Source organism: Amycolatopsis azurea DSM 43854 (genome assembly GCF_001995215.1).
GTDB lineage: Bacteria > Actinomycetota > Actinomycetes > Mycobacteriales > Pseudonocardiaceae > Amycolatopsis > Amycolatopsis azurea.
Genome location: NZ_MUXN01000013.1, coordinates 113,238 through 169,550, shown reverse-complemented (window position 1 = coordinate 169,550; position 56,313 = coordinate 113,238). Strand labels below are relative to the sequence as shown.

Genomic DNA, 56,313 nt, shown 5'->3' with positions numbered 1-56,313 from the left:
CGCTGCGTTTCCTGGCGTTGTGCGTCCTGCTCGAGGATCCCACGGTGACCGGCCTCATCTGTATGGAGGAGCCGGAGAACGGGATACATCCGGCCAATCTGGAAGCCATGATCGACCTGGTCCGCGACCTCGCCGTCGATCCGGACGAACCACCGGACGCCAACAACCCGTTCCGGCAGGTCATCATCAACACTCATTCGCCCGGCGTGGTCCAGCTGTGCAGTCGCGAGGACATCCTGGTCGCGGACAACCGCCTTCAGGCCGCACCTGACGGGAACACGACAAGAGCGCTCTCGTTACTTCCTCTGGCCGGCACCTGGCGGGCCAGAGGAGCGACAGTGACGGCCACGGACGCCGATCTGGTCGTTTACACGACCGCTCCACCCGGGGTCCAGATCAAGCTTCCGATGGATCTGGTCGGCTGATGGGGAACACCATGCGCGGCCTGTTCGTCGCTGAAGGTAGTTCCGATCATCCCCTGGCAGGACTGGCCGAGCTCCTGTTTCGGGATCGGGGCGTCGACCTCCGTCTGACGATGCCGCCATTCGAGCAGCTCCGAGGTGTCCCCAAGGATATTGAATCAAGGGTGAAGGCCGGCCTGAGACTCATGGAGAACCGGGTGGACCTCGTCATGGTTCATCGCGACGCCGACAACGTGGGCAGTCTCGCGCGCCGCGAGGAAATCGCCGGCGCGCTTGGAAAGACCGCGGCTCCGGCGTGGTGCCCGATCATCCCCGTCCGCATGACCGAAGCCTGGCTGCTGCTGGACGAGACTCTCATCCGCCAAGTCGCGGGAAACCCGCGTGGCAAGGCAGCCCTCGGACTGCCGAAGCTTCACGAGGCCGAGAAGGTGGCCGACCCCAAAGAACTTCTCCGGTCCGCGTTGCTCGCCGCCGCCCAGTCGACAGGCAGGCGACGCGAGCGTGACGGGAAACGGTTCAACCAGCAGCGGAGACAACTTCTGGAACGGCTCGACAGGCATGGTCCGGTCAGCAAACTCTCCAGTTGGCAGCAGCTGTTGACCGATGTGGACGCCATCGCGACGTGACGCTAGCCGCCGATGCCGTTCTCGGCGGCCCACTTCTTCAGCTCGGCCACCGCGTCGTCGTGCTCCAGCGGACCGCGGTCGAGCCGCAGTTCCTTCAGGTGCTTCCACGCCTTGCCGACGTCCGGCCCCGGCTTGAGCCCGAGGATCCGCATGATCTCCTCGCCGTTGAGGTCCGGCCGGACCCGGTCGAGGTCCTCCTGCGCCTGGATCGCCTCGATCCGCCGCTCGAGGTCGTCGTAGGTCGCCTGCAGCGCGGCCGCCTTCTTGCGGTTGCGCGTGGTGCAGTCGGCGCGCACCAGCTTGTGCAGCCGGGGCAGCAGGTCGCCGGCGTCGGTGACGTAGCGCCGCACCGCCGAGTCCGTCCATTCGCCCTTGCCGTACCCGTGGAACCGCAGGTGCAGGAACACGAGCTGGCTGACGTCCTGGACGATCTCCTTCGAGAACTTCAGGGCACGCAAACGCTTGCGCGCCATCTTCGCGCCGACGACCTCGTGGTGGTGGAAGCTCACGCCGCCGCCGGGCTGGAACTCCCGCGTCGCGGGCTTGCCGACGTCGTGCAGCAGCGCCGCGAGCCGCAGGATCAGATCCGGCTCGGAGGTCGGTTCGTGCGAGGACTCCAGGTCGATCGCCTGCGCGAGCACGGTCAGCGAGTGCTGGTAGACGTCCTTGTGCTGGTGGTGCTCGTCGATCGCGAGCCGCATCCCGGGCACCTCGGGCAGCACGCGGTCGGCGAGCCGGGTGTCGACCAGCAGCTCGATACCGGGCCGCGGGTCGGCCGCGAGCAGCAGCTTCGACAGCTCGGCCTGGACGCGCTCGGCGGTGATCCGGTCGATCTCCTCGGCCATCGACGTCATCGCGTCGATCACCCGCGGCGCCGCGGTGAACCCGAGCTGCGCGGAGAAGCGCGCGGCCCGCAGCATGCGCAGCGGGTCGTCGGCGAAGGACTCCTGCGGGGTCGCGGGCGTGTCGAGCACCCGGTCCTGCAGCGCCTGGAGCCCGTCGTACGGGTCGACGAAGGTCTGGTTCGCGAGGTCGATCGCCATCGCGTTGACCGTGAAGTCGCGGCGAAGCAAATCTCCCTCGATGCTGTCGCCGAAGGTGACCTCGGGGTTGCGGCCGACGCGGTCGTAGCTGTCGGCGCGGAACGTGGTGATCTCCAGGGTCATGCCCTGCTTCGTCACCCCGACCGTGCCGAACGCGATCCCGACGTCCCACACCGCGTCGCCCCAGGCGCTGACGATCTTGAGGACCTGGTCCGGCCGGGCGTCGGTGGTGAAGTCGAGGTCGCTCGACGGCCTGCCGAGCATCATGTCCCGGACGCTGCCGCCGACCAGGTACAGGCCGTATCCCGCCTTCGCGAAGAGCTTCGCGAGCTCGTCCGCCAGCGGGGAGATGCGCATCAGCTCCGTCACAGCGTTCTGCATCGCAGTGCTCTTCCCCGCAATCGCCTGCCCGGCGACCACCTTGTTCACGACAATCCCACCACGATTTGGATGTACTTACCTCTGCCCGGCCCAACACGGGCACGGTGAGCCAGCGTACCCGTACCGCCGTTTGCTCTAGCATCGCAGCATGTCTGGATCAACCGGCCGCTCCGGCGCTTCCAAGCCGGGCCGCCGGCGGAGGCGCAGGCGGGGACGGCGGCTGACCACGGTCGACGAAACCTCGGCCGGCGGTCTCGTCGTCGACGCCGAACGGGCGCACGCCGCGCTGATCGGCAGGCTCGACCGGCACGGCAGACTGCTGTGGTCGCTGCCGAAGGGCCACATCGAGGACGGTGAGACGGTGGAGCAGACCGCGGTGCGTGAGGTGAAGGAGGAGACCGGCATCTCCGCGCGGGTCCTCCAGCCTCTCGGCACCATCGACTACTGGTTCGTGGCCGAGCGACGCCGCGTGCACAAGACGGTGCACCATTTCATCCTGGAATCCACCGGCGGCGAGCTTTCGGACGAGGATGTCGAGGTGACGGAAGTCGCCTGGGTGCCGCTCGCCGACCTGGAGACCACCCTCGCCTACTCCGACGAGCGCAAGCTGGTCCGGAAGGCCAAAGAACTCTTCGCGCAGCAACAGCACACCGCCGAGGGAGCACCTGAGTGAAGCGGCTTGCCGCCACTGTCCTGTCGATCCTGTTCCTGGCCCTCCCCGCGTTGTTCGGCGCGGTCGCGCAGGCCCAGGACCAGCCCCGGCTGCGCGTGGACCTCGACCAGCTGAACCCCCGCGTCGTCACCACGACCTCGACGTCGATCACCGTCACCGGCCGCGTCACCAACGTCGGTGACCGGCCGATCAGCAAACTGAGCGTACGGCTGCAGCTGGGCGCGCGGCTGCAGAGCGAGCAGCAGATCGGCGACGTGCTCGCGGGCGGCAAGTTCAAGGACCTCGCGGCGACCGAGTTCGTCGACCTCGAACCGGACAAGCTGGAGGCGGGCCAGAGCGCCAAGCTGGACCTGGAAGTCCCGCTCGGCCAGTCCTCGAAACTCCAGTTCCCGAAGCCCGGCGTGTACCCGCTGCTGGTCAACGTCAACGGCACCCCGGACTTCGGCGGCCCGGAACGGCTCGCGGCGGTCAGCCTGCTGATGCCGGTGCTCGGCGTCCCCGGCAAGGCCTCCGCGTCGCGTCCGCCGTCGGCGCCGTCGACGAGCCTGCTGTGGCCGATCTCGAACAGCACCGTCCACGTCGTCTCGGCGCCGCTCGGCGGCCCGCTGACCCTGGCCGACGAACGCCTGGCGGACGAACTGGCCACCGGCGGACGGCTGGACTCGCTGGTCGCGGCGGCGCGCGCGGCCGAGGCCGACACGAAGGTCTCGTCGTCGCTGTGCCTGGCCATCGACCCCGACCTGGTCGCGACCGTGGACGGGATGTCCCGCGGCTACCAGGTCGCCACCGGCGGCGGGCCCGTCCCCGGCAAGGGCGCCGTCACCGCGAAGAACTGGCTCGGCCAGCTGAAGGCGCTGGTCGCGGGCCGGTGCGTGGTCACCCTCCCGTTCGCCGACGCCGACCTCACCGCGCTGACGAAGGTCCGCGCCGGCGACGCCACCGACACCGCGCTGATGGCGACCGCGCTCGGCGGCGCGGCGACGATCAAAAACCTGCTCGGCATCCAGCCGCAGGACGGCGTGCTCTGGCCCGGCGGCGTCCTCGATTCGCAGACCGTCGAAGCGATCGGCAAGGCGGGCGTCAAGACCGTGCTGACCGATTCGCGCAGGCTCCAGTCCGATTCGCCGGTCTCGGGCGGGGTCTCGCTCGAGGGGACGGGTCTCCGCGCGCAGCCGATCGACGCGCTGGTCTCGTCCGCGCTGAACGGCTCGGGATCCACCCAGAACGGGCTCGGCGCGATCGCCTTCCGGGCGGGGCTCGGCGGGCAGGGCGAGGGGCAGGAGCGCCCGCTGCTCATCGCGCCGCCGCGGCACTGGGCCGCGACCGGCACCGAACTCACCACGTTCCTGCAGCGGATGGGCGACTTCTACGCCGCCGGGCTCGTCAGGTCGACCCCGCTGCCCGAACTGCTCGGGGAAGGCCCGTCCGGGACGGCGTCGGTCAACTACGACCCGCAGGATCTGACGGCCGCGACCAGCGGCGACGTCACCGCGAGGATGTCCCAGATCGACAACGAGACGCTGGGCCTGTCGTCGGCGATGACGATGGATGCAACCAAACGGGTGAATCCGGCCGACGTGATCGCCCCGGTCCGGCTCGCCATCATCCGGGCCGCCTCGACTTCGTGGCGGGGCTCGAACGCCGAGATCGCCACCGGCAACGCCCGCGGCGATCTCGAAGCGATCCGCAGCCAGGTCACCGTGGAACGGCCGAAGCAGACGATCGCGCTGGCCTCCGGAGCGTCACCGCTGCCCGCGTACATCACCAACGGCCTGCCGGTCGGCGTCAACGTCCGCACCGTGCTGAAGAACAACGTCGGCCTGCGTGCCACCGAGGCGGTCCCGGAGCGGACCGTCCCGGCCAACGGCGCCGTCAACCAGCTGCTCCCGGTCGAGGCGCTGCGGGCGGGCCGGTTCAGTGTCGACGTGTCCCTGACCACGCCCGACGGGACGAGACTCGGCACCGACGCGCGGTTCGAGCTGACCTCCACGGAATACGGCGCGATCACCATCATCATCACGGTCACCGCGGCGGGCGCGTTGCTGCTGCTTTCGTCCCGCCGGATCTACCGGAGGATCAAGGACTCGCGGGCCGATCGGGCGGGCGAAACGACTCCACGTGTGACCGAGGACGCACAGGTTTAAGTGTTTCCGGCCGTTCCCGATTACCCTGGGTCGAACGATGCCGCCGGGCATCACGTAGTCGAGCACCGAGGATTGGGCGCACGTTGGAAAGAGAGCCGGGTGTACCGCCCGAGCGTGCAGGCCGTCCCCGGCGCGAAGGCACTCCGCCACCGCCCCGGCGCACCGATGGCCCGGCGCGCCGTCCGGAACGTCGTCAACCGCCGCCGCAGCAGCTCCCGCCCGAGCGCGGTGAGCGGCCGCGTCGTGCGGCGCCGCCGCCCCAGCAGCCGTCGGACAACCGGCGCCAGCGGGCCGCGGGCCGTCCCGACGACGAGACACGACGGCTGAGGCCGCCGCAGAACCAGAACCAGGCCCCGCCGCGCAAGGCACCTCCGCCGACCCGTCGTCAGCAGGTCCCGCCGCCGCAGCAGCAAGGGCCGCCGCTGCCGCAGCCGACCCAGAACGCGGCACAGAGCCCGGCCCCCAGCCCGGCCCAGAATCCGCCCCAGAATCCGCCTCAGCGCCGCCCGTCCGGGCCGCCGCCGGGACCGGGTCCGCACCAGGCCCCGCATCAGACACCGCCCCCGCCGCATCGCGGGCGCCGCCAGCCGCCACCGGTCCGCCCGTGGCAGGTCGACCGGCGCGACGAACCCGACGCGACGCGGTTCATCCCGCGCACCCCCGGCGTCCCGATGGGCTCGCGCTGGCCGGTCGCCGACCCCGACGTCCTGCGCCCGTACGACCAGCTCGCCACGCAGGTCATGCCTGCGATCAAGGACGCGCCGCTGGTCAAGCCGCGGCCGGGCGAGACCGGCGAACAGGACGTCGCCGCCCCGGCGCAGGCGCCGTCCATCGCGAAGTCCAGCGGCCGGATGGCGATCGCCTCGCTGATCAGCCGCATCACCGGCTTCGCGTGGAAGCTGCTGCTGGTCGCGGCCATCGGCGCCAAGGTCGAGAACGACTCGTTCAACGTCGCCAACACGATGCCGAACATCATCTTCGAACTGCTGATGGGCGGCGTCCTGTCCAGCCTCGTGGTCCCGCTGCTCGTGCGGTCGCAGGACGACAAGGACGGCGGCGAGGCCTACACCCAGCGGCTGGTCACGGTGGCGGGCACGCTGCTCATCGTCGGAACGGCGATCGCGGTCTTCGCCGCGCCGCTGATCACCAAGCTCTACGTCGATGACAACGGCCAGGCGAACCCCGACCTGGTCACCGCGTTCGCGTACCTGCTGCTGCCGCAGATCTTCTTCTACGGCGTGTTCGCCCTGCTCTCGGCGATGCTGAACGCGAAGCACATCTTCGGCCCGACGGCGTGGGCGCCGGTGATCAACAACCTGGTCGTCATCTTCACGATCCTCGTCGTGTGGATCATGCCGGGGGACATCTCGACGAACCCCGTGTCGATCACCGACCCGAAGGTGCTGACACTGGGCCTCGGCGTGACCGCGGGCATCGTGGCGCAGTCGGTGCTGCTGATCCCGCCGCTGCTGCGGTCGGGGTTCAAGTTCAAGTGGCGCTGGGGCATCGACAAGCGCATGAAGGAGTTCGGCGGGCTCGCGCTGTGGACCGTCGGCTACGTCGCGGTCAGCCAGGTGGGCTACACGATCACGACCCGCGTGCTGACCAGCGGTTCGCAGGGTGGTGTGACCGCGTACAGCAACGCCTGGCTGCTCTTCCAGCTGCCGTACGGCGTCATCGGCGTGTCGCTGCTGACCGCGATCATGCCGAGGATGAGCCGCGCGGCCGCGGACGGCGACCACAAGAAGCTGATCGGCGACCTCTCGTACGCCTCCCGGATCTCGACGGTGACCCTCCTGCCGATCTCCGCGGTGATGACCGTGGTGGGCGGTTCGGTCGGTATCGCCCTGTTCACCCTGGGCAAGGGCAAGGTCGAAGACGCGACGCGGCTGGGCGAGGCGCTGGCCATCTCGGCGTTCGCGCTGCTGCCGTACGCGCTGGTCATGCTCCAGATGCGGGTGTTCTACGCGATGAAGGACGCGCGGACGCCGGTGCTGATCATGATCGTGATGACCGTGGTCAAGGTGCCGCTGCTGTACCTGTGCCCGGCGCTGCTGTCGCCCGACAACATCGTGCTCGGCGTGATGATGGTCAACGGCCTCACGTTCGTCGTCGGCGCGATCCTCGGTCAGGTGTGGCTGTGGGTGACGCTCGGAAACCTGCGGAGCAAGCGGGTCCTCGGCGTGATCCTCTTCACGGTCGTCGCGAGCGTGCTCGGGGTCGGCGCCGCCTGGCTCGCCGGGCAGATCGTCCCCGACTCGTTCGGGCCTACTTTCCATGCCTGGGTGAAACTTCTGCTGCAGACGGTGGTCGGGATCGTGGTGTCGTTCGGCGTGCTCATGGCCCTGAAGGTCGAGGAATTGAAGCCCGCCACGACGAGGATCACCCGGTTGATCAAGCGCCGATAACGATTCACGCACGGATGGCGCGCGTTCACGGGTCGTATTCTGGGTACCCTCGGGGCGGGAGCTACGCGGGAGAGTGCGGTGGATACGAGACGGAGCGAACAGGCAGGGGAGGCGAGCCAGGTGGGCGTTCGTGCCCAAGGCGGGTCGCTGGCCCCTGGCCGGGTCGTCGGTGACGGCCGGTATCGCCTGCTCGCACAGTTCGGGGTGGACGAGCGGGCGGCCGCGCATCTTTGGCGTGCCCGCGACGGGCAGCTGAAGCGGGACGTGGCGCTGACGCTGCTGGTCGGCGACCCCGCGGACGCGGAGGCCGCGAGGCTCGCGCGCCGGACGCTGGAGCGTGCCGCGCACGCCTCGAAGTTCGGCCACGGCGGGGTCGCGCGCGTCCTCGACGTGCTGAGCCTCGGCAGCGGCGTCACCTCGAGCGAAGGTCTGCTCGGTGTCGTCGTGGCGGAATGGACCAAGGGCAGCGACCTGGTCGACCTCGTGGCGCAGCGCCCGGTGGCGCCCGCCGCGGCGGCCAGGATGGTGCAGGCGCTCGCGGAAGCCGTCGATCACGCCCACCAGAACGGTCTCGTCCTCGGCCTCGACCACCCGCAGCGCCTGCGGCTCACCCCGGACGGCGCGCTGAAGCTCGCCTTCCCCGGCCCCTTGCCCGAAGCGACCCTTCGGGACGACGTCAAGGCGCTCGGCGCGGTGCTGTACCTGCTGTTGACCGGCCGCTGGGCCCTTCCGGGCGGGCCGGCCGCGATCCCGGCGGCGCCGCACGCGCCGACCGGACGGGTCATCCCGCCGCGTTCGCTGGTCCCGACCGTCCCGGTCGAGCTGTCCTCGCTCGCCGTCCGCACCATCGAGGACGGCGGCCACGGCGGCATCCGCACCAGCGCGGCCATCCTGCGCGTGCTGGACCAGGTCGCCGAGGCCGAAGAGCGCACCCAGCTGATCAAGGCCGTCGGCGAGGAGGAGGCGCCCGCCGAGGCGGACGGCACCGTCTGGACGACGAAGAAGCCGGTCAAGGACGTCGCGCGGCGCAAGAAGCTGGCGTTCGGCGTGACCGTGCTGGTCGTCGCGACCGTGGTCATCCTCGCCTGGGGCGGGATGATGCTGATCAACCTGTTCCAGGGTGAATCGAAGTCCAGCGGCCCGAACATGAACGTCGCCGCGTCGTCGTCTTCGGCGACCCCGCCGCCACCCGGCCAGCAGCCGCCGCCCAACCAGCCGCCGCCGGCGCCCACCGTGGGGGCCGCGGTCAAGCCGTCGGCCGTCGCGGTGTTCAACCCGGGCAGCAAGGGTGACAGCCCCGGCCGCGCCAAGAACGCGACGGACGGCGACCCGGGCACCGTGTGGAAGACCGACGACTACGACAAGCAGCTCCCGGTCCTCAAGGAGGGTGTCGGGCTGGTCGTGACCTTCAAGGACCCGATCAACCTCAGCCAGATCAAGATCGACTCGGGAAGCCCTGGTTCGAAGGTCGAGATCCGCACCGCCGACAAGAAGAACCCGAAGCTCGACGAGACGAAGGTCGTCGGCGCCGGGGACCTCGCGGAGGGCGAATCGACCATCGCTTTGCAGCAGCCTCAGCAGGGTCAGTACTTCATCATCTGGATCACTCAGCTGGGTGAAGATGACGACGGCAAGTTCGTCACCGAACTGAAAGAGCTGAGCTTCCTGCCTGCGGGGTGACCCCGGACACCGACTCAGTAGGCTCTCTCGGGTGACAGCTGCAGCTCCAACGGACGCGGATCTCATAGCGGCGCATGCCGCCGGTGACCCGCACGCGTTCAGTGAACTGGTCCAGCGACATCGAGACCGCATGTGGGCGGTGGCCCTGCGCACCGTGCGGGATCCGGAAGAAGCCGCGGACGCCCTGCAGGACGCGTTCATCTCCGCGTTCCGAGCAGCGGGCAATTTCCGAGCCGAATCGCAGGTCACGACGTGGTTGCACCGCATCGTCGTGAACGCGTGCCTCGACCGCATCCGGCGGGGCAAGGCCAGACCGACCGTCCCGCTGCCCGAGACCGGGCAGTTCAACGAGCCCGCCTCGCCGCGCGACTCGATGTCCGAACGCGAGACGAGCCTCGTCGTCAAGGAAGCGCTCGACCAGCTTCCCGAAGAGCAGCGTGCCCCGATCGTGTTGGTCGATGTCGAGGGATACTCCGTCGCCGAGACGGCGAAGATGCTCGGCATCGCCGAAGGCACGGTGAAGAGCAGGTGTGCGCGAGGTCGCGGAAAGCTCGCGAAGGTTCTCGGACATCTGCGGAACCCCGATGCGATTGCGAACGTCCCAACTCACGAAAGCAAACGAGAGCGCGCTACCCCGGAACGGGGTGCCAGGCGTCCTCAGGGCACGCCGGGTGACGGGGAGGGAAGATGACAGACGAGAGCAGGGGGATCGGCGGGACCGTCGGTCCGCCGTGGTCTGTCGATGTGCTCGCCGACCTGCACGCAGGTGTACTGGACGAGCGAGAGGCGGCCGAACTGTGGCCGCTGGTGAACGCCGACCCCGAAGCACTGGCGATCATCGAAGCACTCGAAGCGACCACGGCCGACCTCGCGGGACTCGCGAACGAGCCGGTCGCACCCATGCCGGCGGAGTACGCGGCACGGCTCGACGCGGCGCTGGCCGCCGAGATGCAGGCACGTCAGGCGTCGCCTGCCTTTCCAAGCGCACCTCAGGGGCAGCAGGCGCAGGTCGCCCCGGTGGTGGACCTCGCGGCCGCACGGCGGAAGCGGAACAAGCGGATCGGCTGGGGCGCCGGGATAGCGACCGTGGCCGCGGCCGCGATCGCCGCCGTCGCGATCGTCGTACCCACCACCCAGCAGTCGACGCCGGGCGGCGTCGCGCAGCCCCCGCCCGCACCCACCGGCCCCTCGGTCGGCGGTGACGGCGGCGGGGCGGAAGCGCTCGTCGGCAAGGCGATCGGCGTCCGCGACTTCGGTTCGCTGAAGACCGAGGAGAAGCTGGACGCCTGCGTCGAGGCCGCCGGTCTGGACCCCGACGTGCGGCCGGAGGGCATCCGGCCGGTGAACGTCGCGGGCAAGGACGGCGTGATGGTGATCTACACCACAGGCAAGCTCGCCCAGTTCCGCATCGTCGCCTTCGGGGCCGACTGCGGCCCGGGCAAGCCGTCGCTCCTCTTCGACAAGATCATCGGCGCGAAGTAGCTGTAAGCGATAGCAAAGGTCCCTTGCTTCCCCGGCGACGTCCGGAGTGGAGCAAGGGACCTTTGGTATCGCCGGTCACCCCGGGAACATCGGCCCTTACGATCGTGTTGAGCCTGGTGAACAGGTCACTACGAGCGGAGGTCACGGGTGGCTGCCGAGGAGATCAGGAACCTGATCATTGTGGGATCGGGTCCTGCGGGATACACCGCCGCTGTCTACGCGGCACGAGCGCAGCTCGAACCGCTGGTGTTCGAGGGCACTCAGTTCGGCGGTGCGCTGATGACGACGACGGAGGTCGAGAACTTCCCCGGCTTCCGCGAAGGCATCCAGGGTCCCGACCTCATGGAAGAGATGCGCGAGCAGGCCAAGCGTTTCGGCGCGGACCTGCGTCAGGAGGACGTCGAGTCCGTCGAGCTGACCGGTGACGTCAAGTACGTCGTCGCGAACGGCAAGCGCTACGCGGCCCGCGCGGTCGTGCTCTCGATGGGCGCCGCGGCGCGCTACCTGAACGTGCCCGGCGAGCAGGAGCTGCTCGGCCGCGGCGTGTCGGCCTGTGCCACCTGCGACGGCTTCTTCTTCCGCGACCACGACATCGTGGTCGCCGGTGGCGGCGACTCCGCGATGGAGGAGGCGACCTTCCTGACGAAGTTCGCCAAGTCCGTCACGATCGTCCACCGTCGCGAGGAGTTCCGCGCCTCCAAGATCATGCTGGAGCGGGCCCGCGAGAACGAGAAGATCAAGTGGGCGCTCAACAAGCAGATCACCGGCGTCGAGGGTGAAGGCAAGGTCGAAGGCCTGAAGCTCAAGGACACGGTGACCGGCGAAGAATCCCAGCTGGACGTGACCGGGTTCTTCGTCGCGATCGGTCACGACCCGCGCAGCGAACTGGTGCGTGGTCAGGTGGACCTCGACGAGGACGGCTACGTGCTCACGAAGGGCCGGACCTCCTACACGAACCTGCCCGGTGTCTTCGCGGCCGGCGACCTGGTCGACCGCACGTACCGGCAGGCGATCACCGCCGCCGGTTCGGGCTGCGCGGCGGCCATCGACGCGGAACGATGGCTGGCGGAGCACGCCGGCGTCGAGACCGCCCAGGAGACCCCTGAGCTGGTCGGCGGCGGCTACGGCGCCACCACCAACTGACTTTCCCGCACCGGAGTTCACCACCCCCAGGAGGAGACACCATGGCCAACAACACCGTGACGGTGACCGACAAGACTTTCGTCGACGACGTGCTGACGAGTGAGAAGCCCGTCCTGGTCGACTTCTGGGCGACCTGGTGCGGTCCGTGCAAGATGGTCGCCCCGGTGCTCGAGGAGATCGCGGCGGAGAACGGCGAGAAGCTGACCATCGCGAAGCTCGACATCGACGCCAACCCGAACACGGCGCGTGACTACCAGGTGATGTCGATCCCGACGCTGATCCTGTTCCAGGGCGGCAAGCCGGTGAAGCAGATCGTCGGCGCCAAGCCGAAGGCCGCGCTGCTGTCGGACCTCGCCGACGTCCTCTGATCTCGCGTTTCACCTGCCGAAACCCGGGGCCTGCCCAGGCTCCGGGTTTCGTCTTTGCGCGGAATGGGTACATCGCGGTGTTACGGCGACGCCTGGACGGGTTCCACGAACGGGGACTTGACGCACCGACCGGGCCTCCGCGCTCACCGAGAGTTCACAGGGCACAATAGAGCACCGGGGTTCGCCCCGCAGGGTTTTTCAAGTCGTGCATCGAGCTCGATCGGTGCCCCAAAGGGAAGAGCGAGGAGTGCATGCGGGTACTCCGCCGCGGTGACGCCGGACCGGACGTCGCCGAGATCAGGTCCACGCTGGCGGCGATGGAGCTGCTCCCGCCGGTGACCGAATCCGGGGAGTACGAGGTCTTCGACACGGCGATGGAACATGCCGTGCGCGCCTTCCAGCAGCGCCGTGGACTCATCACCGACGGTCTGGTCGGTCCGGCGACCTACCAGGCGCTTCGCGGCGCCGGCTTCCACCTCGGCAGCCGCCCGCTGACCTACATGTTCTCCGCCCCCATGCAGGGTGACGACGTCTTCGCGCTCCAGGAGCGGCTGACGGAACTCGGTTTCGACGCCGGCCGCCCGGATGGGCACTTCGGCGCCCAGACCGAACGCGCGCTCAAGACCTTCCAGCGCGACATGCGCCTGGTCGCCGACGGCATGTGCGGTCCGGCCACGATCCGCGAGCTGCACCGGCTCTCGTCGCCGCGTGCCCGCGGCGGCCGTCCCGTCTTCCTGCGTGAGCAGGAGCAGGTGCGTCAGGCAGGCCCGCGGCTGCGCGGTAAGCGCATCGTGATCGACCCGGGTCACGGCGGCGAAGACCTCGGCGTCGTCGCGGGTGACCTGCGTGAAGCGGACATCGCCTGGGACCTGGCACGGCGGCTCGAAGGCCGGATGCAGGCCACGGGCATGGAGGCGCTGATCTCGCGCGGCCCGAACCAGAGCCCGACCGAGGGTGACCGGGCGAAGTTCGCGAACGAGGCGGGCGCCGACCTGTTCCTTTCGCTGCACAACGACAAGAACCCCTCGCCGAAGGCGCAGGGTGTCGCGAGCTTCCACTTCGGCACCGGCAACGGCACCACGTCGACCGTCGGTGAGCTGCTGGCCGGCTTCATTCAGCGTGAGCTGGCCGCCCGCACCGGCATGCTCGACTGCCGCACGCACTACAAGACCTGGGAGATCTTCACCCGCACCCGCTGCCCCGCGGTGCGGATCGAGATCGGCTACCTGACCAACCCGGAAGACAGCCGCAAACTGGCCGACCCGGCTTTCCGCGACGTCGTCGCCGAAGGCATCCTGGTCGCCGTGAAGCGCCTGTACCTCCTCGGCGAAGGGGACCAGCCGACCGGCACGTTCACCTTCGCGGACGTCCTGGCCCACGAACTCGCCAAAGCGGAGTAGCCAGTCCTCCACACCCGCACGCGGGCGCACATCCCCCTGCCGAGCCGCTCGGCACAACCGGTTGTGTGCCCCCGCTGCCGACCACGCCACCCCTAGATCCACCCGGCGCGCAGCCCCCGCCCTTCCCGGGGGGCGTCCCCAGGTCCAGCCTACCCATCCACAGATTTTCCACCGCTCCTATCAGGGATCTGTGGATAACTCGGCGGGTTACCCACAGCTGTCCCCAAGGCGGGGGATGGCTGCTGCGCGCACCCGAAAAGTCTGCTAGAGCGCCTCACCCGAGCGCGATGAAAGGTGGGTCAGGCGCGGCCGAGGCTCGGCTCGGCGGTCGTGATGGAGACCTGGCCCAGCAGCCGTTCGAGGGCCGCCTCCACGTCTTCCTTCCACGAGATCGCCGACCGCAGTTCCAGCCGCAGCCGCGGCCACCGCGGATGGGGCCGCACGGTCTTGAAGCCGACGCTCTGCAGGAACTCGGCGGGCAGCACACAGCTGTGCCCGCCGTCGGGATCGGTCTCTTCGGGCTTGGCGTCGCCGAAGGCTTCGATCGCGCGGACCCCGCGTTTGGTCAGGTCCTTCGCGACGGCCTGCACCAGCATCCGGCCGAGCCCGCCGCCCTGGAACTCGGGAAGGACCTGGAAGGCGGTCAGCAGAACCGCGTCCGGCCCGGGCGGCGAAGTCGGGAAGGCCAGCGAACGCGGCACGGCGTTCGGCGGCGCGTAAAGCACGAAGCCCACGGGCAAGGTGTCGCTGTAGACGATCCGGCCGCAGGACCCCCACTCCAGCAGCACGCTGGAGACCCAGGCTTCCTTTTCGACCTCTGTCGCGCCGTACTCCTCGGCCTGCGCCTTCATATGCGGCGCCAGCTCCCAGTACACGCAGCGGCGGCAGCTCTTGGGCAGATGCTCGAGGTTGTCCAGGGTTACGCCCACGACGCGACGCGACACAGACAAACCTCCCTGAATGGACGACACCCGACGCAGCCCTGTCCCGAGCAAGGCTCACTGAAGGGGTCCAGAACGAGGATAGGCCGATGTGATGAACACCGGAAGGCCAGGGCCCCTCAAGGGAGGGTGGTTACACTCGATGGAACTACCAGTCGGTAGCGACTATGTCCACTTCGAAGCACGGGTGAAGCGCCTGATGACCGAGAATCGCCCTGTCCGGCCGGAGCCCGGCCGCCACAACCTCGACCCTCATCTCGACCGCTACGCCGCGCGTACGGCCGGAATGACTGCTTCCGAGATCAGGGCGTTGTTCGCGGTGGCCAGTCGCCCCGAAGTGGTCTCGCTCGCCGGCGGGATGCCGAACCTCGCCGCGCTCCCACTGGACACGCTGTCCGCGCAGGTCGGCGAGCTCATCGCCGAAGACGGCCTGGTCGCGCTCCAGTACGGCTCCGCGCACGGCGTCCCGGCGCTGCGCGAGCAGATCTGCGAGATCATGGCCCTCGAAGGCATCAAGGCCCACCCGGACGACGTCGTCGTGACGGTCGGCTCGCAGATGGGCCTCGACATGGTCACCCGGCTGTTCTGCGACCCCGGCGACGTCATCATCGCCGAAGGACCGTCGTACGTCGGCGCGCTCGGCTCGTTCGCCGCGTACCAGGCGGACGTCGTCCACGTCGCGATGGACGACCACGGCCTGGTCCCCGAAGGGCTGCGCGCCGCGCTCGCCCAGACGCGGAAAGCCGGCCGCCGGGTCAAGTTCCTCTACACGATCCCCAACTTCCACAACCCCGGCGGCGTCACGCTGGCCGTCGAGCGGCGCGCGGAGATCGTGGAGATCTGCCGGGAGAACGACATCCTCATCGTCGAGGACAACCCGTACGGCCTGCTCGGCTTCGGCGGACAGACGTACCCGGCACTCCGCTCGATCGACCCCGACAACGTCGTGTACCTGGGTTCTTTCTCGAAGACGTTCGCCTCCGGCCTGCGGGTCGGCTGGGTGCTGGCGCCGCACGCCGTCCGGGAGAAACTCGTGCTCGCGGCCGAGTCCGCGACGCTTTGTCCGCCGACGCTTAACCAGTTGATCGTGTCGCGATACCTCTCGACTCACGACTGGATGGGTCAGATCAAGACCTTCCGCGAGAACTACCGGGAGCGCCGGGACGCGATCCTGTCCGCCCTCGAACAACATATGCCCGCCGGGTGCAGCTGGACCAAACCCGACGGCGGTTTCTATGTCTGGATGACCGTGCCCGAAGGCGTGGACACGAAGGCGATGCTGCCGAGGGCCGTCACGGCCCGGGTCGCGTACGCCTCCGGAACCGGCTTCTACGCAGATGGTTTCGGCAGCAGACAGTTGCGTCTTTCCTACTGCTACCCGACGCCGGAGCGGATCCGCGAAGGCGTCCGGCGGCTCGCCGCGGTGCTCGAGTCCGAAATGGACCTCGCGCGTACCTTCGGTAACGTGAGCCCACGCTCGATCTCGGGGCCGCAGAACCCCTCTCCGGACACGGTCTGATCGGCCGGACGTCCCCCAAGAACAAAAGGAGCCCTCGGTGGTCGACCGCACCGTTGCCGTACTCGCAGGCGGACTGTCCCACGAACGCGATGTCTCACTCCGCTCCGGGCGCCGGCTTTCGGTCGCGTTGCGGGCGGAAGGTCTCACCGTCGAGGAGTGGGACACCGACGCGGGTCTGCTCGAACGCCTTCGGACCCAGCGCCCCGACGCGGCCATCGTCGCCCTTCACGGTGGTGAAGGGGAGAACGGCGCGGTGCAGACCGTGCTGGAGATGCTCGACGTGCCTTACGTCGGCACCAGCTCGGCGGGCTGCCGTCGCGCGTGGGACAAGCCGACGGCCAAGGCGCTCGTCGCCGACACCGGTTTCACCACGCCGGACTGGGTCGTGCTGCCGCACAGCACCTTCCGCGAACTCGGCGCGCAGGCCGTGCTGGACGCGATGGTCGACACGCTGGGCCTGCCCCTGATCCTCAAGCCCGACCAGGGCGGTTCTGCGCTGGGCGCCCAGGTCGTCAAGGAAGCCTCGGAGATGCCCGGCGCGATGGTCGGCTGCTTCGCTTACGGCGACACCGTTCTCGCCGAGAAGTTCGTTTCGGGCGTTGAGGTGGCCGTGACGGTCATCGAAGGCGAAGAGGGCCCGGAAGCCCTGCCCGCGGTCGAGATCGTGCCGGAGAGCGGTGTGTACGACTACAAGGCCCGCTACACCGCCGGGCTGACCGATTTCTTCACTCCCGCGCGGATCAGCGACGACGCCGCCAAGGCGGTCGGCGAGCTGGCCGTCGCCGTGCACCGGCAGCTCGGGCTTCGCGACATCTCGCGCACCGACGCCGTGGTCGCCGAAGACGGCACGGTCTACTTCCTCGCGGTGAACCTGTCGCCGGGCCTGACCGAAACGTCGATCGTGCCCGTGGCGATCGAGGCCGCCGGCGCCACCCTCGGCTCGGTCTTCGCCGACCTCGTCGGGCGGGCGATCTCCCGCAAGAGCTGAGCTTTCAGTCGCGGACGACGACCACCTGAAATTCGTCCTCGTAGATGATCCGCCCGGGGTTCGCCGACCGGACGGTCTCGCACGGGACTTCCAGGGCCTCCAGAATCGTCAGGTAGCCGTCGACCCGTTCGATGAAGACGTGGGCGCTAGCTTTGAACCACGCCGCGGCCCCGGGATTCACCTCGGCGTCGTAGACGCTCGGATCGGTGTGCGCCGGGTTGATGAAGTTCGCGTCGTACCAGTCGTTGTTGGTTCGGCGAAAGGCCTCTTGCTCGGCGGTGAGGCGGCGGCTCGCGCGAGGTTGTTGACGAGACCGAAGACTCCGGTGAAGTTGCCTCGCTTGTCGCGGGTCGGGCTCTGGAAGCGGACGAAGGACAGATCCGTCATCGACGGGGCCATCCGCGCACCCACGCCAGCAGTTCCTGATCGCGCAGGGAGTCGATCACGACATCGGCGGGGAAGTCCTGGTGCTTCAGAGTGGGCACCCCGATGACAGGCACCCCCGCCGCCCGCGCCGACCGGAGACCGGTCATCGAGTCCTCGAACGCCAGCGCCTCGGCAGGCTCGACGTTCAAGAGCGCGCAGGCGGTCAAGTACATCTCCGGATCCGGCTTCGGCGCGGCCACCTCGTCGGCGGCCAGTTTCACGGGAAACATTTCCGAAAGCCCGCCGCGAACGAGCGCGGCGTCCAGGAGGGCTCGGGGCGAGTTGCTCGCGACGGCGACCGGAACGGCGGCGGCGGTCAGTTCGACCAACTCGCGCGCGCCGGGCATCGCCTCCGCTTTCGCGGTGACGACCTCGGTCACCAACCTCAGCAACTCGTCCGCGATCTCGGCGCCGCCGCCGGGTTCGCCGAACGCCTCCGCCATCGCGTCGGCGGCGGCCGGTAGCGACTTGCCGATCACCAACGCCTTCTCGTCCGGACCGAACGGCAGACCTCGCCGCGCGAACAGTTCGGTCTCGGCCACCGACCAACACGGCTCGGTGTCCATGAGCAATCCGTCGCAGTCGAAGACCACCGCGCGCGGATTTCGGCCGTCGAAGAACCCCTTCACACTTGCCCCCAGTTCAAGCACTCAGCGTCACATCTTCGTCATCACACAGCTATCGTCACCGTGACAAAACGACCCGGTGTGATCCCTAATCGGTTTCGCGTGTCTGTTTTGCCTGATTTTCGTCCATCAGCGCCACGATGCGTTCAAGATCGTCCACCGAGCCGAATTCGAGGGTGATCCGGCCTTTTCGACGACCGAGGTCGACCTTCACGCGCGTGTCGAAGCGGTCCGAAAGCCGGTTCGCCAGTTCCTGGAGACCGGGCGCCTGGATCGGCTTGCGGGGAGCGGGCTTCGGCTTGGCCGGCTTTTCGCTCTTTTTGAGCGTGACGGCTTCCTCGGTCGCGCGGACCGACATGCCCTCCGCGACGATCCGCGCGGCCAGCTCTTCCTGACTGTCGGCGTCTTCGAGAGAGAGCAGCGCCCGCGCATGGCCCGCCGAGAGCACCCCTGCCGCGACCCGTCGCTGGACCGCGAGGGGGAGTTTGAGCAAGCGGATCGTGTTCGTGATGACCGGGCGGCTGCGCCCGATCCGGCCTGCCAGCTCCTCGTGCGTGACCGCGAACTCGTCGAGCAGCTGCTGATACGCGGCCGCCTCTTCGAGCGGGTTGAGCTGAACGCGGTGGATGTTCTCGAGCAGCGCGTCGCGCAGCATCGCCTCGTCGGCGGTCTGGCGGACGATCGCCGGGATCGCCTCCAGCTCGGCCAGCTGGGAAGCGCGCAGCCGCCGCTCGCCCATGACGAGTTCGTACTCGTCGGCGCCGAGCTCCCGGACCACGATGGGCTGCATGAGCCCGAACTCGCGGATCGAGTGCTCCAGCTCGTTGAGCGCGTCCTCGTCGAAGACCTGCCGCGGCTGCTTCGGGTTCGGCTTGATCTGGCTGACCGGCACCTCGCGGTAGACCGCGCCTGCCACCGTGCCACCCTGCACACTGGCCGCGCCGTTGGCCGCGAACCAGCCCTTGTCCTCCGGCCCCGACGGCCCCGAAGAGCCGGCAGGGGGAGCGGGGACCGCGGTCGAACCGTTCTCGGCGGGGGCCGCGGAGCCCGGTGGCGGGCCGGTGGGGATCAGGGCGGCGAGCCCGCGCCCGAGCCCCCCTCTGCGCTCGCTCATGCCGTACCGCTCCTTTCTTTCATCTCCACCCCACGCTGCGCGATCTCCTTCGCCGCGTCCACGTAGCTCATCGCGCCCCGGGAACCCGGGTCGTACGCGAGGACCGTCTGCCCGTATCCGGGCGCCTCGGAGACCTTCACACTGCGCGGGATCACGGTCTTCAGCACAGTGTCCCCGAAGTGGTTCCGGACCTCGTTCGTCACCTGATCGGCCAGCTTCGTCCGGCCGTCGTACATGGTGAGCAGAATCGTGGAGACGCTGAGTTCGCGGTTCAGGTGCGCCTGGACGAGCTCGATGTTGCTCAGCAGCTGCCCCAGACCTTCGAGCGCGTAGTACTCGCACTGGATCGGGATCAGCACCTCCTGCGCGGCGACCATCGCGTTGACGGTCAGCAGACCGAGCGACGGCGGGCAGTCGATGAAGACGTAGTCGACGCCGATCTCGTCGAGGATCTCGGACGAGAGCGCCTCCTTGAGGCGCATCTCGCGGGAGGCCATCGAGACGAGTTCGATCTCGGCACCGGCGAGGTCGATGGTCGCGGGCACGCAGTAGAGGTTGGGCGACTGCTCGCTCTGCTGCGCCGCCTCCGCGAGCGACACCTCACCGATCAGCACCTCGTAGATCGAAGGCGTGCCGGACCGGTGGTCGATGTCGAGCGCGGTGCTCGCGTTGCCCTGAGGGTCGAGGTCGATCACGAGCGTCTTGAGCCCGTGGACGGCCAGGGCGGCGGCGAGGTTCACCGTGCTCGTCGTCTTGCCGACGCCGCCCTTCTGGTTGGCGACCGTCAGCACACGCCGGCGGTTCGGCCGGGGGAGCGCGCCTTCCTTGGGGTGCAGCACGCTGGCGGCGCGGACGGCTTCTTCGGCGATGGGCGTCCAGCCGAGTTCGTGGCCAGTGCTCGCAGGGTCGGACGGTGGGGGAGTCACCGGTCTCGAGCCTCCTCTGTATTAGACGTGGGAGTCGTTCTGCGTTGTTTCACGTGGAACCGGACTAGCTGCGCCTGCCGCGCGGTCGGGACGGTTTCAGGGGCAGGCGGTGGATCACGACGACCGTGCTGGGGACCTCGAGCACCTTCGCGCCGCACTCGAAGACTTCCGGCTCGCCGCCGCCTGCCTTCCGGACGGCGGCGCGATCGCGTTCGATTTCCTCTCCGGCGCTCGCTCCTTTGAGGGCGACCAGAGTTCCTTGCGAACGCACGAGCGGGAGGCACCAGTTCGCGAGCCGGGCCAACGGAGCGACCGCCCGGGCGGTGACGACATCCGCGCCACCGAGCTCCTCGCGTACCTGCCGCTCTTCCGCGCGCCCGCGGACAACGGTGATGGGGAGTTCCAGCTTCTCGGCAACCTCGGCCAGCCAGTCGACCCGGCGGGCCATCGGTTCGAGCAGAACGATATCGAGGTCCGGTCGGCTGATCGCGAGCGGTACACCCGGAAGCCCGGCGCCCGACCCGACATCGACCACGCGCGCGCCGTCGGGGATCCGCTCACCGATCACGGCGGAGTTCAGGACGTGACGCTCCCAGAGCCGATCGACCTCACGGGGTCCGATGAGTCCACGCTCCACGCCGTGGCGCTCCAGGAGTTCGACGTAGCCGACGGCTTGCTCGACGCGGTCTCCGAATACTTCCGACGCCGCACTCCGTACCGATGCGGCGACCCCGTCCAAGCCCACTCTCGCTCCTCAACCTCGACGCCGTTTCACGTGAAACGCGCTCCGACTGATTGTCCATGACGCCGACCGCAAAGCGGGGAGACAGACCGAAGTTGTGGACAACTCCACTCGCCTCGCGCGTTTCACGTGAAACGCCACGCGTGTAATTCGTGCCAGGAGCCCTCGCGAAGCGACCCCTATATATAAGGAAGCGGCCCGCCGGATGACCGGCGGGCCGCTTCGCGCGAAGAAACCGTCAGGCGGGGAAGATGACGACCCGGCGCTTCGGGTCCTCTCCTTCGCTCTCGCTCTTGACGCCGTCGACGGCGGCGACCGCGTCGTGCACGACCTTCCGCTCGAACGGGCTCATCGGCTGGAGCCGGACCCGCTCGCCGGAGGAGACCACCGTCTCCGCGGTCGAGCGGCCGAGCTCGCGAAGCTCCTCGCGACGGTCCGCGCGCCAGCCCGCGATGTCCAGCATCAGGCGGCTCCGCGAACCGGTCTCCTGCTGGACCGCCAGCCGCGTCAGCTCCTGCAGCGCTTCGAGGACGGTGCCGCGCGGTCCGACGAGCTTCTCCAGATCCTCGCCACCGTCGATGCTGACGATCGCGCGGCCCGCCTCGACATCGAGGTCGATGTCGCCGTCGTAGTCCAGAAGGTCGAGCAGCCGCTCGAGGTAGTCGCCGGCGATGTCGCCTTCCTTCACGAGGACGTCGTCGTCGACACCTCCCTTGCGACCGGTCTCTTCAGCGGCGCCTTCGACCTCGGCCGCGCTGTTCTCTTCGGCGTCGATCGTGTCGATCGTCTCCGCCATTGTTGGTCTCCTCTCCAGCCCGGATCGGCGTCAGCGACGCTTCCGGCCCGATTTCTTAGTCGAGTCCGAGATGAGACCGGGCGTCTCCGCGCCGTTCTCCTTCGAGCCGTTCGTCGACGGCTCGGCTGATGCGTTCGTGGTGTCCTTCTTCTCCGCGGCGGCGGAACCGGTCTGTGTCGAACCGGTCTGGGCGAAGCCGTGGGCCGAGCCCGCCTTCTTGACCTGACCGGTGGAGGACGGCTTGTTCTTCTTCTGCTGGACGGGCTTCTGGCCGGGGCGCGGCGCGGTCGGCTTCTGACCCGGCTTCGGGCCGAGGTTCGCGCGCTTCTCCTTCTCGGCTTCCTTGCGGGCCTCTTCTTCCTTGTCGATCCGCGTGTAGACGAGGCGCTGCTGCATCAGGGTCCAGCCGTTGTTGGCGAGCCAGTAGAAGAGAAGGCCGACCGGGAACAGCGCACCGAAGACGAGGACACCGAGCGGGAAGATGTACATCGTCAGCTTGTTCATCATCGCGGTCTGCGGGGTCGCCGACTCGGGGTTCTGACGCTGGACCGAGTGACGCGCGGTGAGGTGCGTGGCGATGCTCGCGACGATCATCAGCGGGATCGCGACCGGGGCGACGCCCCAGTGGAAACCGGCGACCGTGTTGCCACCGCTGACCACCCCGACGCCGGTGTAGATGGCGTCGCCGAGGGTGACACCGAAGATCTTCGCGTGGACGTACGAATCGACACCGGCCTGGGTGAAGAAGTAGTTCTCGGTCTTCGGGCCGCCGTACGGGTTGATCGTGAACATCCGCAGCACGTGGTTCAGACCGATGAAGACCGGGATCTGCAGCAGCATCGGCAGGCAGCTGCCCAGCGGGTTGACGCCGTGCTCCTTCTGGAGCTTCTGCATCTCCATCGCCTGGCGCTGCCGGTCGTTCGCGTACTTCTTCTGGATCTTCTTCATCTCCGGCGCGAAGTCCTGCATCTTCTTCATCGACCGGACCTGGTTCACGAACGGCTTGAACATGATGCCGCGGACCGTGAACGTCAAGAAGATGATCGCGAGGATCCAGGAGATCGCGTTCGACTCGCCGAGCACGAACCCGAAGACCTTGTGCCAACACCACAAGATGAAGGACACGGGGTAGTAGATGAAGTCGAGCACTGAGCTACTCCTCGATCGGTGTTTCAGGTCGGCGGTGGCGCCACGAGAACGTCTCGGGTACCGAATCGCGGCCGGGCATGGTCCATGGGCCACAGCGCAGCAAACGCCGGACCGCGAGATAGGTGCCGCGGCCGGCGCCGTGCCGGGTCAGTGCCTCGACGGCGTACGCGCTACAGCTCGGGTAGAACCGGCACGCCGGAGGAAGAAAGGGGGAGATCGCCTTGCGGTACAGCTTGACGGGCAGGAGCAGCACCCATGCCACCGGTCCGGGCCGGGCGTCTTCGGTGGTCTCGTTCTCGGTGGCTCGCATGCCGTTACACCGCTGATCCGTTGTCGGGGGGTCGCGTCTGGCGGGGCTTCCCGGTGACGGCGGAAGGCCCGGACAGCCCGAGACGCCGCAACGACGCGTCGAGGTCCGAGCCGAGTTCCGCGCTGGACGCGTCCGCGGCCGGTGGTAGTGCCCGTATCACCAACGAGCTCCCGGGCGGCAGTGTTCCGATCCGGTCGGAAACGAGATGCCTCAACCGGCGGCTCACCCGGTGGCGCACCACCGAATTGCCGACGGCCTTGCTCACCACAAAACCCGCCCGCGCCGCTTCGGCGGCATCGGACGGGTCCGTGGTCAACGCATGGACGACGAGGCGGCGCCTGCCTGCCTTGGCCCCACGCCGCATCACGGCACGGAAATCCTCACTGCGCCGCAACCGTGCGGCGGCCGGCAGCACGACGTCCCTCGACGGCGGCCGGATCAGGCGGACAGCGCGCCGCGGCCCTTGCGACGGCGAGCCGCCAGGATGGCCCGGCCGGCGCGGGTCCGCATCCGCAGCCGGAACCCGTGGACCCGGGCGCGTCGGCGGTTGTTCGGCTGGAAGGTGCGCTTACCCTTGCTCACGACTAACTTCTCCTGTTTCTCGGCCGCCGGGAACGGTTCGACCCGTTCCTGGCGTGTCGTGCTGACGCACGGCAGTCTCTGGTGTCTCCTACCAACGTGTGGCCTCGTCACGTCGAGCGACGACAACGTGGGCACGCGAAACGCCCCCGCTGTATACGGGAGACCTTACGAGGGTACGCACCCACCGCCGGAGCCCGGCAGGCACCCCCTCGACCACGGACCGCGACCGTACCGGGAGAGTGATCACCGACGACGCGCGGGCATCGAATGGCAACACGCCGTACACCGTGAAATGCTTGCGCGCGAGGATGCCTTGTGGCAACGAGCGGGGCTTGTTAGCGTGCCCCTCCCGGGTTTTCGCCGAGGTGGAACGGTGCAGGCGCCCGGGTGTCCTTGGGGATGTGGAGGCGTCCCGTCGGCATACGTCGATCCCGCAGGTGGGCTCACCGCGGGTCGCCGTACATTAGTGCACAGCTGTGGACAACTATGTGGATATTTGCTGTGCGCATGAGCCGATCGGGCCATGATGACGCTCGACCCGGCGTTTCGGGCCGCTGAGTGATCTCACGCACGCACCGAATGAGGGGAGGGGAGTCAGGCAGGTGTCCGATCACCAGCACAATCTTGGCGTCATCTGGGAACAGGTCGTGCGCGAGCTGTCCGATGGCACCCTCTCCCCGCAGCAGCGCGCCTGGATGCGGGTGACCCGGCCGATCGGCCTGCTCGACGGCACCGCGCTCCTCGCCGCCCCCAGCGACTTCGCCAAGGAAGCGATCGAACGCGCCCTCCGCGGCGCGATCACCGAAGCCCTCTCGCGCCGGCTCGGCCGCGCGGTCTCGCTCGCGGTGAAGGTCGACAGCACCGAGACGCACACCTCGATGCCGCCGCCCGCTCCCGGTCCTCGCTACGACCCTTCACCCGGTCGGGTGGAAAACGGTTCCGGCCCGGTGCCGGGTACCCCGCCGCTGCCCGACGGTGACGGCATGCTGTCCCCGACCAGGCCCCGGCCCGAGCCTCCGAAGCCGAGGCCGCCGAGGCAGCAGCCGGTGGACAACAGCCTGAACGACGGCGATGACAGCGATGAAGAAGTCGACGAAGAGGGCGAGGCCCTCGCCGCCGTGACCGAGATCTGGCCGACGTTCTCCGGCCAGCCGATCGCGGGCCAGCCCTACACCGCGCCGGCGCAGCCGCAGACGTCGAAGACGAAGCTCAACGAGAAGTACACGTTCGACACCTTCGTCATCGGTGCGTCGAACCGCTTCGCGCACGCGGCCGCGGTCGCCGTGGCCGAAGCACCGGCCCGCGCGTACAACCCGCTGTTCATCTGGGGAGAGTCCGGACTCGGGAAGACCCACCTGCTGCACGCCGTCGGGCACTACGCGCAGCGGCTGTTCCCCGGCATGCGCGTGCGGTACGTGTCGACCGAAGAGTTCACCAACGACTTCATCAACTCGCTGCGCGACGACCGCAAGGTCGCCTTCCAGCGCCGCTACCGCGACATCGACATCCTGCTCGTCGACGACATCCAGTTCCTGGAAGGCAAAGAAGGTACGCAGGAAGAGTTCTTCCACACCTTCAACACCCTCCACAACGCGAACAAGCAGATCGTCGTCTCCTCCGACCGCCCGCCGAAGCGCCTCGAAACGCTGGAAGACCGGCTGCGCACGCGGTTCGAGTGGGGTCTCATCACCGACATCCAGCCGCCGGAACTCGAAACGCGGATCGCGATCCTTCGCAAGAAGGCCGCGCAGGACCGGCTCGCGGTTCCGGGCGAGGTCCTGGAGTTCATCGCTTCGCGCGTCGAGGCGAACATCCGGGAGCTCGAAGGCGCGCTGATCCGCGTCACCGCCTTCGCGTCGCTGAACCAGCAGCCGGTCGACGTCGCGCTCGCCGAGATCGTGCTCCGGGACCTGATCCCGGATTCGCACGCGCCGGAGATCACCGCGCCGACCATCATGGGTGTCACGTCCGAGTTCTTCGACGTCACCCTCGACGATCTCTGCGGGCCCGGAAAGACGAAGGCGCTCGCGACCGCGCGTCAGATCGCGATGTACCTCTGCCGCGAACTGACGGACATGTCGCTGCCGAAGATCGGGCAGACCTTCGGCGGCCGCGACCACACGACGGTCATGCACGCGGACAAGAAGATCCGCAAGGAGATGGCCGAACGACGGCGTATCTACGACCAGGTCCAGGAGCTGACCTCCAGGATCAAGCAGCGCGCACGGCAGTAATTCCTTAGCACACAAGGACTTCAGGGGCTCTCACCGTCCAGGTGGGAGCCCCTTCTTCATGCCCTCTTCCGGCTCCCACGGCCGTCTACATAGGTCAGAAGGACGCTTAGAGCCGCGAAGGCTGGGTACCTGACCGAGACCACGTACGTGTGCGGAAGACGCGGAACGTGCGTACACGCACTTTTGAATTTCCCTTGTGTACAAAGGGAATCCACATGCTGTGGGTATCTTGTGCACAACTCCCGCGACGGGAAGACCAGCGGCGATCGGGTTTCCGTCCACATCGCACTCACAGGCAATCCACAGCATTTCCACACCAAGATCCACACGCTGTCCCCAGGTTGCCCACATGTTGTGCACAAGGGTGACGCGAGCCGCCCTGATCACTCTCCCGAGCGATTCCGGTCACGAACCGGGCCCACAGCCCCTGGGTACAAATCGCCGCACAACTGGGGATAACCGTGGGGACAACTGTGGATGACTGTGGACAGATCGAGCGTGGCCCGAAACCATCCACCGACGGCCCGAGCTGTCCACCGTCCGTACACACCCGGAGTCCACAGGCTTCGACGTGCCCGGACCTGCGCGAACGAGCCTTGTCCACACAATCCACAACACCTATTACTACTGCTGTCTTTTCTTCTTCTCTAGAAGAGAACAAAACAAAAACAGGCGAAGGACGAAGTTGGGGACAGCCGGAGAGCCGTGTCGTCTTGTCGACAAAAGCAAGGGGAGGCCGAGGTGACGCGGACACCCGGGACGGCCTAACGTGGGTCCCTGCACCTGGTCTGCGTGTCGACGTGCGTTCGCGTCCTCGCACGGACCGAACGAACCTGCGAGGCACCTGGCCATCGCGCTCTCCGGCCGAGGTGACCCGTTGAGCTTTCGAGCCGTCAGGGGCTCGGCTGTCGAAAGGAAGCGCGCATGAAGATCCGCGTCGAGCGTGACGGGCTGGCCGACGCCGTCGCGTGGGTGGCGAGAAGCCTCCCGTCGCGGCCTCCGGTCCCGGTGCTGGGCGGTGTCCTGCTCGATGCGGGATCCGACGGGACGAGTGACGCACTCACCGTCTCCGGATTCGACTACGAGGTCTCCGCCACCGTCGGCGTCCCGGCCACCATCGCCGACGGCGGCCGCCTCCTGGTCTCCGGCCGTCTGCTGGCCGACATCACCAAGTCACTGCCCGCGCAGCCGGTCGAGATCTCCGTCGACGGCGCCCGCGCGACCATCACCTGCGGCTCCGCGCGCTTCTCCCTGCCGACGATGCCGGTCGAGGACTACCCGCAGCTCCCGTCCCAGCCCGCCTTCGCGGGCGAGCTCACCGGCGACGCCTTCGGCCAGGCCGTCACCCAGGTCGTCGTCGCCGCGGGCAAGGACGACACCCTCCCGATGCTGACCGGGATGCGGCTGGAGATCTCCGGCTCGTCGCTGACCCTGGTCGCCACCGACCGGTTCCGGCTCGCGATGCGCGAGTTCACCTGGGAGCCGGCCGAGGGCCTGTCCGACGCCGCCGTGCTCGTCCCGGCGCGCACGCTCGCCGAAGCCGCGAAGACGCTCGGCGCCAGCGGTTCCAAGATCCGCCTCGCGCTCGCCAGCGGTGAGGGCCTCCTCGGTCTCTCCGGTTCCGGCCGCTACACCACGACCCGGCTCCTCGACGCGGAGTTCCCGCCGTACCGGCAGCTGCTGCCCGCGCAGCACACGTCGCGCGCGGTCATCGAGGTTTCCGCGCTCGCCGAGTCGATCAAGCGTGTTTCGCTGGTCGCCGAGCGTGGCACCCAGGTGCGGCTGGAGTTCAAGGACGGTTCGCTGCGGCTCTCCGCCGGTGGCGACGACGAGGGTTCGGCCGAAGAAGAGCTTCAGGTCGACTACGAGGGTGAGCCGGTGACCATCGCGTTCAACCCGGGTTACCTCGTCGACGGGCTCGGCGCGCTGAACGCGAACCGCGCGGAACTGACGTTCACCACTCCGAACCGGCCGGCGCTGATCAAGCCCGCCGACGAAGAGGGCAACGTCGTCCCCGGCTACCTGTACCTGCTGATGCCGGTCCGCCTCCCTGGCTGACCGGTCGTCGATTTTTCTTTCGCACCAAAGGGGATCTTCATGGCTCAGCTGGGACTCATCGGCCTCGGCAAAATGGGGTTCAACATGCGTGAGCGGCTGCGTGCGGCCGGTCACGAGGTGATCGGCTACGACCGCAACCCGGACGTCACCGACTCCACGTCACTCGAGGACATGGTGTCCAAACTGGACGGTCCCCGGATCGTCTGGATCATGGTGCCCGCCGGTGAACCCACCCGGCAGACCGTCGCGGAGCTCGGCAACCTGCTGTCCGAGGGCGACCTCGTGATCGACGGCGGCAACTCGAAGTACACCGACGACAAGATCAACGGCGACCTCCTCGCCGCGAAGCAGATCGGTTACCTCGACTGCGGGGTTTCCGGTGGCGTGTGGGGCAAGGACAACGGCTACGGCCTGATGGTCGGCGGCGCGGCTTCGGACGTCGAGAAGGCCATGCCGATCTTCGACGCGCTTCGCCCCGAGGGGCCGCGCGAAGAGGGCTTCTCGCACGCCGGCGCCGTGGGCTCCGGTCACTACGCGAAAATGATCCACAACGGCATCGAGTACGGCATGATGCAGGCCTTCGCCGAAGGCTTCGAGCTGCTCGAAGCCGCGAAGGTCGTCGAGAACGTGCCCGCGGTGATCAAGGGCTGGCAGCGTGGGACGGTCGTCCGCTCGTGGCTGCTCGACCTGCTCGTCCGCGCGCTCGACGAGGACCCGGAGCTGGACGACCTCGAGGGCTACGTCGAGGATTCCGGCGAAGGCCGGTGGACCCTCGAAGAGGCGATCAACAACGCGGTCCCGGCGCCGGTCATCTCGGCCGCGCTGTTCGCGCGGTTCGCCTCGCGCCAGGAGGACTCCGCCGCCATGCGTGCCGTCGCCGCGCTGCGCAACCAGTTCGGCGGCCACGCCGTGAAAAAGGTCCAGTGACGACGGCCGGCCACTAGGCAGACAGCTTGTACCTAAGACATCTCCAGGTCACCGACTTCCGGTCCTGGCCACAAGCCGATCTCGCGCTCGAACCCGGCCCGACCGTCCTCGTCGGACAGAACGGCCGCGGCAAGACGAACCTCCTGGAGGCGATCGGCTACATCGCGACCCTGGGTTCGCATCGCGTCGCGACCGACGCGCCGTTGGTGCGGCACGGATGCGAACGCGCGCTGATCAGGGTCGCGGTGGTCAACGAGGACCGCGAACTGACGGTCGAGCTGGAGATCACCCCCGGCAGGGCGAACCGCGCGCGGGTCAACCGCGGCGCGGTCGGCAAGCCGCGTGACGTGCTCGGGATCCTGCGCACGGTGCTGTTCTCCCCGGAGGACCTGGCACTCGTGCGCGGGGATCCCGGGGAGCGCCGCCGGTTCATGGACGAACTCCTCGTGCTGCGCGCGCCCCGGTACGCCGGGGTCCGCGCCGACTACGAGAAGGTCCTGAAGCAGCGGAACGCCCTGCTCAAGACAGCGGGCAAGCGGCGTACGGGACGTGAAGACCCGTACGCGTTGTCGACGCTCGACGTCTGGGACGACCACCTGGCGGTCGCGGGGGCCGCGTTGCTGGCGGCTCGGCTGAACCTCATCGCGGACCTCGCGCCGTACGCGGCCTCCGCGTACATGGGGGTCGCGCCCGATTCGAGACCGGCGAAGATCGCGTACAAGTCGAGCCTGGGCGAAGCGATGCCAGAGGGCTACGGCACCCCGGACGGTCCCCGCGCCGACCAAGCCGTACTCAAGGAAGTGCTGGTCGAGGCGCTGAAACGGTCCCGGAACCTGGAGCTGGAACGCGGGGTGAGCATGGTCGGCCCGCATCGGGACGAGCTCGATCTCATCCTCGGCGAAGCGCCGGCGAAGGGCTACGCGAGTCATGGGGAGTCCTGGTCGTTCGCCCTCGCGTTGCGTCTGGGAAGCTACGAGCTCCTGCGTGGCGAGGCCGGGGAACCGGTGCTTCTGCTGGATGATGTGTTCGCCGAGCTGGACCGGCGTCGCCGGGCCCGGCTGGCGGAGGTGGCGGCCGGTGCCGAGCAGGTACTGGTGACCGCCGCCGTGGACGAGGACGTACCCGCCGAGCTGGCCGGGCACCGATTCCTCGTGGCGGATGGTGAGATCAACCGAGGGTGATCCGCGCGGCGGACACCCCGGGTGATCGGCGCCACAGCAGTTGCCCACCGATCTGGGGACAAACCTGTGGACAGTGTGGATAACACCGGGAACGCGTTATCGCCCCGTGTGACCAAAGGGCCTGATAAGCGGCTTGACACCCCCCGCTCGGGCGGTAACCCGAGTGAGGGAGCCTTGTTCGACACGCAGAGTGAACGGCCCTCGGTATCTAACGGCCCAACCGGCACTGAAGGCAACGAGCCGACTACCGGTCGTGACCTCGCACGTGCCGCTCTGGACGCCGCGAAAGCCAAAGCGAAGGCCCGCGGAGTTGAACCAGGTGTGCGTCGTGGCCGTATCACCGGAGGAGGGTCCGGTGCGAACGGCCAGAGTTCGCGCCGTCGTCGCTGGTCAGGACCTGGCGCCGACATCCGTGACCCGCAACCGCTCGGCAGGCTCGCCTCCCGGATCGCGGTGGACCGCGGCTGGAACACGCGGCTGGCCAACGGTCAGGTCTTCGGCCACTGGGCCCGGCTCGTGGGTGACGAGGTCGCCGAACATGCCCAGCCGGTCGCTTTGAAGGACGGCGAACTGACAGTGCGCGCCAGCTCGACGGCGTGGGCGACGCAGCTTCGCCTGCTTCAGAGCCAGCTGCTGGCGAAGATCGCGAAAGGCGTCGGGCACGGCGTGGTGAAGAAGATGCGGATACAGGGGCCGACGGCGCCCAGCTGGCGGAAAGGGCCGCGGCACGTCCCGGGGCGTGGACCGCGTGACACGTACGGCTGACCCGACTTGCGCTTCGCCGCGCCTGTGCTTCGGAGACCGTGCCGCCAAAGCCCCGAGAAGCCGCTCAGAGTGCTTCGGATGAGTCAAGACTCTTCTTCGAACGAATTAGCGCGCCTGTGAGCAAATCAGGGGTGTCCTTGCCGCATGTCTGCGGACGCGGCCAAGTACACTGGAGACGAGCGAGCTTCCGCTCGGGGTAGACGAGGAGAATCAACGCCTGTGACCGAGAACAAGAGCGAGTACAACGCGTCGTCGATCACGGTGCTCGAAGGTCTCGAAGCCGTCCGCAAGCGTCCCGGCATGTACATCGGTTCCACCGGTGAACGCGGCCTCCACCACCTCGTCCAAGAGGTGGTCGACAACTCCGTCGACGAGGCGATGGCCGGTTACGCCACCAAGGTCGAGGTTACCCTGCTGGCCGACGGCGGGGTGCGCGTCGTCGACGACGGTCGCGGTATCCCGGTCGACATCCACCCCAAGGAGCAGAAGCCGACCCTCGAAGTCGTGCTCACCGTGCTCCACGCGGGCGGCAAGTTCGACAGCGACTCGTACGCGGTCTCCGGCGGTCTGCACGGCGTCGGTGTCTCCGTGGTGAACGCGCTCTCGACCAAGCTGATCGCCGAGGTCAAACGCGGCGGGCACAGCTGGCGCCAGGAGTACATCGACCAGATCCCCGGTGAACTGCAGGACCTCGGCCCGGCCGAGGACACCGGAACCGTCATCACCTTCTGGGCCGACGGCAGCATCTTCGAGACCACGACGTACAACTTCGAGACGATTTCCCGTCGTCTCCAGGAGATGGCCTTCCTCAACAAGGGCCTGACCCTTTCGCTGCGCGACGAGCGCGTCGCCGACGAAGAGACCGAAGAGGACGCTTCCGGCCAGGCGGCGAGGGTCAAGGAAAAGACCTACTGCTACCCGGGCGGTCTCGAAGACTTCGTCAAGCACATCAACGGCAGCAAGGACCCGATCCACCCCAACGTGATCTCCTTCGAGGCCAAGGGCACCGGCCTCGAGGTCGAGGTCGCCATGCAGTGGAACAACGGCTTCACGCCGTCGGTGTACACCTTCGCCAACACGATCAACACGCACGAGGGCGGCACGCACGAAGAGGGCTTCCGCGCCGCGCTCACCCGCGTCGTCAACGCGTACGCGCGCGACAAGAAGCTGCTCAAGGAGAAGGACGCCAACCTGACCGGTGACGACGTGCGCGAGGGTCTCGCCGCGATCGTCTCGATCAAGCTGTCCGAGCCGCAGTTCGAAGGCCAGACCAAGACCAAGCTGGGCAACAGCGAGGCCAAGACGTTCGTGCAGCAGACGTCGAACGAGTGGCTGGCCGACTGGTTCGAGCGCAACCCCACCGAGTCGAAGACGATCATCAACAAGTCGATCTCCTCGGCACACGCGCGGATGGCCGCCCGCAAGGCGCGCGACCTGGTCCGCCGCAAGGGCGCGCTGGAGATCGGCGGGCTGCCCGGCAAGCTCAAGGACTGCCGCTCGACCAACCCGTCGGAATGCGAGCTCTACATCGTCGAGGGTGACTCGGCGGGCGGTTCGGCCAAGGAAGGCCGCGACTCGATGTACCAGGCGATCCTGCCGATCCGGGGCAAGATCATCAACGTCGAGAAGGCCCGTATCGACCGCGTCCTCAAGAACACCGAGGTCCAGTCGCTGATCACCGCGCTCGGCACCGGCATCCACGACGAGTTCGACCTCGAGAAGCTGCGCTACCACAAGATCGTGCTGATGGCCGACGCCGACGTCGACGGCCAGCACATCACCACGCTGCTGCTCACCCTGCTGTTCCGCTTCATGACCCCGCTGATCGAGCACGGCCACGTGTTCCTCTCGCGGCCGCCGCTGTACAAGATCAAGTGGCCGCGGCAGGAGCCGGAGTACGCGTACTCCGACCGCGAGCGCGACGCCGTCATCCAGGCGGGTGTCGAGGCCGGCCGGAAGCTGCCCAAGGACGACGCGATCCAGCGCTACAAGGGTCTCGGCGAGATGAACGCCGAAGAGCTGTGGGAGACCACGATGGACCCGGCGAACCGGCTGCTCGGCCAGGTCACCCTGGACGACGCCGCGCAGGCCGACGACCTGTTCTCCGTCCTGATGGGCGAGGACGTCGAGGCGCGCCGCTCCTTCATCACGCGCAACGCCAAGGACGTGCGCTTCCTCGACGTCTAGCGACGTCCCGCTCTTTTGTCCCTTTAGGACTGCTCCCACGAGAAGGACCTCATGACGGAAACCTTGCCGCCGGCGCCGGACCACGACCGGATCGAACCGGTCGACATCCAGCAGGAGATGCAGCGCTCCTACATCGACTACGCGATGAGCGTCATCGTGTCGCGGGCGCTGCCGGACGTGCGGGACGGCCTCAAGCCGGTGCACCGCCGCGTGCTGTACTCGATGTTCGACTCCGGCTTCCGCCCCGAGCGCGGGTACAACAAGTGCTCCCGCGTCGTCGGCGACGTGATGGGCAACTACCACCCGCACGGTGACTCCGCGATCTACGACGCGCTGGTGCGGCTCGCGCAGCCGTGGTCGCTGCGGTACCCGCTGATCGACGGCCAGGGCAACTTCGGTTCGCCGGGCAACGACCCCGCCGCGGCGATGCGGTACACGGAGTCCCGGCTCGCGCATCTCGCGATGCACATGCTGCAGGACATCGAAGAAGACACCGTCGACTTCTCCGACAACTACGACGGCCGCACCCAGGAACCCGACGTCCTGCCGTCGCGCTTCCCGAACCTCCTGGTCAACGGCGGTTCCGGGATCGCGGTCGGGATGGCGACCAACATCCCGCCGCACAACCTGCGCGAGGTCGCCGACGGCGTCAAATGGGCGCTGGAGAACTTCGAGGCGACCGACGACGAACTGCTCGCCGCGCTGCTGGTCCGCATCAAGGGCCCGGACTTCCCGACCAAGGCGATGATCCTCGGCACCTCCGGCATCGAGGACGCGTACCGCACCGGCCGCGGTTCCGTGCGCATGCGCGCGGTCGTCGAGGTCGAAGAAGACGCCAAGGGCCGCACGATCCTGGTCGTCTCCGAGCTGCCGTTCCAGGTCAACCCGGACAACCTGGTCGAGAACATCGCGAACCTGGTCCGCGACGGCAAGCTCACCGGCATCTCCGACATCGCCGACGAGTCCAACAGCCGCAGCGGTATGCGGATCGTCGTCACGATCAAACGCGACGCCGTCGCGAAGGTCGTGCTGAACAACCTGTTCAAGCACACCCAGCTGCAGCAGAACTTCGGTGTCAACATGCTGGCCCTGGTCGACGGCGTGCCCCGCACGCTGCGCCTGGACCAGATGATCCGGCACTACGTGAAGCACCAGATCGAGGTCATCGTCCGCCGGACCCGCTACCGGCTGCGGAAGGCCGAGGAACGCGCCCACATCCTGCGCGGCCTGGTCAAGGCGCTGGACATGCTCGACGAGGTCATCGCCCTGATCCGGCGGTCGCCCTCGGCCGAAGAGGCCCGGCCCGCCCTGATGAGCCTGCTCGACGTCGACGAGATCCAGGCGACGGCGATCCTCGACATGCAGCTCCGCCGCCTCGCGGCACTGGAGCGGCAGCGGATCATCGACACCCTGGCCGAGATCGAACTCGAGATCGCCGACCTCAAGGACATCCTCGAGAAGCCCGAGCGGCAGCGGACGATCATCGCCGAGGAACTCCAGGAGATCGTCGACAAGTACGGCGACGACCGGCGCACCAAGATCATCCCGTTCGACGGCGAGGTCTCGGTCGAAGACCTCATCGCCGTCGAGGACGTCGTCGTCACCATCACCCGCACGGGGTACGCCAAGCGGACGAAAACCGATCTGTACCGCTCGCAGAAACGCGGCGGCAAGGGCGTCCAGGGCGCGACCCTCAAACAGGACGACATCGTCCAGCACTTCTTCGTCTGCTCCACGCACGACTGGATCCTGTTCTTCACGAACAAGGGCCGCGTCTACCGGGCCAAGGCCTACGACCTGCCCGAGGCCAACCGCAACGCGCGCGGCCAGCACGTCGCGAACCTCCTCGCGTTCCAGCCCGACGAGAAGATCGCCCAGGTCATCGAGATCCCGAACTACGAGGTCGCCCCGTACCTCGTGCTCGCGACCCGCCGCGGCCTGGTGAAGAAGACCAAGCTCACCGACTTCGACTCCAACCGCGCCGGCGGCCTCATCGCCGTCAACCTGCGCGAAGGCGACGAACTCGTCGGTGCGGTCCTCGCGGCCGCCGAGGACGACCTGCTCCTCGTGTCCGCCGAGGGCCAGTCGATCCGCTTCCACGCCACCGACGAAGCCCTGCGCCCCATGGGCCGCGCGACCTCCGGTGTGCTCGGCATGCGGTTCAACGACGGCGACGAACTGCTCGGCGTCAACGTCGTCCAGCCGGACAAGTTCCTCCTCGTCGCCACCGGCGGCGGCTACGCCAAGCGCACCCCCACCGAGGACTACCCCGTCCAGGGCCGCGGCGGCAAGGGTGTGCTCACCATTCAGTACGACCAGAAACGTGGCAGGCTGGTGGGCGCGGTCATCGTCGACGCCGAAGACGAGCTCTACGCGATCACCTCCAGCGGCGGGGTGATCCGCACTTCGGCCGGACAGGTGCGCAAGGCAGGCAGGCAGACGAAGGGGGTGCGGCTGATGAATCTCGACGAAGGAACCACTCTTCTCGCGGTCGCACGCAACGCGGACGAGCCCTCAGACGTCGCCACTGCAGGTAGTACTGAAGGAGAAGAAGCCCCGGCGTCGGAGCAGGAGTAGACGACGCCCCACGTACTGGGTAAGGACTGACACCTCGTGACACCATCCGAGAAGCCCGAAGCAGGCGGCGCGAAGGCGGGTTCGTCGACCCCGCCTTGGCAGCGTGACAGCGGTGCCGGGGAACCCGAAGGCTCCAGTGAGCAGACGGTCTCGGTGTCTTCGGTCGCCACCGAAGACGTGGCCCACTCGGAACCGAAGCAGGACGCGACAACAGTGACCGACTATCACGGGGTCAGCGGCACCGCCGCGAGAAGGCTCTTCGGCGACAGCGGAGAGGGCGAACCCGCCCCCTCCGCTGTCCCGTCCGCCTCCCGCACCCGCGCCGCCCCCACCGCGCTCCGCCGCCCCGGCCGCGGACCGCGTCGCGCCAGCCTGCAGATCAAACGCTTCGACCCCTGGTCGGTGCTGAAACTGTCCCTCGTCCTCGGCGTCGCACTGTTCTTCGTGTGGCTCGTCGCCGTCGGCGTCCTCTACACCGTCCTCGACGGCATGGGCGTCTGGGACAAACTCAACGGGACCTATTCGTCGCTCGTCGGCGGAGAAGGGGCCGACGCGCCGGCCGACCCGCTGATCAGCGCCGGCCGAGTCTTCGGGATCGCGGCCATCCTCGGCGCCATCAACATCGTGCTGATCTCGGCGCTCGCCACCGTCAGCGCGTTCATCTACAACGTCTCCGCCGACCTCGCCGGAGGCCTCGAAGTAACCCTTTCCGAACGAGAGTGACCCGGTTGCAGGACGCCGCGAGGCGTCCTGTAATCTTCTCCTCGTTCGGGCCCATAGCTCAGGCGGTTAGAGCGCTTCGCTGATAACGAAGAGGTCCCAGGTTCAAGTCCTGGTGGGCCCACCCGATTCGCCCGGTCGTGTTTGCGGACAACGCAAACCTCGATCGGGTGTTTTTCGTTTCTGGGGGTCGAACCCCCAGACCCCCGCCAGGGAGGGCTCCGCCCCCCTGGACCCCCCGGGTGTTGGGGCGCGTGGCCGTTGCGGGTTGCGGAGCATTGCCGTGGGGGATTGGTTCCACGTGGAACGTGGTGCAGTAGCATCGGTGGGTAAGCGGAGCAACTCGGCAGGAAGAGGGGGCTTCTGATGAAGAAGCTGTTGGCACTCGCGGTCATCGCGGGCGGCGTGCTGTTCGTGGTCAAGCGCAACAAGGCCGCCAAGGCTGAGGCCGACCTCTGGCGTGAGGCCACCGCGCCGACCGAGCGCCCGCTCGGCTCCGTTTCCACCAACGGAAGCGCGCCGACCAAGGCCGCGGACGCGTCCCGCAACAACTGAGTTTCCCGCGGGCGGTTATCATGATCGCCTGCGACTCGGGGCTGTAGCTCAATTGGTAGAGCACCGCCTTTGCAAGGCGGGGGTCAGGGGTTCGATTCCCCTCAGCTCCACAGAAAAACGGCTTGGCCAGAGGGTTTCCTCAGGCCAAGCCGTTGTCGTTTTCCCAGGCTTCCACCCGGAAAGTGCTCTCCGCCGCCGCAGACGGCACCGGGAAAACCTGAGCGAAGCCTCTATGACGGGACGCCTCTAAACGAGAACCCGTACAGCGGGGTGATCCGGCTCAGTCCACCTCGGCCGAATCGCGAAATCGAGCAGTAGAAAAGCTACCCGAGCGGTGACATTCGTCACCCGATCCGGATCGCGAAGTCGGGCTCCCAGCCAAGTCAACGCTGCTTACATGGGGGTGAAATTCCGGACAGCGAGGTGACACCATGATCGGTTTCGAAACCGACCTCGACGATCTCAGGGCGTCGAGCAGGGAACTGGGGAAGGCCGCCGACATCGTCAGCGGCGCGCACACCGGGGTGAGAGGGCAAGACGTGCCCGCCCCCGACCCGATCACGGGCGGCTTTCTCCCCGGGATGTTCGCGCCGGACACCGCGTTCGGGAAGACGTTGGGCATGCGTGGCGTTTCGGCGGCGTACGAGGAACACCGCGCCGCGGTCGAGAAGATGCTCGCGAAATTGCACCAGAGCACGCAGGACGCCAGCCACGCACTGGCGCGGGTCGCGGAGCTTTACGAATCCGTCGACGAAGACAACAAGCAGCGGATGAACCGCCTGGCGCACGGGGAACAGGGGTAGCGCGGGGATGGACGGGTACTTCAACGCACTGGACGCGGAGACCGCCTCCGAAGACGGCGGCAACAACGAACTCCTCGAAGGGATCTCCGACGATCTCACCGCGGGCGCCGAAAAGGCCATCGCCGCGACGGATCTCCTTTTCATGCAGTTCTTCGGCGGCGACGTCGATTGGAGCGGCGGGCGGAAAGAGCAGGTCCGAGACTTCTTCCTGGAGTTCTCCGACGCGGAGCTCGTCGGAGAGAACAGCCTGCAGACCATGATCGAGGCTTACGAAGGTCTCTGGAATTCCTTCCAGGACACGAAAGCGCCGCTCGACAGGTCTCTCGCCCTGCTTCTCAAGTGGCGCGGTGAAGGGGCCGAAAGCGCCAAGAGCTACATCCAGGGTTTGGTGAACACCTATGCCCGGGTCGGCACCAAACTCACCGTGCTGGAAGCCGACATCGTGGCCGCGCGCGACGCCATCGCGACCGCTCGGGGAGACCTGAGCAACCTGGCCGCCTCCTACCTGACCGCCGCGGAAAAGTACCGGGACGACAAGGAACGGCAAGACGAATCCGCTCTGCAGAAGGCGCTGGCGGCGACCTTCGCGGCCGCTGTCACCGCCTTGCTCGTGGCGGCCGTGCCACCGGCGGGCGGCCTCACCGCGGCGGCGTTCTTCACCACCGCGAACGGGGTCCAGGTCGCCGGCGCCGCGGCCGGTGCCGGGCTCGCCACCGCGGCCACCGTGCAGGCCGACATCGTCGGGGACAGCCCCGAAAGCATCTACAACAGCTTCCACGATGGCGTGGTCAACATCAGGGAAAGCATGTTCCGGGCGACCGAGTCGCTGATCTCGAAGATCAACGTCGAGATCAACAACCTGCCGATCATCCCCGATCCGCCGGATGTCAGCCCGGGCGAGACCTTCGATCCCGGCAACTTCGAAACGGAGAACACCGACAAGGACACGGAAAAGCGGGTCCGGGACAAGAACGTCGACATCTCGAACGACGGCAAGATCGAGCAGCCGCCGATGGAGCTGTCACCGCTGCCGACGGACTGACGGAGGATCGTGGCCGACAAACCGGCGCCCAAGAAACCGCCCGCCGACCGCCAAGCGATGCTCGAGGCACTGGCCGCCCTGTCGGTGGACGCCTCCTCGCCGGACGGTGCCGTTTCCGTTTCGGTCAACACGGACGGCGTGATGACGCGGCTCAGAGTCGGCGACTCCGCGTCGCGGATGTCGCCCGCCGAGATCGCGGACGCCGTCATGCGGACCTACCAGGAAGCGCAGCAAGGATCCGCGAAACGCAGCGCGGAGCTGATGGCGCCGATCGGCAACGCCGGGTACATCACCGACAGGCTCCGCTGGCGGCTCGGGTTCACGCCGTCGTACCAGGACACGGGCGAACCGGCTTCCCCCGCGCCGCGCCGGGCACTGGCGGAGACGGAGAACGTCGTCCTCAAGGACCGCTCGGAAGAACCGGCCGGGCCGGATCAGGACGAGCAGTCCGCGCCGGCGGAATCCGACGACCAGTACTACGAGCAAGGCCTGCGGTACAACCCTTCCTGGTAGAACGGCCTTGCGCTCAACCGCGCTTCAGTTTGCACCCTGGTCCCGGCGGCGCCACTCCGGCGCCGCCGGACCGGAGGGGTCGTGGTGCGGACAGAACACGAGGGCTCGGTGCTCGAAGCCGGGCAGGCGTTGCGTCGCGGAGAAGTGACCAGCGTCGAACTGGCGGAACGCGCGCTGGCCGTCGCCGACGAACTCGGCGTGTACGTCACCCGGTTCCCCGAGCACGCGCTGGCGTCGGCGCGGCGGGCGGACCGCGAGTTCGCGGCCGGTGTGGATCGCGGGCCGTTGCAGGGAATCCCGCTGGGCGTCAAGGATCTCATCGCCGTCGCGGAGGGGCCGACGACCGCCCAGAGCGTCGTGCTCGACTGGGGGCCGGGCATCGACGCGGCGGTGACGACGCGGGTGAAGCAAGCGGGCGGGGTCATCGTCGGGAAGACCTCGACGATGGAGTTCGGCTGCGGGGTCCCGGACCGCGCCGAACCGTTCCCGATCCCGCGGAACCCTTGGGACACCGAGCGTTGGGCGGGCGGATCCAGTTCGGGGACGGCGAGCGGGATCGCCGCCGGGATGTTCTTCGCCGGGCTCGGCTCGGACACCGCCGGCAGTATCCGGATGCCCGCCGCGTTCTGCGGGGTCACCGGGCTGATGCCGACCTACGGGCGGGTTTCGGGAGCGGGTTGTGTGCCGCTGGCCCACACCCTCGACCGCATCGGCCCGCTCGCCCGTACCGCTCGCGACTGCGCGGCCTTGCTGGCGGTCATCGCCGAAGTTCCTTTCGTGGCACCGGAATTCACCGGTGACCTCGCGGGGCTGCGGATCGGTGTCGTCCGCGAGCACCACTTCCCCGAAGACGCCGACCCCGCGCTGGAGCGTGTTTTCGACGAAACGCTGTCCCTCGCGGAGGACCTGGGGGCCACCTTGGTCGAGGTCTCGCTGCCGTATTGGAACGAGCTGACCACCGCGGTGCTGGTCACCGCGAGCTGCGAAGCCCTCGCCCACCACCGAGCCGAATTGAGCGCGAGGTGGCCGGACTTCGGTGTCTCGACGCGGGGGATCTTCGCGGCCGGGGCACTGGTGTCCGGCGCGGATTACGTTCAGGCACAACGGGTGCGGCAGGTGGTGCGGCAGGAGCTGGCGCACCTCTTCGACGATGTCGACGTGATCGCGAGTCCCGTCGCGTCGATCGGCGCCCCCTTGCTCGACGACGTCGCCGACGAAGCCGGACAGCAGAACGCGGAAGTCTTCGAGAAGATCACGACGCCGTACTGGAACGGCGTCGCGAATCCGGTCCTCGCCATACCGATGGGGCGGACCGGCGGCGGTTTGCCGCTGTCCCTGCAACTCGCGGGCCGCCTCTTCGACGAGGCGACCGTCCTGCGTGCCGGTGCCGCGATCCAGGAGGCGCGATGACCCCGGAACTGATCGATCTCGTGCTGGCCAAGGCGGAACTCCCGGCCGACGAGTCCGACAAACGAGCGCTGGCACGCCTACGCTGGCTGTCCACAGTGGAATCCCTGTACGCGGTGCCGATGGATCGCGGCGTCGCGCCGGTGCCGAACGGGGCACCGGCATGACGCGCCGTCCCGGTGAGGGCGCCGTGCTCGCGCTGGCCTGCTCGGGATCGTTCGTGGTCATCCTCGACGCGACGATCGTTTCCGTCGCCCTGCCCGCGATCCGGTTCGGCCTCGGCTTCTCGTCCGGCGCGCTGACCTGGGTGGTGAACGCCTACACGCTCGCGTTCGCCGGTTTCCTGTTGCTGGGCGGCCGGTTGTGCGACGAATTCGGGGTACGGCGGATGTTCGTGCTCGGGATGAGCCTGTTCACCGTCGCGCGGCTCGCCGCCGGGCTGGCCGCCTCGCCGGAAACGCTGCTGGTCGCCCGGACCGTGCAAGGGTTCGGCGGCGCGTTGCTGATGCCGGTGACGTTGTCCCTGCTGACCACGACGTTCACCGAACCCGAGCGCCGCGCGCGGGCCTTGGGCACCTGGAGCGCGGTGGGCGCGGCCGGTGCCGCGGCGGGGCCGGTGATCGGCGGACTGCTGACCCAGTGGGCGGGCTGGCGCTGGGTGTTCTTCGTCAGCGTCCCGATCGGGGTGGTGGCCGTCCTCGCCGCCACGGTGCTGCCGCCGAGGGATCGAAGCCGCCCTCGCGGCAGGCTGGACGTGCTCGGCGCCGTGCTGTCGACGGCGGGACTCGTCGGCGTGGTCTACGCGGTGATGGGTTCTTCGGCCGATGGCTGGGGAAGCGGGTCCGTCCTGTCGCCGCTGCTCGGCGGGCTCGTCCTGCTCGGTGTCTTCCTGCTGCACCAGCATCGGTGGGCGGACGAACCGCTGGTCGCGCTCGGGATCTTCCGGCTGCGGTCGGTCAGCAGCGGCAACGTGGTGATCTTCCTGCTGGGGCTGGGTTTCCTCGCCAGCCCGATCCTGCTTTCGCTGTACCTGCAGGACGTCCACGGGTATTCGCCGCTGCGGGCGGGCCTGGCGTACCTGCCGGTGGGCGTGGCGATGTTCGCCGGCGCGCAGACGGCGGGCGGGTTGTCGGTGCGGCTGGGACCCCGGCGCGCGACGACGCTGTGCTGCGCGATCGGCGCGGCGGGGCTCGCCGGAGTCGCCGCGCTGACCGGGCCGCACGCCTCGTACGTCGTTTCCGTGCTGCTGCCCGGGATGGTCTTCGGATTCGGGACCGCCGCGGCCTTCACCCCGATCACCGTGGCCGCCACCAGCGGGGTGCCGGAGTGGCAGAACGGCCTGGCCGCCGGTCTGCTGAACACCGTCCGGCAGACCAGCGGCGCGATCGGCCTCGCCGCGTTGACCGCGCTCGCGGCGGCGGTGACCGCGACCTGGCAGACCGGCGGTCCGCCGGGAGAGGCGCAGGTGCACGGCTACACCGCCGCGTTCTTCGCTTCCGCCGTCTGCCTCGCGGCCGCGGCCGTGGTCGCGGCGGTGGCGATGCCGGGACTCAGCTCGCCGCCGCGTGCGCGGGCAGGTCGACCCGGTCACGGAACCACTGGCAGTCCTCAAGGCTCCCCTCGCGGCGGCAGGTGAGGAGTTCGACCAGGTAGTCGTGCGCGGTGTCGAGCCGCGCACGCTCCCGTTCGATCTCGGCGAGCTGACCCGCCACCACCTCACGCCAGCGGTGCTGTTCGGCGAGCAGCTCGGTGATCTTGGACAGGCCGAGCCCGCCGGTCCGCCGCCAGCGCTTGATCATCGCGATGCGATACAGCTGGTCGTCGTCGTAGAACCGCTGCCCCGAACGGCGGGTGGCGGTGATCAGCCCGCGGCGCTCCCAGTAGTGCAGGGTCGAGATCGCCAGCCCGAAATGGTCGGCGGCCTCGCGGACCGGCGTCAAGGAAGTCATGTGATCAGTCTAGGTTAGGTAACCCTAAGAAGTCGCTCGTCGAGCCTCGCGAGGTAGTCGCGGCCGAACTCGCCGTTCTCCAGATCGCGCCACAGCACCGGCGGCAGATCCTGCGCCACCTCGGGCGAACGGGACGCGGCGGCCAGCGCGATGGTCGCGGCGGTGTCGACGTCGCCGGTGAACGCGACGCAGGTGTGGAGCATCCGGGCGAGACCGCCGCCCGCGGCGAGCACGGTCAGCGCGGCGCGGACGCTCATCCAGCCCTGCGGGCCGATCTTGCCCGACCACGGCCGCGCCCAGCCGCCGTGCCCGACGTCCTCGGGAAGGATCCCTTCGACCCACCGCGCGACCTCGGCCGTCGGCCCGAGGCGGTGGTGGCAGTAGTGCACGGCGAGTGCCGCCGCCTGCGCCGCGGCGATCCCGGCCGGGGTGTCGTGCGTGATCCTGGCCTGGAGTTTCGCGTGGTAGAGGACGTCGTCGACGGTCGGCAGGAGCCCGATCGGCCCGGCGCGCATGGCCGCCCCGCTCTTGTCGCTCTGCGGCTGAAGCCGTCGAAGCAGCTCTTCGCCGTCCCGGACCTCGCTGAGCAGCTGATGGAAACGCGGCGCGTAGCCGTCGTGCGGATCGCGGTGATACGCCCGGACGAACTGCTCGGCGAGCATCAGCGGCGTCCACCGGCGCCCGGACACGAGCAGTTCGGCGATCGCGATCGTCATCTGCGTGTCGTCGGTGTAGCGGCCGGCCGGGACGCCGAGCTGGCCGGGATGCGGCACGTAACCGGCCATCGTGTTGTGCTCGGCGACGAAACTCGGGTACGCGTGCTCGAAGGAGCCCCCGTACGCGTCGCCGATGGCCAGTTCGACCAGCATCCGTGCTCCTTCAGGCGGTGAGTCGTGCCGTTTCCGAAGGGAGTTTGCCGTAGGCGTCGCGGTAAAGACCGGAAAACCGGCCGAGATGCGTGAAGCCCCATCGCAGCGCGACGTCGGTGACCGTGCCTTCGGCGCGCCCCTGCGCGATCGCGAGCAGGTCCTGGTGCACGTGGTCGAGCCGGACCCGGCGCAGGTACTCCATCGGCGTCAGCCCGAGTTCCGTCCGGAACGCCAGCTGGAGCGCGCGCACACTGACCCGCGCGGCCATCGCCAGTTCGCCGATCGACACCGGTTCGGCGGCGTGCTCCTCGCAGTAGGTCATCGCGCGGCGCACCGCCGTCGACCTCGGCCGGGGCCGTTCTTCGGCGAGCTCGCCGGACAGCGAATGCGGCTGGGTGTCGAGCAGCCCGTGCAGCAGCAGTTTCTCGAAATGCGAGGCGGCCAGCGGCGACCGGTCGAACAGCCCGGACGCGGCGGTCTCACTGAAAGTCTGGAGCAGGGTGATCCATTGGCCCAGGTCCGAGGTGATCATCGGATCGAACCGCAGGGTCTCCGTCGGCGCCTCGCCGAGCCGTTCGCGCATCGTGTCCGCCATCAGCTGTTTGCCCAGGCGGAGCAGCAGGATGTCGGGATGGTCGTACCTGGTCTGGAACCGCGTCTCCGGACCGGTCACGACGTGCCGCGCCGGGACGATCTCGCCGTCGATCCGGACCTGGCTCCGGCCGCTGAGGGTCACGACGACGGTGTACGCGTCCGGAGTCTCTTCGCCCTGCAAGACGACGTCGGAGTCCAGCGTCAGCTCGTAGACCGACAGGCCGTTGGGGTGGATCCCCGGGATGCGGAGGCCGCTGAGCTGGGAGATGTCGAAGGTTCCGGTGGGCGCGGGGGTGTGCAGCTTGACCGAGTCCGGCGCGAGGAACGCCTGGAAGGTGTGCTCGAGCTCGCCGAAGTCGTCGCCGGTGACCACCGTCGACGCGATCGGAGAACCTTCCGAGAACCGTCTGCGCACCTTTCGATCGTGCCAGGCTCAGGCTGCGCGGTGTCAGCGAATACCCATACCGTGGAGTCATGGCGACCGACAAGCTGCGCGTGGTGGGCACATCGTCAAGGTCTCGACGGATCGCTGCACGGGTCATCGGCGGCCGACGTGCTGGAGCGAACCGGCTGGATGCGCTCGATCGGCGGTTCGGCGCCCTATCTCGGGCTGTTCGCCAGGGCCCGGCTCGATCGCGAGACGGTCGACGCGGACGTCGCCCGGCTCGCCGTCCACGAACTGCCCTCGGCCCGCGGCTGCACCTACGTGCTTCCCTCGGCGGATTTCGAACTCGGCCTGACCGTCGGCGCCGGGGCACCGGCGGGCGAACTCGCGGCCGCGGAGAAGTACCTCGGCGTCACGCAGGCCGAGATCGAGCAGCTGTGCGTCACCGTCGCCGACCTGCTCGAGGCGTCCGCCGAACCGCTCGGCCCGGCCGCGATCAAGGACGCCGCCGGATCGGCGGTGCGCAATCTCGGGGAGGCGGGCCGCAAACGCGGCACCACCACGACGTTGCCGCTCGCGCTCGGCCTGCTCCAGTCCCGCGGCGACATCCGCCGCGTCCCGGTCAACGGGCGGCTGGACCAGCAGCGGTACGGCTATGTCCGCTGGACGCCGTCCCCGCGCGGCGCACTGTCCGATATGGACACCGCGCGGACCGAACTGGCCCGGCGGTACTTCTCGTGGGCCGCTCCGGCGTCACTCAAGCATTTCCGCTGGTTCTCCGGTTTCACCGCGGCGCACGCCAAGAAGGCCGTGGAGCAACTGGACCTCGTGCCGCTGGAAGGCACCGATCTGCTGATGCCCAAGGACCTCGCCGTCGAGTTCGAAGGCTTCACCGTGCCGTCGAAGCCGTCGTACGCGCTGCTCGCCGGGGTCGACGGCATCCATCTGCTGCACCGCGAGATGTCGCGGCTGCTCGACGACGCCGACGTCGAACGACCCGTACCGGGTGGCCGCGCAGGGGAGACGCTGGGCGGCCAGGCGGATCCGCCGAGCCACTTGATCGTCGACCGAGGCCGCTTCGCCGGCCTGTGGGAGTTCGACACCGAGACGAACAAGATCGTCTACCGGTTCTTCGGGGACGAGGACGCCGCGCTGCGCGAGACGGTCTCGGAAACCCTGGAATTCGTCCGTGACCGACTGGGCGACGCCCGGAGCTTCAGCTTGGATTCGCCGAAGAGCCGGGCGTCGCGAGTGGCCGATCTCAGTTCTTGAGCGGTATCAGGCCTTCGCCTCGTTGATCAGGATGTCGACGGCCTTGTCGTTGCGGGCGGTCTGCTCGGGGATCACCGAAGCGGGCGGGTAGAAGCCGTCGAGCCCGCCGTCCTTCGGGTACATCTCGAAGGTGTAGCTGAGGATCTTGTGCTTGCCCCACGCCCAGTCGTTGATGTCGCCGTCGGTGACGTACAGATCGCTGGACTGCTCGGGCGTGTAACCGTTGGTGCCCGCCATCTGCTTGCCGACGTCGGCGAAGCGCTTCGCCTCTTCCTCGTTCAAGCCCGTGTCGGTCGCGTCCTTCGTGTAGCCGTACGGCCAGAGCACCAGCTCGGAGAACGTGTGGAAGTCGATGTGCGCCTTGATCTGCTGCGCGCCGCCGACCACCCGGGAGTCCACGAAGTCCGCGACCGCCTTGGTCTCGGACTCGGAGAACGCCGACGGACCGTGGTAGTCCTCGGCGGACGGGCTGTTGCTCGACCCGCCGCAGCAGTTCCACTTGTAGTCCCAGTTGCGGTTCGGGTCGGTGCCGACCGCGCTGCTGCCCGGCACGGGCTTCCGCGTCTTGCGCCAGCCCTGGTACTCGCCGCCGGAGATGTCGTACTCGGAACCGTCCGGGTTGACGTTCGGGATCACGTAGATCTCGTGCTCGTCGACCATCTTCTTGATGGCCGGGTCGCTCGCGTACCCGCTGGTGAACCGGTTCACGATCCGCAGGCACATCTCGGTGGTGAGGTGCTCGCGAGCGTGCTGGTTGCAGGTGAACAGGACCTCGGGCTCGTCCTCGTCCTTGGCCGCGTTGTCGCTGATCTTCAGGATGTTGAGCTCGCGGCCCTCGTAGGACTTGCCGACGCTGGACAGCGTCGCGATGTCGCTGTGGTCCTTCGCGGCTTTCTGCAGCTCAGCGGTCGTTTCGGCGTAGGTGTGGTACGCCTCGTCGCCCGGCGGGAAATCGCCGGCGACGGCCGCGGTGCCCGCCCGTCCGCTGCGCTGCTTCAGCATGCTGTCGAAGTCGCCGAGCGGCTTCAGGCTGAACCCGTTCGCGCGCAGGCTCGCGGCCTGATCGGGCGTGGCCACGACGGTCAGCGCGCCGCCGCGAGAGCCCGCGACGTCGACACCGGTGCGGGCGACGGCGGTGCGCTTCGCGGAGTCGTTCGCGCCCTCCACCGAGTACAACCCTCTCGCCGGGTCGCCGGTCTGTGCGCTCGCGACGGGCGTCGTGACGGCCAGCAGGGCGAGCCCTGTGGCGGCCAAGGCGCCCCAAATGCGACGGCGTGTGGACATTTCGCCTCCGAACGATCTGGGGACTAGGTGTCGTTCACCGTCGCGAAGTGAACTGTCCACGACAACCCGACGATCGTCGTTCCCAGTTACCGTTTACGGCCACAGGAGTTCTTTGACCCAGATGTCCTTTTCGCGCCGGTAGCGGAGCCGTTTGTGCCGCCGATCGTGGCTCGCCTGCCAGAACTCCACTTCGGACGGCGTCACCAGATAGCGGGTCCAGGTTTCCGGTGCCACGTCCGGATTCTCCTCGACCCAGCGGCGTGCTTCCTCGGCCGCGCGGTCGAGATCGGCCGGATCCTCGAGCACCTGGGACTGCCTGCCGATGAACGCCTCGACCCGGGAAGCGGGCGGACGCGCGGTGAAATCGGCCGCGGACACCTCGGGCGCGGCGAGTTCCACCGGGCCGCGCAAACGGACCTGACGGCCCCGCCCCGGCCAGAAGAACGTCAGCGCGGCGAACGGATTCTTCGCCAGCTGAACACCTTTCGGGCTTTCGAAACTCGTCGCGACCGCCCAGGTGTCGCCGTGGACGTCCTTGAGGATCACGACCCGCGCGTCCGGCATCCCGTCGGCGTCCACTGTGGACAGAGTGACGGCGTGCGGCGCCAGGACGTGCTCCCCGGCTTCGTCGAGCCAGGCGAGAAAAAGCTCGCGAGGACCGGACGTTGAAGCCTCGGTGTCGAAATCCGGAAGCTCCTCGGGAAACGACGGCCAGCCGCGCAACGTGCGCTCCATCAGTACCCCGGCGGACGCTGATGCGGCGGATAGCCGGGCGCGGGCGGCGGATAGTGCGGTGGATGCTGACCCGGCGGCGGACCCTGCGCGGGCGGCGGCCCGACCGGGTACTGCGGCTGCCAGCCGGGAGGCGGCGGAGGCTGATGACCCTGCGGAGGACCCGGCGGCATCGGCGGCTGCTGGCCCTGCGACTGCTGCCACTGAACCTGCTGATAGACCTCGGCGGGCTGCGGGAAGCAGAACGTCAGCTTCGCGTTGACCGACCCCTGCACCGCCGCGCCCCAGAGCTTCCCGCCGACGAACGCGTACATCTGCGCCGCCGAAACGTCGACGGCCACCATGCGCGTCTCGCCGCCGAACTGGTTGCCGGACTTCGCCGACGCGGCCTGCGCGGCGTCCGGGTACACCCGGTCACCGATCAGCCCGGCGATCACCACCGAAGCGGCCGTCCAGCCGACAGTGCCCATCACGTTCGCGCGCGCGTGCTGCGTCGCCAGCCCGGTGAAGTCGTACAACGCGGGCGCGGTCACCTCCGGGATCGCCGCCGCGACCACGCAGTAGTTCATCGTCGACATCATCACCGACTCGGTGAACAGGCCCACGACGGCCGCGCTCGGGCCGATCTGGACGGTGTTCAGCCTGCCCCCGCTGCGCTGGATACGCTCTGCCACCGCACCCAGGTACTGCTCCTTGGTGAGCACTGATGCCTCCTGAAGACCGCTACGCACCGCCATCGTCGCATGAACAGGGCGGATGGATGCGGCGACGCGGTGATCCGATCCGCTTCACCGGACGCCGCTCTGCTTCACTGGACCATCATGCGACGTCTTCTGATCTTGCCGCTCGTCGTGCCGCTGCTGGCGGCCTGCGGGCCGACGGAACAGCCGCCGCCCGCGGCGAGCTCACCCACGCCGTCGAACACCCCGGCGCCCCGGATCCCGCCCTCGCCGGAACCCACCGGCAAAGGCCCGTGCCCGTACCTCGGCACCGAGTTCGTCTCGGACGCCAACGGGCAGAAGGTCTCCAAGGTCAAGACCTCCGCGGACCAGCCGCATCCGACCTGCTTCTTCTACGCGCTCAGCGGGAAACTGCAGCTCACCGTGCGGGTGTACGTCGGAGAACCCGCCGTGGCCAAGGCGATGGTCGATCAAGCGGCCCCCATCGACACCTCCAACCCGGCCGACGAACCGGCGGGCTGGAAAGGCGGCTACCAACCCTCCGGAGACGGCGCCGTGTACGCCGTCGCCAAGGGCGGGAACGCGGTAGTCGTGACCACCAACCAGAAGCAGAGCGTCAAGGCACGTACGGTGGCGAAGGAGGCTATCGGTGAGCTGAAGCTCTAGGTAGTGGTATCCACACGTCAGAGTGAAGTTGATCTTGTACTACCCTATGCCGCACGCGCGAGGGTTCGCGGGACCCGGCGCGACGCCAGATCCGGCGGAGGCCGCCATGCGGTGTGGCTCGGCGGCGCAAAAGATCATTTCTCCCCATAAGACAAAAGGACAGGTTTCGTGGCTGACACCCTCAAGGAAATCTTGCTCGACTCCACCCGTCGCCCGGCGGTCGTGAGCGACTTCGAAGGCCTCGTCGACGCCGAGGTTTCGGACAAGGGCGGCGTCTCGGGTGCCGTCGTGAAGACCGGCTTCGCCGCCGTCAAGAAGATCAAGCCGGGCATCATCCCCTCCGCCGTCGACGCCCTGCTCGACGACTTCACCGGTGCCCTCGAGCCGTTCTACGGCGACTACAAGGCCAAGGGTGGCAACGACTTCGGTGCCTACCTGGTCGGCCGCGGCGACGAGGCCGCCGACGCGCTCCTGTCGGTCACCGACGCGCGCGCCGACAAGAGCAGCCGCGACAGCATCAAGAAGGTCTACTCGAAGCTGCGCCCGAACGGCAAGAAGAACGTCGAGGAGGCCCTTCCCCGCCTCGGCCAGCTGATCGACAAGCACGCGGCTGCTGTCTGATCGAGCGCTGACGAAAAACGCGCCGAAGGGGCGTCGACCCGCTTCCCACTCACGTGGGCGGGGAGGCGCCCCTTTTGCCGTGTATCAGGGGGTTGCGCCGACTACTCGGAGCAGGGTGGTGCGTAGTGCGTCCGCCGCTTCGTCGCCGGACATCCGGCCGGAGCCGGCTTCCTCGCCGGCGGCATGACCGAGACCGACGACGACCGCGACCAGCCAGCCGGTCGGCAGCCGGTCGTCGAACTCACCGGTCGCCTTGCCGCGCCGGATGACGCGTTCGAGCCGGTCGGCGATCGGTGAATGGCGTCGCGCGTCGTCGTCCGCGTTCGCGGGAACGGAATCGATCTTCCGGAGCAGCGCGGGATACCGCCCGGACGTCCGGCGGGCGGCCTCGATCAAGCGCATCAGCGCGTCCGCCGCCGGGCCTTCGTCGAGTTCCGCCGCGTCCATCTCGGCGACGGCCTCCTCGGTGATCCGGTCGAGCACCGCGGTCAGCAGTTCCCCGCGTGACGGGAAATGGGCGTAGACCGTCTGCCGGGTCACGCCCGCGTCGGCGGCGATGGCTTCGACGCGGCTTGGAGCAGGAGCGTCATGGAGCCCTTCAACGGCATCGACCCGAAGAAGTTCATCGCGGATTTCCACCGGTCCTACCACGACGACCTGGTGAACAGCGACGAAGACGCGGGCATGATCGTCGATCGCTATCACACGCCGGACATCGTGCAGATCGCCGACGGGCACCGGATGGACCGGGACAAGCTCATCGAGCACGCCCGCCCGGTCCGCAAGAACCGGCCCGCCGGGCGCTGGGAGGTGCACGAAGCCGTCGCGACCGGAGACCGGATCGCCGCGCGGAGCACTCTGCACGTGACGAACCGCAAGAGGGACCTCACTTTGGAGGTCTACTTCTTCGGGCAGTTCACCCCGGACGGCCGGATGCGCCGGGGACACATGCTCACCCGCACTGTTCCCGAAGCATGAAAGGGCCGCCCAGTGACCTCGTGAGTCACTGGGCGGCCCTTCGCGACAAGCAGAAGAGGGTGAGGCGTCAGTTCTTCTTGTCAGCGGAGCTGGCGCTCGAAGCCTGGTGCCCGTTCTTCGGGGCGGCGGGCTTCGGAGCCGCGGACTTGGCCGCACCCGAACCCCCGGCCGGACCGGAAGCGGCGGGCTTCGCGGCGGCGGGCTTCGGAGCGGCCGCGGCCGGAGCGGCGGGCTTCGCGGGGGGAGCGGGCGGAGCCTTCGGCGGCGCGGGCGCGACCGGCGGCTCCTGCTTCGAACGCAGCGCGTAGGCGGCACCGGCGCCGACGACCGCGATACCGACGACCCACGGCCAGCGACGACGCTTGCGCGTCCCCTTGGCAGCGGTCTTCGCCTCGACGAGCGCGGCCTTGAAGTCCTTCTTCGCGGCCTTGAAGTCCTTCTTGCCCCGGCGCTTGGACTCGCCGGCCGACTTCGCGGCCAGGATGGCGGCCTTGCGGGCCTTCCTGCCCGGCTTCCGCATCTCGGAAAGCCTGGCCAGCGCCTCCTTGCGAGCCGCCTTCGAGCTGCGCTTGAGCTCCTTGCGGGTCAGTTCCGTCTTCTTCGCGAGCTTCTTGCGCGCGCGACGGCTGGTCTTAGCGATCTCACCGGCGCTCTCGGAGAGCTTCTGCTCGGCTACCTCGACGGCGTGGGCGGTGGCTTCCTTACCCGCCTCGACGGCACGTTTGCGCAGGCCGAGCGCGCCGGCCTTCGCCGACTCGCTCACCGAATCTGCGGCCCGGGTCATGGCCTTCACCTCATCAATCGTTTTGATTCTGCTTCGTTGCTTGTAACCTATCGTGCCCCTTTTCCCCAGATCTTGCCGCAGATGGCACGATGAAGCTCGTGACTGAAAGCAAGGGATCCCTCATTGGTGGCGCGCTGAAGGCCACTCTGCACACCAACCAGGGTGACATCAACCTGAACCTGTTCCCCGACCACGCGCCGAAGACCGTCGCGAACTTCGTCGGGCTCGCCGAGGGCAGCAAGGAGTACACCCAGCCCAACGCGCAGGGCGAGAACTCGGGCCCGTTCTACAACGGGTCGATCTTCCACCGCGTCATCGACGGCTTCATGCTCCAGGGCGGCGACCCGACCGGCACCGGCCGCGGTGGCCCCGGCTACAAGTTCGGCGACGAGTTCCACCCGGAGCTCCAGTTCTCCAAGCCGTACCTGCTGGCCATGGCCAACGCCGGACCCGGCACCAACGGCTCGCAGTTCTTCATCACCGTCGCGCCGACGACGCACCTGAACTTCAAGCACACCATCTTCGGAGAGGTCGCGGACCAGCCTTCCCGCGACGTCGTCGACGCGATCGGCCGCACGGCGACCGGTCCGGCGGACCGTCCGCTGCAGGACGTCGTCATCGAGAAGGTCACCATCAGCCGCGAAGGCTGACCAAAGAGCCTGTTACGGGGGATTTCGGTAGGTTGGTGGCATCGTGAGCCAACCACCGAATCCCCAGTACCAGCAGGCCGCCATGCCCGGTTGCTGGTGGCACCCGAACCGGCCGACCGGGCTGAGCTGCGCGCGCTGCGATCGTCCGGCCTGCCCGGATTGCCTGCGTGAGGCCGCCGTGGGCTTCCAGTGCACCGACTGCGTCCAGGCGGGCCGCCAGCAGGACCGCGCCCAGCAGAGGCAGTACCGCGACGCCGGCTACGGCGCGCGCACCCTCGCCGGCGTCCAGCAGCCTCGGACCGCCGTCGTGACGCCGGTCCTCCTGGCGCTCAACGTCGTCATCTTCTTCATCACGGTCGCGCAGTCCGGCAGCATCTCGGACAACAACTTCTCGGCGCTCTTCCAGCTCGGTGAGCTGTCGAATCCGCCGACGCTCGCGGCGGGCGAGTGGTGGCGGATCTTCACCTCGGGATTCCTGCAGTACGGCCTGCTGCACATCGCGAGCAACGCCTTCTCGCTGTGGTTCGTCGGACGCCCGCTGGAGACCGCGCTCGGCCGCGTCCCGTTCACCGCGCTCTACTTCGTGTCGATGCTCGGCGGGTCGGCCGCGAACCTGGTGTTCACGGACCTCGACGCCGCGCCGGTGGTCGGCGCGTCCGGCGCCATCTTCGGGCTCATCGGCGCGTACACGGTCATCGTCATCAAGCTCAGGCTCAATCCGAGCTGGCTGCTGGTGATCCTCGGCCTGAACGTCTTCATCACCTTCCAGGTACCGGGTATCTCGATCCTCGCTCACGCGGGTGGTTTCGTCGCCGGTCTCCTGGCGACCTTCGCGCTGCTGTACGCCCCAGAGAAGAACCGGGTGGGCTGGCAGATCGGCGGGATCGCGATCGTCGTCGTGGCGATGATCGGGCTCATCGTCTGGAAGGACGCGCAGACGGTCTCCGCGTACTGCGAATTCGGGAACTACCGAGGTCAGACCGCCTACCTCTGCTACCGGACGTAGCCGCGCTTCCCCTGAGTGGGTTATCCGAAAACCCGGTGGAGAAGCAACGTCATTGGGTACCTTCAGGTTGATCATCAACATCGTCAACTTGGGGGTTGAGATGAAGATCCGGAAAGCAGCAGCTCTCGTCGCCGTCGCCGCACTGGCGTCGGCCCTGGCGCCCTCGGTCGCGCAGGCCGGGCAAGCCGCCGAGACCTGTCAGACCTACACCAAACGCTATTTCCTCGGCTCGGGCAGCGCGATCACGCTGCGTGTCGCCTACGTCGATTCGGCGTTGAAAATTTGCTTCGGGGAATCCGGGGTCACGTCGTCGGCGGCGACGCAGACCGTCGGCACGACCGGGCCGGGCGCGGCCACCGGCTGGGAGATCACCGCGGGCCAGGCGGTGGTGGAGGACCAGCGGCCCCGGCACGTCAAAGCGAAGTTCAGCGGGTCCCTGCGGACCTGCGTCGTCAAGATCAACCCGATCTGCTCGCCGGCGTCGCCGTACGAGATCTTCGGGGAGTACGCGCCGCCCGCGGTCGGCCCGGCCGTTCCGGGCTGGTCACACGGCCCTGACGGCAACGTCCACTACTACGACAACGCCTGACCCTTGAGGGCGGTGAGGACGTCCAGGACGTCTCTGGGGTCCTCGCCGAGGTCGATCCGGCCGAACACCAGCAGGTGTTCGCCGGATTCGACCTCGAGGGTCAGGCTGTCCCGGCCGAACCGACGCGTGGTGCGCAGCCGGAGCCGGGCTTCGGACCAGGAGTAGCGGTGCGCGCCGCCGACGGTCCTGGCCAGGATTCCGTCGGGACCGGCGGCCAGCCGGGGACGGAGCAGGGTGCCGTGCAGCGCGAGCGCGCCGACGGAGAGCATCGCGACCCCGGTCAGGACCGTGCCGCCGACGTCGCCGCCGATGACCAGCCACGCCACGCCTGCCAGCAACAACAGGGTGATCGCCCAGGCCACTACCACAACGTTCCGCTGCGGCGCCCACGAGGTGGGGTAGTTATCCACAGGGGTTATCCACACTGGGGATGAGTCACACCGGTGTAATTAGGCGTCAAGTCGCCATCCGGGGTAATGCTCACCGCCACCGCATCGTCATGAGCAGACCCGCGATCATCAGCACGAAGCCGATCGCGAAGTTCGTGTTGCCCAGATCCGCCATGAAGGGGATCTTGTCGCCCGCGATGTAGTTCACGACCAGCCACAACAGGCCGATCAGCATGAGGCCGAACATCACGATCTTGTAGAACAGGTTCGACGGGCCCGCGGCCTTGACCTTCACCGGCGTGCGGCGGTCGGTCGGCGGGGTGTACGCCGTCTTCTTGCGGACCTTGGACTTCGGCATCGTGTTCCTCGCGTACTGTTCGGCATCCCTGGTGGCGATGACCCGCTTTCGGGTGCGCAACCAGCGCCACGTGCACACGTTAACGTAAACGAGCGCCGCTGGGCACCGTCCGGGACCGGTCGATTTCCCGCACTGTGACAATGGTGTCACAGACGGTTCGACACTGTGCCGGTCCGGCACCGGGGCTGGTTCGACACTGCGGCTTGGTTCGAGACTGAGGAGCTTTGCGTGGCTGAGCGGGAAGAGCCGGGCGGGGACCGTCGGCGGTACTCCGGACGCCCACCCGGCGAGGGCCGTCCGGCCCCCCGGCGTAGGCCGGAGGAAGGAACTTCGCCCCGTCGCGCCCCGGGAGAGGCGCCGACGCCTCGCCGGAGGCCGCCGGAGGGCAGGTCGTTCGACGGACCGCCGCCGCGTCGCCGGACCGACGCGCCCCCGCCTCGCCGTCGCCCCGCGCCCCCGCCGGGGTCGACCGAGGAGACCGTCATCTTCGAGCCGGTCGGCGGTGACGTCGCGACCGAGGAACGCCCGCCGCCGCGGGAACTGGGCAAGGGCGGCGCCGCCGTCCGCACCGTCGGCGAGCTCCTCATCACCGCCGGTCTGGTGGTGCTGCTGTTCATGGTCTACGAGGTCTACGTGACCGACCTCTTCTCCGCGGGCAAGCAGTCCGAGGCGAGCACCGAGCTGGACGGCGAGTGGGGCAAGGACCGGACGCTGCACCCGGAGCTGGTCGACGGGAAGGCGTTCGCCAGGATCCACATCCCGGTGTTCGGCGCCGACTTCAACTTCACCATCCAGGAAGGCACCACCGAGGCCGCGCTCGAAGTCGGCCCGGGGCACTACAAGGGCACCGCGCTGCCGGGCGAACCGGGCAACTTCGCGGTCGCCGGGCACCGCGTCGGCAAGGGCGCCCCGTTCAACGACCTGGACAACCTGAGTTCGTGCGACCAGATCGTCATCGAGACGCAGACCGACTTCTACATCTACAAGGTGCTGCCGTACAAGGACGAGGTCGAAGGCTGGGCCGCCGGCAAGGGCGCCGAGCCGAAGTGCGACAAGGTCGGGACCCTGCGCGACCCCAACGCCGCCGACGGCGGCCCCTACGGCGAGACCAACGGCCGCCGCATCGTGTTCCCGACCAAGGGCGAAACGGTGAACCCGGTGCCGTACAAGGATCCGGAGATCCTGCCGAAGGCCGAGCAGGTCTCGCTGCTCACGCTGACCACCTGTCACCCGCAGTTCTCGGCGAAGGAACGGCTCATCATCCACTCGGTGCTGACCCAGCAGGTGCCGAAGAACCAGGTCGGCTCCTACGCCGAACTGCTCCCCAAGATCTCGGAGGCGCGCTGATGTACGGCTGGATCTGGCGCAAGCTGCCAGGCCCGTTCGCGGTGAAGCTGGCGACGGCGGTCGTGCTGGCGCTCGGGATCGTCGCTCTGCTGATGTTCGTCGTCTTCCCGTGGCTGGAGCCGCGGCTGTGGTTCAACGAAGTGAGCGTCCAGTAAGCCCGCGGTTCGGCGTCTTCCTCGTCTCCGGGCGGTTTCCGGGCCAGGAGGACGCCGATGTCCTGCGCCGCTCGGTCGACGCCGCGATCGCCGCCGAACGGGCCGGCTTCGACGACGTCTGGTTCGCCGAGCACCACTTCATGCCGT

Annotated in this window: 60 protein-coding genes and 2 tRNA genes (2 of these 62 running past the window's edge); 40 read left to right on the top strand and 22 right to left on the bottom strand. The window is 68.3% G+C overall.

Features of this window, described 5'->3' with window-relative positions:
- Window positions 1–425, top strand: the end of a protein-coding gene (locus tag B0293_RS18170) for an AAA family ATPase (protein WP_005154455.1). The gene continues 1,003 nt to the left of window position 1, outside the view; the window shows 425 of its 1,428 coding nt (coding positions 1,004–1,428); its start codon lies off the left edge, out of view; it ends in the stop codon at window positions 423–425.
- Between the two features lie 11 nt (window positions 426–436).
- A complete protein-coding gene (locus B0293_RS18165) occupies window positions 437–1,048 on the top strand; it encodes a hypothetical protein (RefSeq protein ID WP_245191904.1) in 612 nt (203 codons plus the stop codon).
- Between the two features lie 2 nt (window positions 1,049–1,050).
- On the opposite strand, the gene B0293_RS18160 is transcribed toward B0293_RS18165, so the two are convergent.
- A complete protein-coding gene (locus B0293_RS18160; RefSeq protein ID WP_039916611.1) occupies window positions 1,051–2,472 on the bottom strand; it encodes a CCA tRNA nucleotidyltransferase in 1,422 nt (473 codons plus the stop codon).
- Window positions 2,473–2,620: 148 nt separating this feature from the next.
- On the opposite strand from B0293_RS18160, the gene B0293_RS18155 reads away from it, so the two are divergent.
- The 9 genes from B0293_RS18155 (at window position 2,621) to B0293_RS18110 (ending at window position 13,770) form a co-directional block, all read left to right on the top strand.
- Window positions 2,621–3,145 carry an NUDIX hydrolase gene (locus tag B0293_RS18155; protein ID WP_005154458.1) on the top strand — a complete coding sequence of 175 codons (525 nt, stop codon included), beginning with the start codon at window positions 2,621–2,623 and terminating at the stop codon, window positions 3,143–3,145.
- Window positions 3,142–5,289 carry a DUF6049 family protein gene (locus B0293_RS18150; RefSeq protein WP_005154459.1) on the top strand — a complete coding sequence of 716 codons (2,148 nt, stop codon included), beginning with the start codon at window positions 3,142–3,144 and terminating at the stop codon, window positions 5,287–5,289. The genes B0293_RS18155 and B0293_RS18150 overlap by 4 nt, the downstream gene beginning before the upstream one ends.
- A gap of 671 nt (window positions 5,290–5,960) precedes the next feature.
- On the top strand, window positions 5,961–7,697 hold the full coding sequence (murJ, locus tag B0293_RS18140; protein WP_005154463.1) for a murein biosynthesis integral membrane protein MurJ: 1,737 nt from the start codon (window positions 5,961–5,963) through the stop codon (window positions 7,695–7,697).
- Window positions 7,698–7,817: 120 nt separating this feature from the next.
- Window positions 7,818–9,377 (top strand): protein kinase family protein, encoded by a 1,560-nt coding sequence (locus B0293_RS18135; RefSeq protein WP_005154465.1) that lies wholly within the window; start codon window positions 7,818–7,820, stop codon window positions 9,375–9,377.
- A 31-nt stretch (window positions 9,378–9,408) separates the two neighbouring features.
- Window positions 9,409–10,068 carry an RNA polymerase sigma factor SigM gene (gene sigM, locus B0293_RS18130; RefSeq protein WP_026467183.1) on the top strand — a complete coding sequence of 220 codons (660 nt, stop codon included), beginning with the start codon at window positions 9,409–9,411 and terminating at the stop codon, window positions 10,066–10,068.
- Window positions 10,065–10,859, top strand: a complete 795-nt coding sequence (locus B0293_RS18125) for a hypothetical protein (protein WP_039916618.1) — start codon at window positions 10,065–10,067, stop codon at window positions 10,857–10,859. The genes sigM and B0293_RS18125 overlap by 4 nt, the downstream gene beginning before the upstream one ends.
- A gap of 147 nt (window positions 10,860–11,006) precedes the next feature.
- Window positions 11,007–12,002, top strand: a complete 996-nt coding sequence (gene trxB, locus B0293_RS18120) for a thioredoxin-disulfide reductase (protein ID WP_005154470.1) — start codon at window positions 11,007–11,009, stop codon at window positions 12,000–12,002.
- A 41-nt stretch (window positions 12,003–12,043) separates the two neighbouring features.
- A complete protein-coding gene (trxA, locus tag B0293_RS18115; RefSeq protein ID WP_005154472.1) occupies window positions 12,044–12,370 on the top strand; it encodes a thioredoxin in 327 nt (108 codons plus the stop codon).
- Window positions 12,371–12,621: 251 nt separating this feature from the next.
- The gene (locus B0293_RS18110) at window positions 12,622–13,770 is read left to right on the top strand and encodes an N-acetylmuramoyl-L-alanine amidase (RefSeq protein WP_005154474.1); all 1,149 of its coding nucleotides are present in this window, start codon (window positions 12,622–12,624) and stop codon (window positions 13,768–13,770) included.
- Between the two features lie 299 nt (window positions 13,771–14,069).
- Here the strand turns inward: B0293_RS18110 and B0293_RS18105 are convergent, their stop codons facing one another.
- Entirely contained in the window at window positions 14,070–14,714 is a 645-nt protein-coding gene (locus B0293_RS18105; RefSeq protein WP_005154476.1) for a GNAT family N-acetyltransferase, read from the bottom strand.
- A gap of 196 nt (window positions 14,715–14,910) precedes the next feature.
- Here B0293_RS18105 and B0293_RS18100 point away from each other — a divergent pair, with 196 nt between their 5' ends.
- Complete coding sequence (locus B0293_RS18100) at window positions 14,911–16,230, top strand: aminotransferase-like domain-containing protein (protein ID WP_039916664.1); 1,320 nt, start codon at window positions 14,911–14,913, stop codon at window positions 16,228–16,230.
- 37 nt (window positions 16,231–16,267) lie between these two features.
- Window positions 16,268–17,218 carry a D-alanine--D-alanine ligase family protein gene (locus B0293_RS18095; RefSeq protein WP_005154481.1) on the top strand — a complete coding sequence of 317 codons (951 nt, stop codon included), beginning with the start codon at window positions 16,268–16,270 and terminating at the stop codon, window positions 17,216–17,218.
- A 4-nt stretch (window positions 17,219–17,222) separates the two neighbouring features.
- On the opposite strand, the gene B0293_RS44305 is transcribed toward B0293_RS18095, so the two are convergent.
- The 10 genes from B0293_RS44305 to rpmH form a co-directional block, all read right to left on the bottom strand.
- Complete coding sequence (locus tag B0293_RS44305; protein ID WP_005154490.1) at window positions 17,223–17,399, bottom strand: hypothetical protein; 177 nt, start codon at window positions 17,397–17,399, stop codon at window positions 17,223–17,225.
- A gap of 202 nt (window positions 17,400–17,601) precedes the next feature.
- Window positions 17,602–18,237 carry an HAD family hydrolase gene (locus tag B0293_RS18085; RefSeq protein WP_281256257.1) on the bottom strand — a complete coding sequence of 212 codons (636 nt, stop codon included), beginning with the start codon at window positions 18,235–18,237 and terminating at the stop codon, window positions 17,602–17,604.
- Between the two features lie 121 nt (window positions 18,238–18,358).
- Window positions 18,359–19,384: a ParB/RepB/Spo0J family partition protein gene (locus B0293_RS18080; protein WP_005154504.1), complete on the bottom strand. Its 1,026-nt coding sequence runs from the start codon at window positions 19,382–19,384 to the stop codon at window positions 18,359–18,361.
- Complete coding sequence (locus B0293_RS18075; RefSeq protein WP_005154505.1) at window positions 19,381–20,310, bottom strand: ParA family protein; 930 nt, start codon at window positions 20,308–20,310, stop codon at window positions 19,381–19,383. The genes B0293_RS18080 and B0293_RS18075 overlap by 4 nt, the downstream gene beginning before the upstream one ends.
- 64 nt (window positions 20,311–20,374) lie before the next feature.
- Complete coding sequence (rsmG, locus tag B0293_RS18070; RefSeq protein ID WP_005154506.1) at window positions 20,375–21,055, bottom strand: 16S rRNA (guanine(527)-N(7))-methyltransferase RsmG; 681 nt, start codon at window positions 21,053–21,055, stop codon at window positions 20,375–20,377.
- A gap of 235 nt (window positions 21,056–21,290) precedes the next feature.
- Complete coding sequence (locus tag B0293_RS18065) at window positions 21,291–21,848, bottom strand: Jag family protein (RefSeq protein ID WP_005154507.1); 558 nt, start codon at window positions 21,846–21,848, stop codon at window positions 21,291–21,293.
- Between the two features lie 30 nt (window positions 21,849–21,878).
- Complete coding sequence (gene yidC, locus B0293_RS18060; protein ID WP_005154508.1) at window positions 21,879–22,997, bottom strand: membrane protein insertase YidC; 1,119 nt, start codon at window positions 22,995–22,997, stop codon at window positions 21,879–21,881.
- Window positions 22,998–23,001: 4 nt separating this feature from the next.
- Window positions 23,002–23,307 carry a membrane protein insertion efficiency factor YidD gene (yidD, locus tag B0293_RS18055; protein WP_005154509.1) on the bottom strand — a complete coding sequence of 102 codons (306 nt, stop codon included), beginning with the start codon at window positions 23,305–23,307 and terminating at the stop codon, window positions 23,002–23,004.
- Window positions 23,308–23,311: 4 nt separating this feature from the next.
- On the bottom strand, window positions 23,312–23,722 hold the full coding sequence (gene rnpA, locus B0293_RS18050; RefSeq protein ID WP_039916627.1) for a ribonuclease P protein component: 411 nt from the start codon (window positions 23,720–23,722) through the stop codon (window positions 23,312–23,314).
- Between the two features lie 23 nt (window positions 23,723–23,745).
- Window positions 23,746–23,889: a 50S ribosomal protein L34 gene (rpmH, locus tag B0293_RS18045; protein ID WP_005154511.1), complete on the bottom strand. Its 144-nt coding sequence runs from the start codon at window positions 23,887–23,889 to the stop codon at window positions 23,746–23,748.
- Window positions 23,890–24,491: 602 nt separating this feature from the next.
- On the opposite strand from rpmH, the gene dnaA reads away from it, so the two are divergent.
- The 17 genes from dnaA to B0293_RS17965 all read left to right on the top strand — a co-directional run bounded on the left by dnaA (window position 24,492) and on the right by B0293_RS17965 (window position 42,494).
- A complete protein-coding gene (dnaA, locus tag B0293_RS18040) occupies window positions 24,492–26,123 on the top strand; it encodes a chromosomal replication initiator protein DnaA (RefSeq protein ID WP_005154512.1) in 1,632 nt (543 codons plus the stop codon).
- A gap of 924 nt (window positions 26,124–27,047) precedes the next feature.
- Window positions 27,048–28,181, top strand: coding sequence for a DNA polymerase III subunit beta (dnaN, locus tag B0293_RS18035; RefSeq protein WP_005154513.1), 1,134 nt, complete (start codon window positions 27,048–27,050; stop codon window positions 28,179–28,181).
- 39 nt (window positions 28,182–28,220) lie between these two features.
- Window positions 28,221–29,108, top strand: coding sequence for a phosphogluconate dehydrogenase (NAD(+)-dependent, decarboxylating) (gene gnd, locus B0293_RS18030; RefSeq protein WP_005154514.1), 888 nt, complete (start codon window positions 28,221–28,223; stop codon window positions 29,106–29,108).
- A gap of 26 nt (window positions 29,109–29,134) precedes the next feature.
- Complete coding sequence (gene recF, locus B0293_RS18025; protein ID WP_005154517.1) at window positions 29,135–30,289, top strand: DNA replication/repair protein RecF; 1,155 nt, start codon at window positions 29,135–29,137, stop codon at window positions 30,287–30,289.
- Between the two features lie 273 nt (window positions 30,290–30,562).
- Window positions 30,563–31,054: a DciA family protein gene (locus B0293_RS18020; protein ID WP_039916669.1), complete on the top strand. Its 492-nt coding sequence runs from the start codon at window positions 30,563–30,565 to the stop codon at window positions 31,052–31,054.
- 219 nt (window positions 31,055–31,273) lie between these two features.
- Window positions 31,274–33,241 (top strand): DNA topoisomerase (ATP-hydrolyzing) subunit B, encoded by a 1,968-nt coding sequence (gyrB, locus tag B0293_RS18015; RefSeq protein ID WP_005154519.1) that lies wholly within the window; start codon window positions 31,274–31,276, stop codon window positions 33,239–33,241.
- Window positions 33,242–33,292: 51 nt separating this feature from the next.
- The gene (gene gyrA, locus B0293_RS18010; protein WP_005154520.1) at window positions 33,293–35,818 is read left to right on the top strand and encodes a DNA gyrase subunit A; all 2,526 of its coding nucleotides are present in this window, start codon (window positions 33,293–33,295) and stop codon (window positions 35,816–35,818) included.
- Window positions 35,819–35,854: 36 nt separating this feature from the next.
- Window positions 35,855–36,541 (top strand): DUF3566 domain-containing protein, encoded by a 687-nt coding sequence (locus tag B0293_RS18005; RefSeq protein ID WP_005154521.1) that lies wholly within the window; start codon window positions 35,855–35,857, stop codon window positions 36,539–36,541.
- Window positions 36,542–36,588: 47 nt separating this feature from the next.
- Window positions 36,589–36,662, top strand: a tRNA-Ile gene (locus B0293_RS18000).
- Window positions 36,663–36,904: 242 nt separating this feature from the next.
- Window positions 36,905–37,093 (top strand): DLW-39 family protein, encoded by a 189-nt coding sequence (locus B0293_RS17995; RefSeq protein WP_005154522.1) that lies wholly within the window; start codon window positions 36,905–36,907, stop codon window positions 37,091–37,093.
- Between the two features lie 37 nt (window positions 37,094–37,130).
- Window positions 37,131–37,203: transfer RNA gene (locus tag B0293_RS17990), tRNA-Ala, on the top strand.
- 321 nt (window positions 37,204–37,524) lie between these two features.
- Complete coding sequence (locus B0293_RS17985; RefSeq protein ID WP_005154524.1) at window positions 37,525–37,896, top strand: hypothetical protein; 372 nt, start codon at window positions 37,525–37,527, stop codon at window positions 37,894–37,896.
- Between the two features lie 7 nt (window positions 37,897–37,903).
- Window positions 37,904–38,938, top strand: a complete 1,035-nt coding sequence (locus B0293_RS17980; RefSeq protein ID WP_005154525.1) for a hypothetical protein — start codon at window positions 37,904–37,906, stop codon at window positions 38,936–38,938.
- Between the two features lie 9 nt (window positions 38,939–38,947).
- Window positions 38,948–39,451 (top strand): YbaB/EbfC family nucleoid-associated protein, encoded by a 504-nt coding sequence (locus B0293_RS17975; RefSeq protein WP_005154526.1) that lies wholly within the window; start codon window positions 38,948–38,950, stop codon window positions 39,449–39,451.
- Window positions 39,452–39,532: 81 nt separating this feature from the next.
- Entirely contained in the window at window positions 39,533–40,861 is a 1,329-nt protein-coding gene (locus B0293_RS17970; RefSeq protein ID WP_005154527.1) for an amidase, read from the top strand.
- Complete coding sequence (locus tag B0293_RS43725) at window positions 40,858–41,025, top strand: hypothetical protein (RefSeq protein ID WP_005154528.1); 168 nt, start codon at window positions 40,858–40,860, stop codon at window positions 41,023–41,025. Before B0293_RS17970 ends, B0293_RS43725 begins: the two co-directional genes overlap by 4 nt.
- The gene (locus tag B0293_RS17965; RefSeq protein ID WP_005154529.1) at window positions 41,022–42,494 is read left to right on the top strand and encodes a DHA2 family efflux MFS transporter permease subunit; all 1,473 of its coding nucleotides are present in this window, start codon (window positions 41,022–41,024) and stop codon (window positions 42,492–42,494) included. The genes B0293_RS43725 and B0293_RS17965 overlap by 4 nt, the downstream gene beginning before the upstream one ends.
- On the opposite strand, the gene B0293_RS17960 is transcribed toward B0293_RS17965, so the two are convergent.
- Genes B0293_RS17960 through B0293_RS17950 form a run of 3 tightly spaced genes read right to left on the bottom strand, consistent with a single transcriptional unit; the run spans window position 42,409 to window position 44,685 of the window.
- Window positions 42,409–42,807 carry a helix-turn-helix domain-containing protein gene (locus B0293_RS17960; protein ID WP_039916635.1) on the bottom strand — a complete coding sequence of 133 codons (399 nt, stop codon included), beginning with the start codon at window positions 42,805–42,807 and terminating at the stop codon, window positions 42,409–42,411. The two genes, B0293_RS17965 and B0293_RS17960, sit on opposite strands and share 86 nt — an antisense overlap.
- Before the next feature lie 14 nt (window positions 42,808–42,821).
- Window positions 42,822–43,676 carry an ADP-ribosylglycohydrolase family protein gene (locus B0293_RS17955; RefSeq protein ID WP_005154530.1) on the bottom strand — a complete coding sequence of 285 codons (855 nt, stop codon included), beginning with the start codon at window positions 43,674–43,676 and terminating at the stop codon, window positions 42,822–42,824.
- Between the two features lie 10 nt (window positions 43,677–43,686).
- Entirely contained in the window at window positions 43,687–44,685 is a 999-nt protein-coding gene (locus B0293_RS17950; RefSeq protein WP_005154531.1) for a helix-turn-helix transcriptional regulator, read from the bottom strand.
- Window positions 44,686–44,823: 138 nt separating this feature from the next.
- Between B0293_RS17950 and B0293_RS17945 the strand changes: the two genes are divergently transcribed.
- Window positions 44,824–45,927 (top strand): DNA glycosylase AlkZ-like family protein, encoded by a 1,104-nt coding sequence (locus tag B0293_RS17945; protein WP_245191906.1) that lies wholly within the window; start codon window positions 44,824–44,826, stop codon window positions 45,925–45,927.
- Window positions 45,928–45,933: 6 nt separating this feature from the next.
- On the opposite strand, the gene B0293_RS17940 is transcribed toward B0293_RS17945, so the two are convergent.
- From B0293_RS17940 to B0293_RS17930, 3 genes are all read right to left on the bottom strand, one after another.
- On the bottom strand, window positions 45,934–47,211 hold the full coding sequence (locus tag B0293_RS17940) for a M14 family metallopeptidase (RefSeq protein WP_005154533.1): 1,278 nt from the start codon (window positions 47,209–47,211) through the stop codon (window positions 45,934–45,936).
- A 93-nt stretch (window positions 47,212–47,304) separates the two neighbouring features.
- Window positions 47,305–47,946 (bottom strand): pyridoxine/pyridoxamine 5'-phosphate oxidase, encoded by a 642-nt coding sequence (locus B0293_RS17935; RefSeq protein ID WP_005154534.1) that lies wholly within the window; start codon window positions 47,944–47,946, stop codon window positions 47,305–47,307.
- The gene (locus B0293_RS17930) at window positions 47,946–48,647 is read right to left on the bottom strand and encodes a hypothetical protein (RefSeq protein ID WP_005154535.1); all 702 of its coding nucleotides are present in this window, start codon (window positions 48,645–48,647) and stop codon (window positions 47,946–47,948) included. Before B0293_RS17930 ends, B0293_RS17935 begins: the two co-directional genes overlap by 1 nt.
- 117 nt (window positions 48,648–48,764) lie before the next feature.
- Here B0293_RS17930 and B0293_RS17925 point away from each other — a divergent pair, with 117 nt between their 5' ends.
- A complete protein-coding gene (locus B0293_RS17925; protein ID WP_039916681.1) occupies window positions 48,765–49,289 on the top strand; it encodes a DUF2020 domain-containing protein in 525 nt (174 codons plus the stop codon).
- A gap of 168 nt (window positions 49,290–49,457) precedes the next feature.
- Window positions 49,458–49,910, top strand: a complete 453-nt coding sequence (locus tag B0293_RS17920) for a DUF6918 family protein (protein ID WP_005154537.1) — start codon at window positions 49,458–49,460, stop codon at window positions 49,908–49,910.
- A gap of 84 nt (window positions 49,911–49,994) precedes the next feature.
- Here the strand turns inward: B0293_RS17920 and B0293_RS17915 are convergent, their stop codons facing one another.
- Window positions 49,995–50,468: a TetR/AcrR family transcriptional regulator gene (locus B0293_RS17915; protein ID WP_425331823.1), complete on the bottom strand. Its 474-nt coding sequence runs from the start codon at window positions 50,466–50,468 to the stop codon at window positions 49,995–49,997.
- A 30-nt stretch (window positions 50,469–50,498) separates the two neighbouring features.
- Here B0293_RS17915 and B0293_RS17910 point away from each other — a divergent pair, with 30 nt between their 5' ends.
- Complete coding sequence (locus tag B0293_RS17910) at window positions 50,499–50,888, top strand: nuclear transport factor 2 family protein (protein WP_005154540.1); 390 nt, start codon at window positions 50,499–50,501, stop codon at window positions 50,886–50,888.
- Window positions 50,889–50,955: 67 nt separating this feature from the next.
- Here B0293_RS17910 and B0293_RS17905 read toward each other — a convergent pair whose 3' ends face one another.
- Window positions 50,956–51,672: a hypothetical protein gene (locus tag B0293_RS17905; RefSeq protein WP_211284417.1), complete on the bottom strand. Its 717-nt coding sequence runs from the start codon at window positions 51,670–51,672 to the stop codon at window positions 50,956–50,958.
- 89 nt (window positions 51,673–51,761) lie between these two features.
- On the opposite strand from B0293_RS17905, the gene B0293_RS17900 reads away from it, so the two are divergent.
- The 3 genes from B0293_RS17900 (at window position 51,762) to B0293_RS17890 (ending at window position 53,917) form a co-directional block, all read left to right on the top strand.
- A complete protein-coding gene (locus tag B0293_RS17900; protein WP_039919022.1) occupies window positions 51,762–52,322 on the top strand; it encodes a peptidylprolyl isomerase in 561 nt (186 codons plus the stop codon).
- A 43-nt stretch (window positions 52,323–52,365) separates the two neighbouring features.
- Entirely contained in the window at window positions 52,366–53,328 is a 963-nt protein-coding gene (locus tag B0293_RS17895; protein ID WP_005161864.1) for a rhomboid family intramembrane serine protease, read from the top strand.
- A 100-nt stretch (window positions 53,329–53,428) separates the two neighbouring features.
- On the top strand, window positions 53,429–53,917 hold the full coding sequence (locus B0293_RS17890) for a hypothetical protein (protein ID WP_039919035.1): 489 nt from the start codon (window positions 53,429–53,431) through the stop codon (window positions 53,915–53,917).
- Here the strand turns inward: B0293_RS17890 and B0293_RS17885 are convergent.
- Both B0293_RS17885 and crgA read right to left on the bottom strand, forming a co-directional pair.
- A complete protein-coding gene (locus B0293_RS17885; protein WP_005161859.1) occupies window positions 53,902–54,279 on the bottom strand; it encodes a PH domain-containing protein in 378 nt (125 codons plus the stop codon). The two genes, B0293_RS17890 and B0293_RS17885, sit on opposite strands and share 16 nt — an antisense overlap.
- Before the next feature lie 118 nt (window positions 54,280–54,397).
- On the bottom strand, window positions 54,398–54,664 hold the full coding sequence (gene crgA / locus B0293_RS17880; RefSeq protein WP_005161856.1) for a cell division protein CrgA: 267 nt from the start codon (window positions 54,662–54,664) through the stop codon (window positions 54,398–54,400).
- A gap of 228 nt (window positions 54,665–54,892) precedes the next feature.
- Between crgA and B0293_RS17875 the strand changes: the two genes are divergently transcribed.
- The 3 genes in view from B0293_RS17875 to B0293_RS17870 are tightly spaced (each overlapping or abutting the next) and all read left to right on the top strand, a layout consistent with a single transcriptional unit that may run on beyond the window.
- Window positions 54,893–56,011: a class E sortase gene (locus B0293_RS17875; protein WP_005161853.1), complete on the top strand. Its 1,119-nt coding sequence runs from the start codon at window positions 54,893–54,895 to the stop codon at window positions 56,009–56,011.
- Complete coding sequence (locus B0293_RS43090) at window positions 56,011–56,166, top strand: hypothetical protein (protein ID WP_005161850.1); 156 nt, start codon at window positions 56,011–56,013, stop codon at window positions 56,164–56,166. The genes B0293_RS17875 and B0293_RS43090 overlap by 1 nt, the downstream gene beginning before the upstream one ends.
- On the top strand, window positions 56,139–56,313 hold the 5' portion of the coding sequence (locus B0293_RS17870) for an LLM class flavin-dependent oxidoreductase (RefSeq protein ID WP_005161848.1). It continues 833 nt past the right edge of the window; 175 of the gene's 1,008 nt are visible here — the first part of the coding sequence; its start codon is at window positions 56,139–56,141; its stop codon lies off the right edge, out of view. Before B0293_RS43090 ends, B0293_RS17870 begins: the two co-directional genes overlap by 28 nt.

Bases quoted from the DNA above. Each gene is read 5' to 3' on its own strand.
- B0293_RS17955 (WP_005154530.1), bottom strand. From the start codon at position 43,676: ATGCTGGTCGAACTGGCCATCGGCGACGCGTACGGGGGCTCCTTCGAG.
- B0293_RS17980 (WP_005154525.1), top strand. From the start codon at position 37,904: ATGGACGGGTACTTCAACGCACTGGACGCGGAGACCGCCTCCGAAGAC.
- murJ (WP_005154463.1), top strand. From the start codon at position 5,961: ATGGGCTCGCGCTGGCCGGTCGCCGACCCCGACGTCCTGCGCCCGTAC.
- B0293_RS17900 (WP_039919022.1), top strand. From the start codon at position 51,762: ATGAAGCTCGTGACTGAAAGCAAGGGATCCCTCATTGGTGGCGCGCTG.
- B0293_RS17985 (WP_005154524.1), top strand. From the start codon at position 37,525: ATGATCGGTTTCGAAACCGACCTCGACGATCTCAGGGCGTCGAGCAGG.
- B0293_RS18110 (WP_005154474.1), top strand. From the start codon at position 12,622: ATGCGGGTACTCCGCCGCGGTGACGCCGGACCGGACGTCGCCGAGATC.
- B0293_RS17925 (WP_039916681.1), top strand. From the start codon at position 48,765: ATGCGACGTCTTCTGATCTTGCCGCTCGTCGTGCCGCTGCTGGCGGCC.
- B0293_RS17935 (WP_005154534.1), bottom strand. From the start codon at position 47,946: ATGGAGCGCACGTTGCGCGGCTGGCCGTCGTTTCCCGAGGAGCTTCCG.
- B0293_RS18080 (WP_005154504.1), bottom strand. From the start codon at position 19,384: ATGAGCGAGCGCAGAGGGGGGCTCGGGCGCGGGCTCGCCGCCCTGATC.
- B0293_RS17960 (WP_039916635.1), bottom strand. From the start codon at position 42,807: ATGACTTCCTTGACGCCGGTCCGCGAGGCCGCCGACCATTTCGGGCTG.
- B0293_RS18125 (WP_039916618.1), top strand. From the start codon at position 10,065: ATGACAGACGAGAGCAGGGGGATCGGCGGGACCGTCGGTCCGCCGTGG.
- yidD (WP_005154509.1), bottom strand. From the start codon at position 23,307: ATGCGAGCCACCGAGAACGAGACCACCGAAGACGCCCGGCCCGGACCG.
- B0293_RS18065 (WP_005154507.1), bottom strand. From the start codon at position 21,848: ATGGCGGAGACGATCGACACGATCGACGCCGAAGAGAACAGCGCGGCC.
- gyrA (WP_005154520.1), top strand. From the start codon at position 33,293: ATGACGGAAACCTTGCCGCCGGCGCCGGACCACGACCGGATCGAACCG.
- B0293_RS18165 (WP_245191904.1), top strand. From the start codon at position 437: ATGCGCGGCCTGTTCGTCGCTGAAGGTAGTTCCGATCATCCCCTGGCA.
- B0293_RS17905 (WP_211284417.1), bottom strand. From the start codon at position 51,672: ATGACCCGGGCCGCAGATTCGGTGAGCGAGTCGGCGAAGGCCGGCGCG.
- B0293_RS17890 (WP_039919035.1), top strand. From the start codon at position 53,429: ATGAAGATCCGGAAAGCAGCAGCTCTCGTCGCCGTCGCCGCACTGGCG.
- B0293_RS18160 (WP_039916611.1), bottom strand. From the start codon at position 2,472: ATGCAGAACGCTGTGACGGAGCTGATGCGCATCTCCCCGCTGGCGGAC.
- B0293_RS18100 (WP_039916664.1), top strand. From the start codon at position 14,911: ATGACCGAGAATCGCCCTGTCCGGCCGGAGCCCGGCCGCCACAACCTC.
- B0293_RS17910 (WP_005154540.1), top strand. From the start codon at position 50,499: ATGGAGCCCTTCAACGGCATCGACCCGAAGAAGTTCATCGCGGATTTC.
- B0293_RS43725 (WP_005154528.1), top strand. From the start codon at position 40,858: ATGACCCCGGAACTGATCGATCTCGTGCTGGCCAAGGCGGAACTCCCG.
- dnaN (WP_005154513.1), top strand. From the start codon at position 27,048: ATGAAGATCCGCGTCGAGCGTGACGGGCTGGCCGACGCCGTCGCGTGG.
- crgA (WP_005161856.1), bottom strand. From the start codon at position 54,664: ATGCCGAAGTCCAAGGTCCGCAAGAAGACGGCGTACACCCCGCCGACC.
- B0293_RS18155 (WP_005154458.1), top strand. From the start codon at position 2,621: ATGTCTGGATCAACCGGCCGCTCCGGCGCTTCCAAGCCGGGCCGCCGG.
- B0293_RS17940 (WP_005154533.1), bottom strand. From the start codon at position 47,211: ATGTCCACACGCCGTCGCATTTGGGGCGCCTTGGCCGCCACAGGGCTC.
- B0293_RS17965 (WP_005154529.1), top strand. From the start codon at position 41,022: ATGACGCGCCGTCCCGGTGAGGGCGCCGTGCTCGCGCTGGCCTGCTCG.
- trxA (WP_005154472.1), top strand. From the start codon at position 12,044: ATGGCCAACAACACCGTGACGGTGACCGACAAGACTTTCGTCGACGAC.
- B0293_RS17995 (WP_005154522.1), top strand. From the start codon at position 36,905: ATGAAGAAGCTGTTGGCACTCGCGGTCATCGCGGGCGGCGTGCTGTTC.
- B0293_RS43090 (WP_005161850.1), top strand. From the start codon at position 56,011: ATGTACGGCTGGATCTGGCGCAAGCTGCCAGGCCCGTTCGCGGTGAAG.
- gnd (WP_005154514.1), top strand. From the start codon at position 28,221: ATGGCTCAGCTGGGACTCATCGGCCTCGGCAAAATGGGGTTCAACATG.